Source organism: Desulfogranum japonicum DSM 18378, assembly GCF_000429945.1.
GTDB lineage: Bacteria > Desulfobacterota > Desulfobulbia > Desulfobulbales > Desulfobulbaceae > Desulfogranum > Desulfogranum japonicum.
Genome location: NZ_AUCV01000008.1, coordinates 57,672 through 115,342 on the forward strand (window position 1 = coordinate 57,672; position 57,671 = coordinate 115,342).

Annotated in this window: 50 protein-coding genes (2 of these 50 cut by a window edge); 19 read left to right on the top strand and 31 right to left on the bottom strand. The window is 45.2% G+C overall.

Translation table 11 applies throughout. The annotated features are described in order from the left end of the window. Positions 1 to 526, top strand: partial view of an ABC1 kinase family protein gene (locus G493_RS0106845; RefSeq protein WP_028579779.1) — the 3' portion only. The gene continues 1,172 nt to the left of window position 1, outside the view; the window shows 526 of its 1,698 coding nt (coding positions 1,173-1,698); its start codon lies beyond the left edge, outside the window; it ends in the stop codon at positions 524 to 526. A gap of 236 nt (positions 527 to 762) precedes the next feature. Here G493_RS0106845 and G493_RS0106850 read toward each other — a convergent pair whose 3' ends face one another. From G493_RS0106850 to G493_RS0106900, 9 genes are all read right to left on the bottom strand, one after another. After that, a complete protein-coding gene (locus G493_RS0106850; RefSeq protein WP_028579780.1) occupies positions 763 to 1,086 on the bottom strand; it encodes a YdbL family protein in 324 nt (107 codons plus the stop codon). Between the two features lie 11 nt (positions 1,087 to 1,097). Continuing rightward, positions 1,098 to 1,295, bottom strand: a complete 198-nt coding sequence (locus tag G493_RS28200; protein WP_035273863.1) for a YnbE family lipoprotein — start codon at positions 1,293 to 1,295, stop codon at positions 1,098 to 1,100. 67 nt (positions 1,296 to 1,362) lie between these two features. After that, positions 1,363 to 3,798 (bottom strand): intermembrane phospholipid transport protein YdbH family protein, encoded by a 2,436-nt coding sequence (locus G493_RS0106860; protein WP_161629801.1) that lies wholly within the window; start codon positions 3,796 to 3,798, stop codon positions 1,363 to 1,365. Positions 3,799 to 4,118: 320 nt separating this feature from the next. After that, a complete protein-coding gene (locus G493_RS0106865; RefSeq protein WP_028579782.1) occupies positions 4,119 to 5,777 on the bottom strand; it encodes a FecR domain-containing protein in 1,659 nt (552 codons plus the stop codon). Positions 5,778 to 5,812: 35 nt separating this feature from the next. Continuing rightward, a complete protein-coding gene (locus G493_RS0106870; protein ID WP_028579783.1) occupies positions 5,813 to 6,523 on the bottom strand; it encodes a response regulator transcription factor in 711 nt (236 codons plus the stop codon). 587 nt (positions 6,524 to 7,110) lie between these two features. After that, positions 7,111 to 8,163 (bottom strand): GGDEF domain-containing protein, encoded by a 1,053-nt coding sequence (locus G493_RS31890; protein ID WP_161629802.1) that lies wholly within the window; start codon positions 8,161 to 8,163, stop codon positions 7,111 to 7,113. A gap of 938 nt (positions 8,164 to 9,101) precedes the next feature. Further along, positions 9,102 to 9,431 (bottom strand): hypothetical protein, encoded by a 330-nt coding sequence (locus tag G493_RS0106890; protein ID WP_028579785.1) that lies wholly within the window; start codon positions 9,429 to 9,431, stop codon positions 9,102 to 9,104. Between the two features lie 85 nt (positions 9,432 to 9,516). Then, the gene (locus G493_RS0106895; RefSeq protein WP_028579786.1) at positions 9,517 to 10,062 is read right to left on the bottom strand and encodes an RNA 2'-phosphotransferase; all 546 of its coding nucleotides are present in this window, start codon (positions 10,060 to 10,062) and stop codon (positions 9,517 to 9,519) included. Positions 10,063 to 10,345: 283 nt separating this feature from the next. After that, entirely contained in the window at positions 10,346 to 12,043 is a 1,698-nt protein-coding gene (locus tag G493_RS0106900) for a DVUA0089 family protein (RefSeq protein ID WP_153306447.1), read from the bottom strand. A 1,496-nt stretch (positions 12,044 to 13,539) separates the two neighbouring features. On the opposite strand from G493_RS0106900, the gene G493_RS0106910 reads away from it, so the two are divergent. The 3 genes from G493_RS0106910 (at position 13,540) to G493_RS0106920 (ending at position 16,515) form a co-directional block, all read left to right on the top strand. Further along, positions 13,540 to 15,015 carry a glycosyltransferase gene (locus G493_RS0106910; protein WP_028579788.1) on the top strand — a complete coding sequence of 492 codons (1,476 nt, stop codon included), beginning with the start codon at positions 13,540 to 13,542 and terminating at the stop codon, positions 15,013 to 15,015. Between the two features lie 242 nt (positions 15,016 to 15,257). Beyond that, positions 15,258 to 15,845 carry a transglutaminase-like domain-containing protein gene (locus tag G493_RS0106915; protein WP_035273866.1) on the top strand — a complete coding sequence of 196 codons (588 nt, stop codon included), beginning with the start codon at positions 15,258 to 15,260 and terminating at the stop codon, positions 15,843 to 15,845. Beyond that, entirely contained in the window at positions 15,838 to 16,515 is a 678-nt protein-coding gene (locus G493_RS0106920) for a M15 family metallopeptidase (protein WP_051309087.1), read from the top strand. Before G493_RS0106915 ends, G493_RS0106920 begins: the two co-directional genes overlap by 8 nt. 19 nt (positions 16,516 to 16,534) lie before the next feature. On the opposite strand, the gene G493_RS0106925 is transcribed toward G493_RS0106920, so the two are convergent. From G493_RS0106925 to G493_RS28230, 10 genes are all read right to left on the bottom strand, one after another. Then, complete coding sequence (locus G493_RS0106925; protein WP_028579791.1) at positions 16,535 to 17,398, bottom strand: cytochrome b N-terminal domain-containing protein; 864 nt, start codon at positions 17,396 to 17,398, stop codon at positions 16,535 to 16,537. Beyond that, positions 17,395 to 17,841, bottom strand: a complete 447-nt coding sequence (locus G493_RS31895) for a ubiquinol-cytochrome c reductase iron-sulfur subunit (protein WP_028579792.1) — start codon at positions 17,839 to 17,841, stop codon at positions 17,395 to 17,397. The genes G493_RS0106925 and G493_RS31895 overlap by 4 nt, the downstream gene beginning before the upstream one ends. Then, positions 17,841 to 18,374 carry a pantetheine-phosphate adenylyltransferase gene (gene coaD / locus G493_RS0106935; protein ID WP_051309088.1) on the bottom strand — a complete coding sequence of 178 codons (534 nt, stop codon included), beginning with the start codon at positions 18,372 to 18,374 and terminating at the stop codon, positions 17,841 to 17,843. The genes G493_RS31895 and coaD overlap by 1 nt, the downstream gene beginning before the upstream one ends. Continuing rightward, positions 18,346 to 18,957, bottom strand: a complete 612-nt coding sequence (gene rsmD / locus G493_RS28215; protein ID WP_084813466.1) for a 16S rRNA (guanine(966)-N(2))-methyltransferase RsmD — start codon at positions 18,955 to 18,957, stop codon at positions 18,346 to 18,348. The genes coaD and rsmD overlap by 29 nt, the downstream gene beginning before the upstream one ends. Positions 18,958 to 18,960: 3 nt before the next feature. Continuing rightward, complete coding sequence (gene pssA / locus G493_RS28220; protein ID WP_035273867.1) at positions 18,961 to 19,746, bottom strand: CDP-diacylglycerol--serine O-phosphatidyltransferase; 786 nt, start codon at positions 19,744 to 19,746, stop codon at positions 18,961 to 18,963. 60 nt (positions 19,747 to 19,806) lie between these two features. After that, positions 19,807 to 20,451 (bottom strand): phosphatidylserine decarboxylase family protein, encoded by a 645-nt coding sequence (locus tag G493_RS0106950; protein WP_028579794.1) that lies wholly within the window; start codon positions 20,449 to 20,451, stop codon positions 19,807 to 19,809. A 24-nt stretch (positions 20,452 to 20,475) separates the two neighbouring features. Then, positions 20,476 to 20,961 carry an acetolactate synthase small subunit gene (ilvN, locus tag G493_RS0106955; protein WP_028579795.1) on the bottom strand — a complete coding sequence of 162 codons (486 nt, stop codon included), beginning with the start codon at positions 20,959 to 20,961 and terminating at the stop codon, positions 20,476 to 20,478. A gap of 214 nt (positions 20,962 to 21,175) precedes the next feature. After that, complete coding sequence (gene ilvB, locus G493_RS0106960) at positions 21,176 to 22,876, bottom strand: biosynthetic-type acetolactate synthase large subunit (RefSeq protein WP_028579796.1); 1,701 nt, start codon at positions 22,874 to 22,876, stop codon at positions 21,176 to 21,178. A gap of 680 nt (positions 22,877 to 23,556) precedes the next feature. After that, on the bottom strand, positions 23,557 to 24,129 hold the full coding sequence (locus G493_RS31900; protein WP_161629803.1) for a tetratricopeptide repeat protein: 573 nt from the start codon (positions 24,127 to 24,129) through the stop codon (positions 23,557 to 23,559). Between the two features lie 232 nt (positions 24,130 to 24,361). After that, on the bottom strand, positions 24,362 to 25,177 hold the full coding sequence (locus tag G493_RS28230; RefSeq protein WP_161629804.1) for a class I SAM-dependent methyltransferase: 816 nt from the start codon (positions 25,175 to 25,177) through the stop codon (positions 24,362 to 24,364). Positions 25,178 to 26,003: 826 nt separating this feature from the next. Here G493_RS28230 and rpmB point away from each other — a divergent pair. The 9 genes from rpmB (at position 26,004) to G493_RS28245 (ending at position 36,174) form a co-directional block, all read left to right on the top strand. After that, positions 26,004 to 26,198, top strand: a complete 195-nt coding sequence (gene rpmB / locus G493_RS0106990) for a 50S ribosomal protein L28 (protein WP_028579797.1) — start codon at positions 26,004 to 26,006, stop codon at positions 26,196 to 26,198. A gap of 76 nt (positions 26,199 to 26,274) precedes the next feature. Beyond that, the gene (locus tag G493_RS0106995; protein ID WP_028579798.1) at positions 26,275 to 26,529 is read left to right on the top strand and encodes a hypothetical protein; all 255 of its coding nucleotides are present in this window, start codon (positions 26,275 to 26,277) and stop codon (positions 26,527 to 26,529) included. Positions 26,530 to 27,916: 1,387 nt separating this feature from the next. Then, positions 27,917 to 29,044: a hydrogenase small subunit gene (locus tag G493_RS28235; RefSeq protein ID WP_051309092.1), complete on the top strand. Its 1,128-nt coding sequence runs from the start codon at positions 27,917 to 27,919 to the stop codon at positions 29,042 to 29,044. Further along, positions 29,025 to 30,020, top strand: coding sequence for a hydrogenase 2 operon protein HybA (gene hybA / locus G493_RS0107015; RefSeq protein ID WP_051309093.1), 996 nt, complete (start codon positions 29,025 to 29,027; stop codon positions 30,018 to 30,020). Before G493_RS28235 ends, hybA begins: the two co-directional genes overlap by 20 nt. Next, positions 30,013 to 31,161, top strand: a complete 1,149-nt coding sequence (gene hybB / locus G493_RS28240) for a Ni/Fe-hydrogenase cytochrome b subunit (protein WP_205623647.1) — start codon at positions 30,013 to 30,015, stop codon at positions 31,159 to 31,161. Before hybA ends, hybB begins: the two co-directional genes overlap by 8 nt. Before the next feature lie 11 nt (positions 31,162 to 31,172). After that, positions 31,173 to 32,879 (top strand): nickel-dependent hydrogenase large subunit, encoded by a 1,707-nt coding sequence (locus tag G493_RS0107025; protein ID WP_028579802.1) that lies wholly within the window; start codon positions 31,173 to 31,175, stop codon positions 32,877 to 32,879. A gap of 378 nt (positions 32,880 to 33,257) precedes the next feature. After that, entirely contained in the window at positions 33,258 to 34,718 is a 1,461-nt protein-coding gene (locus tag G493_RS32935; RefSeq protein WP_028579803.1) for an ATP-binding protein, read from the top strand. Then, a complete protein-coding gene (locus tag G493_RS0107035) occupies positions 34,700 to 35,368 on the top strand; it encodes a response regulator (RefSeq protein ID WP_028579886.1) in 669 nt (222 codons plus the stop codon). Before G493_RS32935 ends, G493_RS0107035 begins: the two co-directional genes overlap by 19 nt. Positions 35,369 to 35,412: 44 nt before the next feature. After that, complete coding sequence (locus G493_RS28245) at positions 35,413 to 36,174, top strand: YdcF family protein (protein ID WP_051309095.1); 762 nt, start codon at positions 35,413 to 35,415, stop codon at positions 36,172 to 36,174. Between the two features lie 45 nt (positions 36,175 to 36,219). Here the strand turns inward: G493_RS28245 and G493_RS0107045 are convergent, their stop codons facing one another. Continuing rightward, positions 36,220 to 37,044: an SDR family NAD(P)-dependent oxidoreductase gene (locus G493_RS0107045; RefSeq protein WP_028579804.1), complete on the bottom strand. Its 825-nt coding sequence runs from the start codon at positions 37,042 to 37,044 to the stop codon at positions 36,220 to 36,222. 69 nt (positions 37,045 to 37,113) lie between these two features. Here G493_RS0107045 and G493_RS0107050 point away from each other — a divergent pair, with 69 nt between their 5' ends. Next, a complete protein-coding gene (locus tag G493_RS0107050; RefSeq protein WP_028579805.1) occupies positions 37,114 to 39,987 on the top strand; it encodes a M16 family metallopeptidase in 2,874 nt (957 codons plus the stop codon). Between the two features lie 247 nt (positions 39,988 to 40,234). On the opposite strand, the gene G493_RS0107055 is transcribed toward G493_RS0107050, so the two are convergent. The 5 genes from G493_RS0107055 to G493_RS0107075 form a co-directional block, all read right to left on the bottom strand. After that, positions 40,235 to 41,161, bottom strand: a complete 927-nt coding sequence (locus G493_RS0107055; RefSeq protein WP_035273871.1) for a universal stress protein — start codon at positions 41,159 to 41,161, stop codon at positions 40,235 to 40,237. Positions 41,162 to 41,293: 132 nt separating this feature from the next. Next, positions 41,294 to 42,256 carry a membrane protein gene (locus G493_RS0107060; RefSeq protein ID WP_028579807.1) on the bottom strand — a complete coding sequence of 321 codons (963 nt, stop codon included), beginning with the start codon at positions 42,254 to 42,256 and terminating at the stop codon, positions 41,294 to 41,296. 58 nt (positions 42,257 to 42,314) lie between these two features. After that, positions 42,315 to 44,171: a signal peptide peptidase SppA gene (gene sppA, locus G493_RS28250; RefSeq protein ID WP_161629805.1), complete on the bottom strand. Its 1,857-nt coding sequence runs from the start codon at positions 44,169 to 44,171 to the stop codon at positions 42,315 to 42,317. Positions 44,172 to 44,619: 448 nt separating this feature from the next. Then, complete coding sequence (locus tag G493_RS0107070; RefSeq protein WP_028579808.1) at positions 44,620 to 46,524, bottom strand: hybrid sensor histidine kinase/response regulator; 1,905 nt, start codon at positions 46,522 to 46,524, stop codon at positions 44,620 to 44,622. A gap of 256 nt (positions 46,525 to 46,780) precedes the next feature. Continuing rightward, positions 46,781 to 48,919, bottom strand: coding sequence for an HDOD domain-containing protein (locus G493_RS0107075; protein ID WP_084813469.1), 2,139 nt, complete (start codon positions 48,917 to 48,919; stop codon positions 46,781 to 46,783). Between the two features lie 287 nt (positions 48,920 to 49,206). On the opposite strand from G493_RS0107075, the gene G493_RS0107080 reads away from it, so the two are divergent. Genes G493_RS0107080 through G493_RS0107095 form a run of 4 tightly spaced genes read left to right on the top strand, consistent with a single transcriptional unit; the run spans position 49,207 to position 51,717 of the window. Then, positions 49,207 to 49,560: a hypothetical protein gene (locus G493_RS0107080; RefSeq protein WP_028579810.1), complete on the top strand. Its 354-nt coding sequence runs from the start codon at positions 49,207 to 49,209 to the stop codon at positions 49,558 to 49,560. A gap of 2 nt (positions 49,561 to 49,562) precedes the next feature. After that, a complete protein-coding gene (locus G493_RS0107085) occupies positions 49,563 to 49,958 on the top strand; it encodes a hypothetical protein (RefSeq protein ID WP_028579811.1) in 396 nt (131 codons plus the stop codon). 32 nt (positions 49,959 to 49,990) lie between these two features. After that, entirely contained in the window at positions 49,991 to 51,085 is a 1,095-nt protein-coding gene (gene mtnA / locus G493_RS0107090) for an S-methyl-5-thioribose-1-phosphate isomerase (protein ID WP_028579812.1), read from the top strand. After that, positions 51,082 to 51,717 carry a class II aldolase/adducin family protein gene (locus tag G493_RS0107095; RefSeq protein WP_028579813.1) on the top strand — a complete coding sequence of 212 codons (636 nt, stop codon included), beginning with the start codon at positions 51,082 to 51,084 and terminating at the stop codon, positions 51,715 to 51,717. The genes mtnA and G493_RS0107095 overlap by 4 nt, the downstream gene beginning before the upstream one ends. 140 nt (positions 51,718 to 51,857) lie before the next feature. On the opposite strand, the gene feoB is transcribed toward G493_RS0107095, so the two are convergent. The 3 genes from feoB to G493_RS0107115 form a co-directional block, all read right to left on the bottom strand. After that, positions 51,858 to 54,038, bottom strand: coding sequence for a ferrous iron transport protein B (gene feoB, locus G493_RS0107100; protein WP_028579814.1), 2,181 nt, complete (start codon positions 54,036 to 54,038; stop codon positions 51,858 to 51,860). Positions 54,039 to 54,143: 105 nt separating this feature from the next. Next, complete coding sequence (locus G493_RS0107110; protein ID WP_028579815.1) at positions 54,144 to 54,335, bottom strand: hypothetical protein; 192 nt, start codon at positions 54,333 to 54,335, stop codon at positions 54,144 to 54,146. 30 nt (positions 54,336 to 54,365) lie between these two features. Continuing rightward, complete coding sequence (locus G493_RS0107115) at positions 54,366 to 54,689, bottom strand: FeoA family protein (RefSeq protein ID WP_028579816.1); 324 nt, start codon at positions 54,687 to 54,689, stop codon at positions 54,366 to 54,368. A 322-nt stretch (positions 54,690 to 55,011) separates the two neighbouring features. On the opposite strand from G493_RS0107115, the gene G493_RS0107120 reads away from it, so the two are divergent. Then, positions 55,012 to 55,272, top strand: coding sequence for a hypothetical protein (locus G493_RS0107120; RefSeq protein ID WP_028579817.1), 261 nt, complete (start codon positions 55,012 to 55,014; stop codon positions 55,270 to 55,272). Here the strand turns inward: G493_RS0107120 and G493_RS0107125 are convergent. From G493_RS0107125 to gltX, 3 genes are all read right to left on the bottom strand, one after another. Then, positions 55,253 to 55,483, bottom strand: a complete 231-nt coding sequence (locus tag G493_RS0107125) for a FeoA family protein (protein ID WP_028579818.1) — start codon at positions 55,481 to 55,483, stop codon at positions 55,253 to 55,255. The genes G493_RS0107120 and G493_RS0107125 overlap by 20 nt on opposite strands. Before the next feature lie 138 nt (positions 55,484 to 55,621). Further along, entirely contained in the window at positions 55,622 to 57,310 is a 1,689-nt protein-coding gene (locus tag G493_RS0107130) for a glutamine--tRNA ligase/YqeY domain fusion protein (protein ID WP_028579819.1), read from the bottom strand. 17 nt (positions 57,311 to 57,327) lie between these two features. Beyond that, positions 57,328 to 57,671, bottom strand: partial view of a glutamate--tRNA ligase gene (gene gltX, locus G493_RS0107135; RefSeq protein ID WP_028579820.1) — the 3' portion only. Its footprint extends 1,141 nt past the window's final position; only the last 344 of its 1,485 coding nucleotides appear in the window; its start codon lies beyond the right edge, outside the window; its stop codon occupies positions 57,328 to 57,330.

The window sequence follows — 57,671 nt, forward strand, 5'->3', positions numbered from 1 at the left end:
GGACATGCTGGATTTGATTTCAAGACACAAGTTATCTTTCAGGCCCAGCATGTATTTGATGATGAAAGCCCTCAGCACAGTTGAAGGTGTTGGGCTGATGCTGGATCCGGACCTGCAATTAATACTTCTTGCCAAACCGTTCATGCGAAAAATTCAACTTGGTCGCATGGATCCCAGAAGAATTACGGAAGATATACTGGACACATCCGAGTCCTATGTTCAGCTGTTGCGGGAGATGCCTGATGAAGTATTGAGTATCCTCAAATTATTGCGAACCGGCAAGATGAAGGTTGAATTTGAGCATCTGGGCTTACAATCTCTCCGCAAGACCTTGGATAGGGTGTCCAATCGCATCGCATATTCCATAGTACTGGCCGCCCTTATTATTGGTAGCTCACTGATTGTTCTTTCAGATATACCCCCTCGCTGGCACGATATACCGCTTATCGGCATCATTGGTTTTCTTGTGGCCGGAGTTATGGGCTTCTGGTTGCTGCTGTCCATCCTTCGGCATGGACGTATGTAGAAAGCGAGACAATCGCAGAAGTAACTGGGCTCAGGTACTTCATCTTCGGACAATATCACTTTTCCGCATAGATGGGCTATAACGAAAAACCACGATTGTCCATAATTGAAACACCTGAGACCTGTTGAAGTTCTGTGGGAAATGAAATTAACGAGATGTACTCCTCGCAATCAATTACTGGCAGAGTTCTCAGCACATGTCCCATGAAATAGTTGCAGAATACATGGGCGATGCTTTTACTTCTTCATCCACTTGCCATTGATATGGATGAATTGACCCGCAGGGGTCTTTTCAATGGCTGTTTTTCCAGCAAGCTTTTCCACTGCCTGAAGAGATGTATTCCTTTTTTGGGCAATTTCCTGATACTGTTTTTTTCGAGCTGCGTTAATTGATTGTACGAGTTTATCAACTTCGCCGTTTCCAGGTTTAACACTCTGAAGGTATCCGCTGGGAGTTTCGCCTACCAAACCTTTCTGTTTGGCATTTTGCAGGTCCATAGCAAAAATAGATGCCGAACTGAAGAACAGGGTAACTAAAAAATAGAGAAATATTTTTTTCATAAAAGGGCTCCTTAAAACAATCCACTATCTTCACTGAGTACTTGTTCCAAATCTTTTTCAACCTTCACCTGAATCTCATGTTTGATATTCACATTAAGGTTGATGGTAATTGGCTTTTCCGGAGGAGCGACTTCCACCCTTGGGGTACAGCCTCCGAGGATAAGAAAAAAGGACAACAAAAACAAAAAAGCATAGGGAGGTTTATTCATAATGGCTCCTTGGGACATGAAGGCACATGGAAATGAATTACTCTGAGGATACTGAAACGGCTGGTGACTATTTACGCTCAGTCTCCCTCTGTTTATGGGATCCGGCCTTGAGCGAATGCTGGAGCTCTTTATCCAGGTCGGAAGTGACTTTATTATTGTACTGGACGCTTCGCAGAAGCGAAAGAAGATTTTGTTCTGTATGGATATTCAAATGTACAGGTCTGGTTTCAGATAAATGTGGACTTTTTCCCTGAAGTTGTATCTCCACCAGCAGATTACCGTCTGGATGGTAGGTCACTGTGGCCTGCAGTAATGTATAATAGAATTCCTGCAAAGCCCGCAGAACCATTTCTGTATATTTACTTTGTTGTCCTGTGTCGGGGGGCTGATAACGAATAACACCTTGGTTTCCGATGCCATGAACCTCGCCTTCATTTACAACGAAACCTTCCGACGTTTGTTGAACGGGCAGGTGCCCAGAGACTGTTCCTTCTACTTCCAGCCCCTGTGCCTTGAAATAACTGATAAGTGAGGCAAGATTTATGTCATTGAAATAGAGAGTTGTATCATTACTCTTTTCTGTGAGCGAGAGTGTAAAGGGGGCGGCCTGAATTTTTCCCCCGAGAGTCTTGGCTGATACTTCTTGAAAAATGACTGCAGGGAGAGCTGATTGCTCTCGGTTATCAATAACGGTGGTGACCTGAACCTGTTCCAGGGGCACAAGCATATGTAATTGTTCTATACTTAATGTGCCTGGTTCCGGTGTGCGAAGTATTTTCCCAAACTGGAATTTTTCTTCAGCATTCAGCCCTGTGTATGGGAAACCAAGGATAGAGCCTGCTCCATTTTTTATGTTCAATTCAACAGTTGTCTCTGGTGTGTCACCAACTCCCCACACAGTGGAGAACGTACATGCTGCCTGCCCCCCTGTCAGATCAAAGGGGATTTGCTTTCCTTTGATGAGTTTTTGCAGGGAGTTTGATCCCTGAAAACTATGGGTGGTGGTACCGTTGATATGACCTTTCCCGGTATGCATATTATGTTGCAAATGGAGTGTTATCAGGTCTTCTGGACCACCTGTGTTAAGTAGTATTGTCCCTGTAACGATATCTTTCGAGGAAGCAATTTCTGTCTCTACAGTACGAAAAGGTATGGCATATTCTGAAAATTGCACCTTGGCATCTGCAACACGACTCCTGATCTCATAAGCCAAATTTTTGCCAGATTGTTCGAGCAGGTTGATAGTAAGCTCTGCCTGCTTCAGAGATGCTCGTGTCTTGTTATGATGGATTGTCAGAGGAGAAAGTTGTATTCCCAGGGGAGCCAGCATCCATTTTGCCTGTTCAACAGTGAGTTGCAGAGGATTTTTCGGGTGTATTGTTATTTCGGGGATGGAGATGCTTTTCAGATCAAGCCCCTTGCCGGATACTGTATCCAGAATCGCCTCAAATTTGACAATATCTCTGGCTTTTCTGCTCATGGAAAATTGGCGTGGCTGCATTACAACGTGAGCAATGTTTGTTTCTTTAGTTTTTATGTTGTTGATTTTCCACTGCATATCTGGAGCAAATGCCAATGACCAGTCTTGCTCCTGCCAATAGTATTCTCCTGCCAGCCCTATCTGCAGGCCATCAAAGGAGGAGGATTCGCTTTGCATGCTGCCTGCTTCCATATGGCTCCCGGGGAAGAGAATCAGTTTTTCGGATTCTTCGTACTTACCCTCAGCTGTTACTGTAAAAGAACTTAGAGTGTTCTGATGTATACTCATGTTTCTGATTGCACAGCCCATGGAAAAGTCCAGACTATTGTCCCAGGTTGCCTGGCCTTGGAAATCAAGAGATCCTTTGACCGATTCCTGAGAGGTAAGGGTAAGAAAAGGTGTGATATCTTGAAGGGATATATGTGCTTCAGCCTTTAAGGCCGCGGGAGTTAGGTTCAGGTAAGCTGTTTGCTCTTGGATACCTGGAGCGGCAAGTGTCGCTATGACTTCGATTTCCTTGGTTTTTTTTGCTGGTGCACGGATGGTACATTTGAATCGTCCAGCATTTTTGAGGCCTGCCCCAATTTCAATTTTTCGCTGTACTTGGCTGTCGTGCAGCTGAAATGTTATCAGTTGCTGGGTAACTTCGGTATATGGCAGACCATGTATCGATAATTGATCAATACGAATGCGTTGCACTGGAAAATTGGTACCCAGTACTTCCAGTATTTTCTCCACAAGTTGTGGTATTGAGGAATGAGTAAACGTATCTCTGCTTTGAGGCTCTTGAGGTGTACTGGGGAGAGATATTTGTAATGTGCCGATATGAAGCTCATGTATAGATTTTTGCTTGAGGGTGTCAGGGGAATATATGGCTGATACATTTTCGGCCTTAACATTGATGGGGCCTTTGTCTGTAGTTACAGACAGTTTCAGATTCCGGAGGAGAAGGTGATTAAGGGAGACTGTCTCAAGGTGCATCTCTAGGTTGTGTGGCGTTGCCCTGTTGACATACAGGGGCACTATAAATTCGAGGAGCGGAACTCTAGCGAACACCATACATAGAGATATGAGTAGAAACAGAAAAAGTATGCGAAAGAATTTTTTCATTGCAACAGGAGAACGTATCTATTGCGGCTTAATAGTTGATTTGTATATAGTATCACATCGGACCTAGAGATGTTGCATTGTCTATTTGGTTAGCGAAGACTCTTACAGGCGATTGTTTTTTCTACAATAACACCTGGCCGGGAAAAGGGCATTCTCAGGCAGCCTCCTGGGGCACTGCGCTACTGCAAAATATACTCGTAAGACGTTCTGGCTATCAAGGGTTTGTCACGATTCTACAAAACAATGATGCCAATGGTAACTATACCCATGAGCATTTCTTGCCAGCCAGGGGGAGGTTGTTCGATGGTAAGTTGTTGCGGCGGTGTCCATGGAGTGCTTGTTCCTTTAAAATTTCCTCGAACCCTGATCATATATTTTCCAGGTAAAAGAGGTGTCGAAATGTTGTAAGAATGCGTGCTGAGGGCTTTTTGTTCAATAAGAAGCTGCTTGAACTGACTGTCTTCAGCAATCTGAATATCGTAACGACAATCATCTCCCATGCTGGGCCAGTTAAGGGTAATGACAGAGGACGACTCAAATGTTGCTTGCTCTATTTCAGGCTTTTTCGCAATGGTCCAGTGTATAGGGGAAGAGTAGAAGGTGCGAAAACCATCATCGGCAATAGCCTGCACCTGAAAATAATAGTTGCCGATATCAAGCACTGGTGACTGATACTTTGTTCCTGTGCAGTTTTTTTCCTCTATTATATCTGTAAACTTGCTGTTTTTAGCAAGCTGGCAATGGTATTGGGCCACGGTTTTGTCCTCAAGCCACTGCACCGTGACTTGGGATTCCCAAGTGGTCATATGAGTTTCAGGAGTAGAAATTACCGGAGCAACAGGAATGGTCCGCAGCTGGAGTGGATATGGTCCTGAGGGGATGCTTTCGAATCCTTCATTATCGGTACCAGTAAGCAGTATGTTGTAGTGGCCGTCAGCAAGATCAGGTATGACAAAGGTAGAGCCGGGCGGAGCGTTTATTTTGGCTAAGGTCCTGGCACCTTCCAGATCTGAACTCAACCGGAGGGTGTAGAACTTGGATTCGTCCGATCTGGGGGCGGGCAACCGCACCGGCAGCGTTTTTTGAACAGCATCATATTGGCCTATTGCCGGTGGAGGAGGCAGAGGCTTCGGAGGGTCAGGTCTTTTGCCTTTTGATATTTTTGTTCCTTGGCCGTCAGGCAAAAGTATTGAACTGTTGCCTGCTTGTACTGCAACCAGCCCGCTCAGTGTTTCTATACTGCTGTCTGTCTCGCTTGTCTTAAGGCGATATTCTGTACCCCGTATGCCGGTTATGGCGGTTGGCGTTCTTGTTCGATGACTGTCATTGTTTTTAAGCCGCTTTGTCACCGTATTTGTCACCGCCCCCTTTTCGACAGCGTAATCGATTTTAACACTGCCGTCCGTCAGCCGAATAAGGTAATTGAGTGTTACCCGGGAATTGGCATCAACTCGGGCTGATCTGTTATTAGGGAAGAGGAGATGTGCATAGCCGTCATCTCCGGTTATTAATGCGTCTCCTGCTTTTAAATGGTACGCGTTGAGGCTGTTCCCTTGAATTTGTTTATGTTGAATGGAAACTGTACCGACCTTGTGGGTAATTTGTGCCTGTAGTGGTTCGGCAATTAAGAGAGAAAGGGGAATTTGCAGAGAAGTATCCTTTTTGATGAGATAGGGAGGCTTGAGTTTGTTAATGCGGGCTATGATCTTCCAGGAATTTTTGGAATAACAATAATCTCTTGCCATGTGGATCAGGTTTGTGCCTGCATGCACATATATTGGGATGAGCTGTTCCACTGCGTGACTGGTTTGACTCGCGGTAAGAAGCATGCACAACATAAAGGAAAAAACAATTATCTTTTTTCTTGACATTCGGGCATGAAAAACCTGCATTGTATTCTCCCCGGCAGATGGGATATGAGATGTATTTAAGGCAATGGTGTCAGTTTATATCCAACTCCGACAACCGCTGCGATTTCAATCATACCTGGGCGTGCCTTTTCCAGTTTGCGCCGGATATTGGCAATATGCATAACCAGCGATTTGGTTTCCACCGTTGGTTCATATCCAAGCACCTCTTGCAGGAGTTCCCCGTGGCTGACAACGTGTGTTTGCCGTGCAGCAAGATAATAGAAAAGATCAAATTCGGTTTTGGTTAATTTGAGAGGATTGTTTTCTGTGATAAAGATCTCTCGTGTTTCGGGGTCAATGGTAAGCGGGCCAACCTGCACCCTCTTTGTTTGGGATGGCAAAGTAGTACGTTCCAGACGACGCAACTGAGCCTTAACTCTGGCATGTAATTCCCGCAGGCTGAATGGTTTGGGGATGTAGTCATCTGCACCCAGCTCTAGACCTTTTACCTTGTCATCGACCCTGCTTTTATCAGTGAGAAAAAGCACCGGTAGATCGTTATTTACCTCTCGCAACTCTTTTATAATAGTAAAGCCATCTTTGTATGGCATGATTATATCTAAAATAAGAATATCAGGCGCTGTATCTTCGATTATCTGTAAGGCGTTCTTTCCGCTGTCAGCATGTACCACCATTGCTCCCTGTTTTTGGAAAAAGGTCTTCAGCATGGTGGAGGTGACGGGGTCGTCTTCAAAAAGGAGTATTGTACAATTGAGTTGTTCATTCATATTTGTTACCAGGTGCAGATGTATCTTGCCGTGGTCGCCTGCGCATCAAATTCTGGAGATTGAAAGGTCAGGCAGATGCTATCAATAACCAAATGAAGCTAATGATATCAGGATCCTGTGGATATATCGGTGCACTTTTAGGCGCATAACCCGAAAATGGGGCCGCACAGGCATTATCTCCTGTACTTGTTTAAATACAATGTTACAAACAGAACAGTATCACAAAAAATGAACTGTCGGTTTCGCTACGATCAATATTCTGGCAACCTCAATTAAGGCTGTACTACATGGTGGCGAGGCTTGAGACACATTGGCAAATGAAGAGCCTTTTCATAAACGAGTATACTTGATTTCTGTTGCTCTCTACAAAAAAAACAGAATTTTTTGTTTTTTTTCAATGAAATAAACATCCGAAATCTGCCAGGGAAAGGGTGGGGTGGCATCTGGATGAGGGGGATTATTCTGTGGAGTTCTTGGGATTTACTCCTTTTTTTTGGGGGGGGAGTTTTCACATGCAAAAATGTTTAAGGGCGTGAGAATTGTGGTTGTTTGAGAAAAATTGAACATATATCCACTTGCAAACAGAGTCAATACTGGCCCGAATTGAAAGTCGGTAAAATAGATGGTCCTGAGAACTCTTCTGGGCAGCATTCGTTGTTACAGTACCTGTCTCGTCCCATTTGCTTGGCTTTATACAGAGCCTGATCCACCTCTTTGAAAAAAGCATTGCGATCATGGCTGCTATCGAATTCTCCTATTCCCATACTAACCGTCAACTTGCCGGCTCCTGAGAATCTAAAATTACGCACTTGCTGTATCAGAGACATCGCGAATTTTTCTGCATCTGCCAACTCCGTATTGGGCAAAATAAGCATAAATTCTTCTCCGCCCCATCTTGAAAAATGATCAACAGACCGTTTGCGTTGCTTTATTATGGATACAAATTCCTGCAGTACCTTATCGCCTGTTTGATGACCATAAAGATCATTCACTCTTTTGAAATGGTCGAGATCACACATGATAAGCGTAAATGGTCGATGATAACGCCGGCAATGCTCAATTTCCCTATCTAGAAGTTCTTCAAACATGGTTCGGTTCCAGATTCCCGTTAAAGGATCACACATGGATACATCATGGGCTTTTTGGACAGCCTCCTCTTTCACAATTTCATTATAGAGAATTATGCCGCCACCCATGAGAAGTACGACAAGCATATTAAAAAGGGAGGATGACGCGGACACAAACGGCCAGTGCAGGGTGCCGTAAAGAATTGTGCCAATAACTATCAAGAGATACAAAGCATATGCCAGGCTGCCTTTTCTAACACCATGAATGGGATATGCAATGAGTGGATAGATAATGGTCAGGGCATAGCTGTCCCTCTGTCCTTGCGTATAGAGGAGTAGCATGATGGTAATGAAGCCTGTAATTGTGGAGACCGTCCAACCTGGAATGACAGGATCCAGCGTCTTTCTGAACCAGAACCAGGCAACCAGGGAAATTATACCTAAGCCAGCTTCTATGCAGGCAACCATATAGAAGCGAAATGTCACAACATTAAAGTAACTTGCAATGAGAAGGACAGCTGCCATCAAAGGTAAAAAGAAATTAAGTAATTGAGCCCGCCGATATTCTTGCAAATCGCTAATTTCATCTGATGAAAGGTAAAAAATACATTGTACACTATCAATGCACTTCTTATACGACAAAGAGAACCATTTAGTCGAAATTAGTGGAGACATAGACAAATTATTGCATTTGATATTTTGTGATTTGGCTATACCGGAAATGACTTTTGTCAATCTTGACAGGGATATAAAGAACTCTGTGCACAAAACACAAAAAATAGCACGCTAAGACATTGCGATTATACACTAGGTCTTTTATCTTTTTTCCAATTACCGGATAGCGGGCAATACCTTGGGTTCCGTTATGAGGAGTCTGCAGAAGTGGCTAAAATAATACCTTGATTTAGTATAACATCGCTTGTCTCTCTCATCAGGTATCAAATCCCAATTATCAACTGCTTTTGTACAATTGAACCTGAACAAGATCCTGCGAGGCTCATTGGTTATAGCCGCGGGATGGTTATCAATCCACTTCCACCCAAACTCCTGCGCTGTTAAAGATGACTGAATTAAATTTGTCTCTTCAAAGTTTTCACCACCCCCACTCTTCGAGGGATGATTGCAAAAACATTTCATGCCATTCTTCCTCGGTTGCCACTGTACCAGTCTGCGGATTAAATAACATCGTCATGCTTATGCCTCCCCTTCAGATTATCTGCTCATCTTCATTCGATATTACATCGAAAGTCTTCCTTCTGGTATAATAAGTTGAAATATTTCCTAAACACTATTTTCGAACTGGAGAAAATTTTAATTTGAGGTAGGTAATGTAAAAGATGGGAGAAATAATAAATTCAGACGATCAGGATGGATATTAATATTTTTAATGGCAATCTTAAAGTTTGTATAATCTACTCCTTGTTGCTGACGACACAACTTCAACGACGTATATATTTTTCGTTAGGATAGGCCAGGCTTGTCCAAACAACGATAAGACTGTGGTTCGTTTCTTACTTATAGTATTTTTTAATAGGTACACCTTCAATTCCACAGGCTGAACACTTCGAATCGATATTCTTTTTATACGAGTCGAAAGGCCTTTCGCATTGAGGACAAATTAACGTCTTTCTTGAAGACAATGAGTCGTAAAAATAAACAGCTAGAAAAATAATTATAAATAATCCAATAAATTGTGGCGCCAGATCCCTCATTTCTGTCCATGTATGTGGATCCGAATACCTTCCACCTGATGCATGCCCACCAATTTTCTTATGAAGGACGTTAAAAATTGTTCCTGTGGTTGCAAAAACTAAAGCTTTTCCTGGGGCTACGGTTTTCATTTTTAGATCAGAGAGGTGATTTCATTTATCCTGGACATAAAAATGCGGAGTTTCTGGCTGTTTGCTACAGGCAGTAAGTTAGACCTTATGGTAATGCCGTTAAAAATTTGGTTGGGACATGCTCGGTAAGCCATATGCCATTGGCTGAAAGGAAGAAAACAAAACCAGAAACATGCATCTCTTGTGCTGCAATGCTCAAAATGACAGGCTTGCCATGACGCTGGCCAACTTTCAGGGCAGTATTTCTATCTGGCGAAAGGTGCACATACTGCCGATTTTCTTTTATAAGACCTTGCTGCAAAATCGAATCAAGGAATCTGGTTGCTGTTCCGTGGAAAAGTATCTCCGGAGGATTCTTAGGCCTGAGGTTAAGATCCACCGTAATAGAATGACCTTGATTTGCTCTTATCCTGGTACCATCATCACTGATAATAAAGCGTTTTTTGTCGCTTGTAGCAGTGATTTTTTCTATAAGCTTCTTGGTTAGCGATGTACCATTCTGATTTGTGAGACGTACAATATCCTCGATTTTGGCCCATCCCTCTAGGTCAAGCGAAAGGCCGATTATCTCTGGCTTATGCCGAAGCAAAAGGCTTAAATATTTGCTTGCTTTTACAATATTGTCATTCATAAATTGGTCCTGCTGGCTCGATGGATAGTCTTCGCAAGTGCATGGTGTCCTATTTTTTACGACCCCAAAATTATTTTTTGCTCTATTGTACATATGAGATTGGCTGTATGAAAAAGTTTAACCTGTTGTAATTGTGGTGATTATTAGTTCAACTTTCGAAGTGGGCAAAACAAGCTAACTCAGAGGCTTGAGATTTAATAAATAACGTAGCACATTGTTTGAATCCACAGAAGAGGATGCGCAAGGGGGCACCCTCCTGTTGAGTTATTTATCTGCAAATACACTACTGTACAGAAACTGTGAAAGGTCCAGCGGTTGAAGAGGAATAGGTTGTCGCTTCAATAGTGTATGTCCCTGCTGAGAGTGTACGGGTGATTTGTGAGTTATAACCTGTTGTTCCGCCATCATCATCTGATTCAATAACAGAGCCGGTCTTTCCTTCTCCGTTGAGCAGATAGAGGTAAGTATCTATTGATGAGGTAAGGTCAATTTGTACACTAGTAGAAGAAGAGACGGAAAATGTGAAATATTTTGCATAGCTACCGCTCCTGTGCGTTGAGAAACATGTGGCATTCCAAGAGTCGCTTTCTGAATCACCGACAGCTATTGTGCTCAGGCAGGAATTTCCTGTTGAAGGTGTGTCTGCGTTTTTTAACAGAAGTGAGGTGATGTGGGAAAAAGATACCTGACTGGTGCCGCCAATGGTTGGGTGGCGGACCCATGAGGTCCCTTCACCAACTCTGGAGGTGGTCCCCAGGGAGTCCCAACGTATATTCATGTATCCTTTGACCCCCCAGTTTGGCCCCCAACTGTTACGAAGAATCCAGCTTTGGGTGGAGTCGTTCCAGCCTACCAATATGATCTGATGATTTGTGTAACCATAACAAGCATTATAGTACGGGATATATACTCCTCCAGTATAACTGTACCATCCATTGTCAACACATACCCCAGCTGTGACAGGCCCATATGTATAAATGGCATTTTTTATCTGTGTAACGGTAGGCATTGTCTGTTCAGACCCGGTGACGAATTGCCAGTTGTTCAGTTTGTAGGGGTGAGGATAGGAGACATTACAGGATTGCTTTGCTGCCGCATATGGCAAGATCGATTCCATGACAGCTCCAGCTGCATTTTGATTGCTTCCCAGTACATTGTAATGATATTTATTGGCCGTCCAACCTCCATCGCACCCCCAGTCGTCGCGGTTGCAGTTTATGAGAAATTGCTCAGAAAGATCAGTTAATGGTCCCCCGGCCTTACGTACAGCTGATTCCATGATACCAACTGTACCAAAGCTCCAGCAGCTGCCGCATGAGCCTTGATCCCTGACTGGTGGGACAATTCCGTTGGTGCGCCAATCCCAGGAGGAAGGGAGTGATTTTTTTGTGTCAAGCTCGGAGTAGCTGTGTTGTTTTGTATCGACCAGGTCAGCAGAACTTCGCTGCTCTGGTGTTGAGGGCGTCGGGTCACTGATCTCCACTGTTTCCATACCGGCATCTACCTTGAGTGACAAGGTTGACTTGAATTGAGAGCCCTTTTCGAAAGGTCGGTGGTAGATGAGTTGGATCTCCTGTTCATCAATGCTGTTTGGCTGAAAAACAAACGTCTGGATAGAGGGCGATCCATATGCCTGGTATCGTGGTTTAAAGCGAACTGTGCTATTGTCCTTCTGGCGAAGTGTTCCGCTGTTCAAAACTTCCCATTTGTATCCTGTAGTGTTTCTTGCTTCTAATTGCAGAGTAAATTCTTTGGCTGATTGTGGCAGTGTTAAACGCAAATTTACAGGGCCTCCTAGAAAAGTTGCCATTTTCGAAGAGTTGTCAAAAAGAGCGGTGCGTAGCTGTGTGAGACTGTCACTACCTGACATTGTGAGTCTGTTGTCTTGTATTGCTGCTAACACGTTATCTTGATTAATTTCATTAATAACCTGTTCTTTGTACTGTTGATTTCGTGTCTTGACACTAGATCGTATTTCCATATTGACCTCCCATTCCAAAGCATTGGCAGAGCTCAAGAATCCGAAAATACAGATAAAGAGGATGGGGATGAGGTATGCAAGGTGATTGTTTGGGGCCGATTTCACTTTTTTACTCCTAACGGGGTTATTCGACTACAGTCTCGACATCCCAAGATCCTATTCGGGCCTGGCAGCAGGAACCCTATGTAAAAAACTATAGGTTGAATCTGGTCTGTGCTGATTGAAGAATGTTTAATAACAAAGCAGGGGTGTGACTTTGATATAGTTCTCAACTTCTCACTTCAGGGCAAGATCTGTAATTGACGAGCATGCCCTGTAAGCGTTGGTATCAAAGGATAATTGCTCTTTACTGCGGTTTTCTTAGAGGAATACAACAGGAAGGTAACAATTTATAACAGTCGTCTATACCATAAACAGTATCCAACTGCCAATATCTTATGCGAAGAAGTTTCATGCATTGGTAAACGGTCTTGTATTGGTAAATTGTATGATGATTTTATGCAGTTGTGTTGATATTTTGATTGCAGTTGTGTTTTTGTGTTATATGTAAGAATTGCTATTATTGCTCTTGGGTAAATAAACAAATTGTTTTTAGGCGATCATTGTATTCTATTGTATTAATTCAGTGGGAATTGATTTTTTTTATTTGACTACTTATATCTGAAGTTTCCTGAAAATTGTGCACAAGGTTAAAAGCTGGGCAGTCAATATGGGAAGTGTTCCTAAATGAGAATGACGTAACTGATAACAGGTACTCCACGAAGTCTCCCGCTGGTCGCTTATATCTTTGCACGACCGCGGTTTCCCGCATAGATAGTCACCGGAGTTTTCGCTTGCCTGCGAAAAATCGGGTTTGCCCAAATTTGAAGCACCTGTGACCAGTTACAACTCAGAACTAATTGAAATGTTAATGTTGTTAACCCCGTAATCAGTTACGCTAATGATTATTCTGGAGATCCTTTTCACGAGCAGGTAAGCTATAGCGTAGAAGGGACTAAAGTATGCCTTTGTCTGAAAAGCGTAAATTACGCATTTGGGGATTTGTGATAAAATGGGATTTTGGGGGGAAGATGAGAGGTTCAGTGCCAGGCAGGCATCGTATACATCGAACTGGAAATATTTTTTATATAGAGTTTGGACTTCTTTAGCCTGATGATGTGTACTGTCCCTTTGTGATATGCGGGCCTAAAAGTCTGTCGAAGGAAGCTCTTTTTTCCATATTTGTGGTATTATTAGAAAAATAATGTTTGCAATGTCAACTATATGGGTTTGCAGAGATTTTCTGAAAATACCTTAACCTGAGAAATAATGTTTAATCGTGTTGGTCTATCAATTCATTCCCGTAATTGTTTATGGATCAAATATTGACGTATGGCATCACTGAAAGAGGTTATGAGAAGAAGCCAATGTCCCATGCAATTTTTGGAGAGTTATACGTTTCCGAACCTTACGCTGTATAAACTCGCACACAATTATTTATAGGGGGAGCTATACCATTGGGGGATAAATCAGACCTGCGTGTTGCCCTGGTACATTATCATCTGCAAAAAGGTGGTGTTACCCGAATAATTGAGCATTGTGTCAATAGTCTTGTCAATGCCTCTGTTTCCGTAGTCGTGGTGACGGGTAAAGCTCCCGATATACCATTTCCATGTAAAACCGTCGTTGTTCCAGGGTTGCAGTATGAACTTCATCGTCCCAAGGTGTCATCTGATATTCTGGCAGATGAGATGGTCAGGGCTGCATCAGCTGCATTGGGAGGTCCGCCGGATATCTGGCATACCCATAATCATAGTTTGGGAAAAAATCTTGCTCTGCCCGGAGCGCTTTGTAAACTGGCCGAGGAGGGCTATCCTCTTTTACTGCACATCCACGATTTTGCCGAAGACGGACGGCCAGGAAATTACCGTGCAATGCTTGCTGAAATAGGCAGTGGGAGGGTCGCAAATCTTTCTGCATCTTTGTATCCCTGGTCTGATCACATCCATTATGCGGTCCTTAATACCCGTGATTATTGTTATCTGCAGGCAGCTGGTGCCGATGAGGCGCATATCCATTTGCTTGCCAATCCAGTACACATTGATGCCAGGTGCTGTGATGAAGACATATCACCTTGTTCTGATGTTTCTTTGTGGGTTTATCCCACCAGGGCGATACGCAGGAAAAATATTGGCGAGTTCCTTTTGTGGGCTACTGTAGCTGAAAAAGGAAATAGCTTTGCCACAACCTTGGGTCCAGAGAATCCCACAGAAAGGACACGTTATGAGAAATGGGTGAAAATCGCCAGGGAACTTGACCTGCCTGTAGAGTTTGAAAAGGGTGTATTGGAAGGCTGTCCTTTTTATGACGTCCTCAGACAATCCAGGGGACTTGTTACCACCAGTGTTGCAGAGGGCTTTGGTATGGCATTTCTTGAGCCCTGGCTTGTGGACCGACCAGTTTATGGCCGAAATCTTGCTGAGATCACGTACGAATTTGTGGAAAAAGGACTGGAATTGCCCCACGTATATCATCGCCTTGATGTACCTTTAGAATGGATAGGGAAAAAAGAGTTGCATGCTGCGGCCTGGAAGGGATTAACACAATATATGGCTGCTTACGGACGCTCCCCGGGCAAGGAGGATTGCCAAAGAACACTTGCTGCCTGGGTTCATAATGATTGTGTGGATTTTGGTAGATTAGATGAACTACTTCAGGAGCAAATAATTCGGCATCTTGCAGCATCACCGCAGGATTGCAGCCAATTACTTCCTGAAAAATTAACTCCTGAACCCTGCAAATCTCAGATTGTTGTTAAAAATCGAGATGTTATCCTTGATAAATTTAGTCTGGAGAGTTACGGTAAGCAACTTTATTGTCTTTACAGCGAACTAGCTGGTACAGCTCCCGGCCGAATTGAATGTCTTGACGGTCGTGTTCTTCTGGAAGATTTTCTCGCCCCGGAACGTCTGCACCTTTTGCGCGTAGACTAAGGGCCGCTTAAAAAAAATATCCAATCTTGTTGGTCCCTCAAGTCATTCCCATACCTGTTTCAAGGGAATCTATACGGCAAGCATTGAAATATTGAAACTGGCATGAGAACGGACCGATACCCTGGGTAATATTGGATAGTCATTATGTTCAGCGACCCTGATTTTTTAGTATTCTTTCTTCATCTGTTAACATTTCAACATCCACAGGTTGTTAGTTTACACCTGTGCTCATTGAGTCATTCATGAAAGCATATCTGGAATCAAGTAAATATATAGATTGGCATCATCCTGAGATTGTTCAGCAGGCTCAGGATTTGGCTGTTCAATGTAGCTCAAATGAAGAAATTGCCGAATCATGCTTTGTTTTTGTTCGTGACCACATTCAACATAGCAAGGATTATGAACGTAATCCTGTAACCGTTAAAGCCTCTGAAGTCTTGCAACATAGAACAGGGTATTGTTATGCCAAAAGTCATTTACTGGCAGCATTGTTGCGAGCTAATCATATCCCGGCAGGTTTATGCTATCAGAGATTGACAGTTGAGCCAGATGGATCTTTGTTTTGTCTGCACGGTCTAAATGGTGTGTTTCTAGAACAGTACGGCTGGTACCGAGTTGATGCCCGTGGCAACAAACCAGGAGTTGATGCCCAGTTTTGTCCGCCTCGAGAACAGCTGGCATTTTCACTCGATTCGGTAGGGGAATGCAATATTCAGGGTGTTTGGCCGCAACCTCTTCCTGTGGTTATAGAGGTTCTCGAACAATCTGAAACATACCTTGAAGTTTTTCACAATCTTCCTGATGTAGCAATAGGAGAATGGGGTGAGTAAATACCCAATAGGACTCCTGTCGTGTGTATTGTTACTACTCTTTCAAGTGAACAGTGTGCTGGGAAATGAGATTGAAGAGAAGTTCATTATGGCAGGGCTTGTAAATGTGGCAGATATTGATTCGAGTATTCAAGTCGACCTTGTTAACTCGGACCCTGGGAAAAACTTTTTTCACGAAGATTATTATAACGGATTGCAAAAAGCTTATCTGCGAAAAGAGGTCGCTGAAAAACTCTCCATGGCTCAAAAATTGGTAAAGGCAAAATATCCGGGCTACTCGCTGCAGATATTGGATGCCGCCAGACCAAGATCTGTATCTCAGGCTATGTATGACAAAATGAAGGGGACACCATTTGAACGATATGTCGCTCATCCGCAAAAGGGATCCATGCACAATTATGGTATTGCAGTTGATATTACCGTTGTTGATGAACGAGGTGTTGAACTGGACATGGGACCAACCCCTTTTAAAAAAACAAGAGTTGAGCTGTATTGGCAATATGCAAAGAAAAAAATAGGAATCGAGATCTCTGCCAAGCAAAGCACTAACAGGAAGTTACTAGCAGAGATCATGCAGCAGGCCGGGTTTATCCCCTTGGGCTTTGAATGGTGGCTTTTCAATGGGCTCGACAAGCAAACAACTCGTCGTACATACCCAATAATTGAATAGGAACTATCTTCCGTATCGCTCAAATTCTCTGGTAGCTGATCCAGGTCAATATGCAATAGGCGATGAGCCAGAGGGCAAGAAAGATGTACGCCCATTGCCTTTTTTCTGTTTTCTGGGGGAGAAAGAACAGCAGAACGACTGGAATACAGGGGGCGATTACTCCGGCAACAAAGGTCGAGAGATAGCGGAGCAACTCTTGAAGACCAAGAAAAAACCAGGGACCTGCAATATGGAGAAGTCCAAAACGTTCAGGCTCCATTGGTGTTTTGAGAAAAACAGAAATAGCTAAAATAGCCAGCACAAGAACACTGTGATTACGCCAGAAAGCGGGATAACGCCGAAGGTGTGGCCAAAGGGAAAAAGCTCCCAAAGCCACGAATCCTATAAGATGGTGCAGGTAGACTTTCCGTACACCGCTTTCTGTTATATCGAATAGTAGGTCATTGAGCCAGGTGCCGACAACGGGAATGGAAAGGCATATATTTTCTGCTATCAGGCCAGCTGCCTCGCCTGTGGCATCTCCCCGTAGTACGTATCCGGTAAAGAGTAGAAGTACTGCTATGGGGAAAGATGCGCAAAGCCTGATCCAGCTGGCGCGGGGAAGCATTTCTTCTTTTTTCCAGAGAACAACGACTATATGGCCCAGGAGCAGCAAAAAAAACGCCTGGCTAGAGTAATAATGCAAAGCTCTCCAGAATCTTCCAAAAGGAGCGATGAGTTCTATAGTTGCCGTAGAATAATATGGAGAGTGTGCATCATACTGTATGGCAAGCAGGATTCCCGATATCAGTGAGATGTACAGGCTGATCAAAGTCTGGCCGCCCCAGCGGTTATTTAGCAGGAGCTGTTTAACGTAACGTAGCAGGTCTGGAAACCTATTCATACCAGTTCTACCACATAGGCCTGTGCTTTTCCGTTGTCGTTGTTCTGAACCTCAACCTTGTAGATAGGCAGATTACGCTCAGCCGGGCCGGCAAGCCTTTCACCACTTTGTGAGAACCTGCTTTGGTGACAGGGGCATTCAATGTATTCCTTATCTTCAAGATAATTAACCCGGCACCCCAAATGGGTACATGTCCTTGAAACCGCATGCGTACCCTTTTGGTTCGCAAAAAGAATAAAATCTTTTTCCTGGCGATAACCACTGAGAGGCAGAGGGCCGGGAACTGTCACATATCTGGGTTTTGGCTTTGGCTGGTAACGGGTAAAGCGAAAGAACGGGTAAAGCAGGGCTAGCAAGGCACCGCTGACTGACCAGCCAAATAAACGTTTTAGAAGAGCTCTTCGAGATTTTGCAGAAGAGTGTGGTAGTGTCTTTCCGGACATCAGGCAAACTTTTCCTTCAGAGCTTTTGCAACGTGGTCGGGTACCAACCCTGCGATGTTACCGCCACATTTTGCAGCTTCTTTGATACTGGTTGAGCTGATGTAAATCCAGCGGAATCCAGTCATTAAAAATATGGTTTCTACTTTTCGTTCCAGGCGACGATTCATCAATGCCAGTTGAAACTCATAGTCAAAGTCAGATAGCGCCCGCAAGCCCCTGATAATGGTACCTGCTTTGTGTCGCAGGGCAAAATCGACAATAAGGCCTTCTGTAAAACTGACCTGGAGCCGATCATCAACAGAATCAAAACATTGCTGTATAAATGCAATGCGATTCTCCAGAGAAAAAAGCGGGGCTTTGTTTGGGTTGACTGCAATAACCACTATCACTTTGTCAAACAGACACATGGCACGTTTAATGATATCCAAATGTCCGTTTGTGATCGGGTCAAAGGTTCCTGGGTAGACTGCTATGGATGGCCTCGCTGCTTGTTGGTGAGCCAAATTAAGGCTCTTGGGGTTTTCTGTAGGCATAATTATTTATTGAAGCTACGGCAGTATATAGCCATATGCCGGTTTCTCCGTATACGCGTTGGTCAACCAGCCGCATTTGTGAGGTTGTTGCAGGAAGTTGTACCTCCCGATGTTCTTCTACCAGTATTATTCCCTTGTCTGCCAATAGATTTCCCTGTTCAATCAGTGAAAGAGCTGGGAGGACCAATTCCATTCCATATGGAGGGTCCATGAAGATAAGATCAAAGGATATTCCCGGTGGAAGATGTTTGCACAGACTTTTGACTTTTATTTTGTCGTTAAGACTGTGCTGAATACATTTTGCCCGTGGCTGCTTAAAGCATGTAAGTAGATTTTGAGTAATGAGTTCCAATGATTTGCGGGACTGATCTATGAAAATGGCGAAATCTGCACCCCGGCTGAGGGCTTCTATCCCCAAAGCACCGGTCCCGGCAAAACAATCCAACACGCCAGCTCCCTCTACTTTAGAACCTACTATATTAAATATTGCTTCCCTGACTCGATCACTGGTAGGACGAATGTGGGACAAGTTTTTCGGGGTGGCAAGCTTGCGTCCCCTACACTGACCTCCTGTAATACGCACGTTCTACATTTCGTTACTTTTATGGGAAATGCGTTTTTGCCTCTTCTTTTTTCTGTGGGAAATGAAATCTTTGAATGCCATGATCGGACCATGGAGAATGTAAAACAGGGTGGCAAAAAACAATGTAATGGGTGGTTCAGTGGCCAATAGGATAAACAGCAACAGCATGGCAACGATCAATTGAAATTTTCGTTCCTTGCCTATATTGGTCTGTTTGAAGCTCAGATAGCGATGAGTTGAAACCATGAGATAGGATAGAAGATAGACCAGCAGCAGAAGTGAAACGTGTTTGACTGTATCTGTTGCGCCCAGAAAGCGACTGAACATTACAGCCGTGGCAATCATGCCTGCTGCAGCAGGGCAGGGAAGCCCAACAAAGTCATGACCAGGGAGGTCGTCTGTCTGGGAATTGAATCTGGCCAGCCGAAGGGCCGTTGTTGCAACGTATAAAAAGGCTGCGAGCCAACCATATCTACCATAAGGTGTCAATGCCCAGAGATAAGCAAGGACAGCCGGTGCAACACCGAAGGAGACCATATCGCATAGAGAGTCGAGTTCCATCCCGAATTGGGAAGTGGAATTGGTCATTCGGGCAACTCGTCCGTCAAGGCAGTCAAAAACCCCTGCTATTAAAATGGCCACGGCGGCTGCAAAAAAATGACCGTTAAAAGAGGCCACAATGGAATAAAAGCCGCTAAAGAGGCTTGCACAGGTAATCAGGCAGGGAAGTGGATAAAATTTGTTGGATTGACCGCTCTCAAGAGATTGATCAGATTCATCTGTATGCATAGCTGCGTTTCTCGTTAAATAATCATGGTGCGATGTCTAGTTGAAGCACTGGATTGCATTTTAGCCAATGCTTCCCAGGATTGTTTCGCCGGCTTTCACTTTTTGTCCCACCTTGACGGTAATTTCACTTGTCTCTGGCAGGTAGAGGTCAACCCTGGATCCAAATCGAATCAGGCCATAGCGCTGTCCGGATTCAAGTGTGTCACCAGGCCTGGCAAAACAGACGATTCGACGGGCAATAAGTCCTGCAATCTGTACTACACAATAGCGGACGTTACCTTCACTTTGTACTATCATAGCACAATATTCATTGTGCAAAACAGCCTTGTCCTTGTCTGCCGCATAAAATCTGCCCGGCTGGAGATGAACGGCTTCTATGGTACCGCGTACAGGAAGTCTGTTCACATGCACATTGAACACATTCATGAAGATGGATATTTTTTGTACTTTTTGATTGAGGAAGCGGTTGTCGTCCACTTCCTCAATACGAATGACTTTGCCATCAGCCGGACTGATGATACCACCCTGTTTATCAGGAACAATTCTGCTGGGATCGCGAAAAAAGTAGGTGGCAAAAAAGGTCGATGCCAGGGCAAGGAGCGCCATGGCAGAGCAACCCACCAGGGCAAAAATCAGAGATGTGAATGCAAAAAGTCCAATAAAGGGTAAGCCCTCTTTATGAACCGGAATATGTGGTTGTTCCATGTGAACGCTCATAGTTTAAGGGGATTATCTGTTTTTGGGTGCCCGTGCCATGGCAATGGTGCCTGTGCGGATAATTTCCTTAATCCCAAGTGGTTTTAATATATCTATGACGGCTTTGATCTTGGATTCCGACCCTGTTACCTCAACGGCATAGGAGTTGGCGCTAACGTCGACCACTTTGCCTCGGAAAATATCAATAATCCGTAAAACTTCAGCTCTGGTGCCTGCATCTGCTTTAACCCGGATAAGCACCATTTCACGCTCAACATATTCGTTTTCGCAGATATCTGTGACTTTGACCACATCAATGAGCTTGTGCAACTGTTTCATAACCTGCTCAATCACACTTTCTTCCCCGCGTGTCACAAGGGTGAGACAAGAAATTGATGGATCCATGGTTTCAGCCACACAGAGGCTTTCAATGTTGAAGCAGCGACCGCTGAATAATCCTGTAACCCGGGAAAGTGCTCCGGGTTTGTTTTGCAGAAGAACCGATAGGGTATGTTTCATCATACGTAATCCTTATTTGATAGACTTGCCAGACACTGCAACCATGTAATGTAGGGTCGCGGAAAATAATAGATATCCAAAAATTGCGTAGGATATCGGTTTGGTAACGTCGTCGCGTTAATGGTTCCATACTGGTTGTATTGAGCCATTGACGCGACGACGTTACCGAGTTGAGAGACAAGCAAGATCGGATAATTTATTTTTTCCGTGCCCCTTATACGAGGAGCATCTCTGTAGTAGCTTTGCCCGCCGGCACCATGGGAAAAACGCCTTCTTCCCGGCTTATGGCAAAATCCATAATCACGACATTGTCGGTGGCAAGGGCTTCTTTGATGACAGGTTCCACTTCGTCTTTAGTTTTTGCGCGTAATCCTACAGCTCCGTATGCTTGAGCAAGGGCAACAAAATCCGGCGTGTGTTCCATGACCGTTGAGGCGTAATGTCGATTATAGAAAAGTTCCTGCCATTGACGCACCATGCCCAGGTAGTTGTTGTTCAAAATAGCTACCTTTACATTGGCTCCCCATTGTTTAGCTGTTGCCAACTCCTGAATATTCATCTGAATGGAACCATCACCGGCGATATCTATAACGTCCAGTTGCGGATAGGCCAGTTTTGCCCCGATGGCCGCAGGGAGCCCATACCCCATGGTTCCCAATCCTCCTGATGTGAGGAAACGGCGAGGCTGGTTAAACTTGTAAAATTGGGCCGTCCACATTTGATTTTGCCCTACCTCTGTAGTGATGAGGGCGTCCCCCCTTGTCAGTTCATTAATTTTTTCAATAACGTACTGGGGTTTGATGATATCACCTTCTTCCTGGTAGGCGAGGGGGTGTTTGTTCTCCCACTCATTTACCTGCTCCACCCAGGCATTATGTCGGGAGGCAATCTCTTGTGGAGAAAATGAAGGGTTGGCTTCTAAGCATGCGTTTATGGCCTGCAGAGCCAGTTTGCAGTCAGCTACAATGGGAACATCAACATCCACGTTTTTACTGATGGAGGTGGGGTCAATATCTATATGGATAATTTTTGCATCGGGAGCAAAGGCATCCAGCTTGCCGGTTACACGGTCATCAAACCTGGAGCCTACGGCGATGAGGAGGTCACTTTTGGCAACCGCCATGTTGGCTGCATATGTTCCATGCATGCCGAGCATACCAAGAGAAAGTGAATCCGTTCCCGGAAACCCGCCCAGTCCCATCAGGGTCATTGTAACGGGAATATTGAGTGTGCGAGCAAGATGGGTCAATTCTTCATGGGCATCGGAAAGAATAACTCCACCGCCAACGTACAGGACTGGCTTTTGCGATTGAAGCAGTGCCTTGCAGGCCTTTTCAATTTGTCCAGGATGTGGTTTTACATTGGGCTGGTAGGTCTGCATTCTGGTTTCTTTCTGCTCGGGATAAGCAATAAAGGAGGCAATGACGTCTTTAGGCAGATCAATCAGAACAGGCCCCGGACGCCCGGAAGCAGCAATGTAGAACGCCTCTCTGAGGGTGGGAACAAGTTGTTCAGGGTCGTTTACAAGGTAATTATGTTTGGTACATGGTCTGGTTATACCTACAATATCAACTTCCTGAAACGCGTCATTCCCGATGAGTGCACGGGGAACCTGCCCAGTCAATACGACCAGCGGGATGGAATCGCAATACGCGGTGGCAATAGCTGTAACACCGTTGGTAGCGCCTGGACCGGAAGTGAGGACAGCAACACCCACCTTGCCGGTTGCTCTGGCATAGCCATCGGCAGCGTGGACCGCACCTTGTTCATGTCTGACCAAGATGTGTTTGATGTCTGTTTTGCAGAGCTCATCGTATAGCTCAATGACAGCACCACCCGGGTACCCAAAAATTATGTCAACACCCTCTTCTTTCAAGCAGCGGATAATTGCCTGGGAGCCTACCATTGTACTCATTGCATGTCCTCTCTATCTCCCTTTCGGGGTTTTCGGGTGGGTCGTTGCTCGAACGATTCTCATTTTTTGTGCATCAGTATATGTTCTTCCTGCATGAGCATGGCCGCCTTATCCTGTGAAAGTGTTCGCGCTATATGTTGTAAAAACAACAGGGGGGCGTGATTACGTTTCTCGGGCATACATTCTTAAGATTGTACATCATCATCTTCGATGAAATAGACGTGCGCACCTGTGCAGGCAAATGTTGCGATATACGAATTATATAATCCTTCTCAGGTTTCCATTTGTAGGTCGTCAGATGCTCCCATCCCTCTCTCTGATGGGTTTGCATCATATAACTGACCAGAAAAAATTGTCTGCCTTGTACCGCACAAGAAGATGATTTCACCCTCTGGCTGGTTTACCATTATACGTGTTTTTCCAAAGTAAATATTGTGCGTATAACGCAAAAAGGAAAGAGCAAAAAGACCGTTTCTGGATGGGCACTGCCTCGTTGATCCTACACTATGGAGTGAACGCAACCAAGAAATATATAAATGATAAAATAGGCTGTCAAGCAGGAAACCAGCTCTTTCACATCATGTGCTACGGAATCAGCTTCGAGAGCCAGTTTTACCTCGCGAAGCTGATAATACGTGATACGATGATTGGAAAAAATCGGGATGAGATTGCAGGAATATTTATTGACCTTCTTTTTCCATTCGGTCGACGAGATCTGAAAGCATTTCTCCGGAGGGCGTTGCTGCCAACGGGTTGATTGCAAGCAGTTCTTTCCAAGTCTCAAGAGCTGCTTCCTTATTGTGCATGTCTGAAAGCAAGACGACGCCTTTGTTAAAACGCGCCTGTTGATGGTTGGAATCCATGGCAATGACAGCATCAAAAGTTTCAATGGCTTTCTGCGGCTGTCCGTTGCGTCGATACATTATACCCATGTCAGTCATGACATCCACCTGACCTGGAAGAATTTTCAGGGCTTCTTGATAGCTTTTAATGGCGTTGTTGAACTGATTGTCATCAAAATAGGCGTGACCCAGTTGTACCCACGCCTGCCCATCCTGGGGGTTGCTTTGAGTAGCGGTTTGGAGTTGTTCGATAACAGCCGCGAGCTGGTTTGTCTGCTGGCTTTGTTGCTCGTTGATTGCCGGAAGTCTATACGAACTATAGCCGACGCCAAGAAGGAACCCTGCAAGCAGAGCAATTGCTATGCTGAGGTACAATGTTTGATGTCTGACCATTTTTTGATGGGAGGCCATGGTATTCTCCTGACTAACAAGGAATGTGGGAATGAATACTTTGGGCAGCTGGGGGCTACCACAGGGTGTTCTCATACCATATTGGTATGCGGCATGCAAATGAAACAGAAAGTCACTGTCAACAGTGCCAGGCACCTTGGTGATGATGTTTGTCTCTATATAAAGATGTATTTTTGATGGGAGCAGATTCCCGTCAGGCATAACCCTTTGGTATCATCGTTGTAAGTGATCGTTATCCAATGTTAGCGGTGAAACAGAATCGATACGTTCTTGGCGCACAGTGACCACATTTATGATACTCCAGGTTGTGAGCTGTCCGGCCTGCCTGGGCGCATTTTGCCAGAATGGCTGCTATAATATCGCTGTGATTGTTTCGATGAACCATGGCGTAATGATGGAGAATACCTCCTGCACGAAGCATGCGTATGGCGGAGATGAGTAGCTTGTTGTGATCTGTGGGGAGCATGGTGACAACTCGATCACAGGACAGGCTTTCTTGGCCTGGGACATTTGTCGCATCGCCGCAGATGAGAGTTATTTTGTGATTCATTTTATTCAGGATGAGGTTCTCTTTTGCCAGTGCGTGTGCATGAGGATTTATTTCAATGCCCACAATAGAGTCTACCTCACTATTTTTTGCTATCACAAGGGGGAGGGGGGCAATACCAGAGCAAAGGACCGCGATCTTTTCTCCAGGATTGATCAGTTGGCTTATACGTAAACGTTCCGGCCCCATCCGTGGTGAAAAATAGACGGTAGATGGGTTTACCCGGAGATCAACGTCATTCTCACGGTGAATGGTATCCAAGGTGCCTCTGCCGGCAATGATCTGGAGTGGTTTCGTGCGATATATACCTTCGCATTGTCCGGCCAGAGAAGCCACAATGCGTATCTTCTGCATACTATCAAGATATGCATTGCCGATCAGGATTTTACCCATATCTGTCTGAGAGCTAAGGTCTGTAATGAGAATATCTCCGACTATATCATAACTACGTGGAATCAAAGATAACGCAGTCTCAGAGAGAGAGGGACGAAGTATGTTCAACAGTTGTTCGTGGGGCGTCATTGTTTATTATTATACACAAGGATTGCGATAGAATATTGAAGGATTGTATGAAGCGTATACTGTCATGGAAGTTTTTTATACAGGTATAGCAGGCAATGTGAGAGAGCGCGGTGCTATGATAATACAGTATAAAAATGTTCGGCAGTTTTTTTACCTTAAACCACGCTGGCAGGTGAACTAATTCTGACGGATCCGAGTCAAAAATGTCGTAATTCCTTGAAACACTTGAATCTGTCGGTCGATTATGTGGTAATTTTTTCCTTTCAGGATAGTCCTCCTGCTCTGGTGGGGGGGGGAGTGGAAGGCATTAAGACAGGAATTCGTTGCGAAGAAGAAGGCTCTGAACGGTTCCGGTTGTACCGATGATCGCTTGGTCGATAAATTTCTGAATGCTCCCAAAAACGTTTCAAATAAAATTCGCGAAGTATTTGAAGACAATCGAAATCAGTGAACAAGGCCCGCAGCTATGACACCGTAAAGTGTCCAATCTTGCTTGTCTCTCAACTTGATAACGTCGTCGCGTCAATGGCTCAATACAGCCAGTATGGAACCATTGACGCAATGACGTTACCACGCCGATATCCTACCTTATTTTTGGATATCTATTATTTTCCGCGACCCTTGATTCCATGAGGTGTCTTGATTTTTTTCAAGGCATCAGATACATGTCTTTAGGGTATCCCCTTGTAACTTTTTAAAAAGAAATTTCAGACAGAGTGGGTAATGAAAATGCTTGCATTTATAGTTTGTTTTAGGTAGAAAAGATAGCTTGTGAAAAAAAATGTCTGTCTGAGGAGATAATACAATGGCACGTAAATGTGAAATTTGTGGCAAAGGTCCAGCGACTGGCAATAACGTCAGCCATGCCCATAATAAAACCAGACGTCGCTGGTTGCCAAACCTGCAGCGCGTCAGAACCGTTGATGCTGGCGGAAGAACAGTACGCATGAATGTGTGCACCCGTTGTATCCGTTCCGGTGCGGTTGTAAAGCCTGCATAATATCCCGGTAATATTTGTCAACGTGGTGTCTTGATATGTTTTTATACGTTCATTCAACTTGTAAAAGAGGTGAGCAATGAGCGAAGAGGTTCAGTTTCTGTCCCCTGAGGCTGCTGGGAAAATTGTTGCTGCTATTCAGGAGGAGGAAGATGTACATCGCCCTGACCATCGTATTTTGACTGTATATAATTACGACGATAAAGAAATATGTTGGTTTGATTACGAAGAAGTTATGCGAGATGCCGGAGTTGATAAAAAAGACGCTGAAGCGCAGCAGAAAGTGACGGATTACATTCTTCAGCGTATACCGGATTGGGCATTGGATATATGAGTATAAAAAGGTGGCGGAATTTCTGTCACCTTTTTTTTTATATCAGTAGTACTGGCTGTTGCTGGGTGGAGTTGCTCGGTTTCTCCTTGATTTAATTCATGTTTCCTGTCTCTGTGCAGGAGTCTTCTTATGCTATGGAATGCCTTGTCTTTTTCATAGTTTTCCCTCTCTTCGGTTTGTCTCGTCTGTACCCGTTTTCTGGGTGTTCATCTAAAAGGTGCCGCTATCTGGATTTTTCCCTGTTGAATTCTGTAATAGATGTGGGGCTGCAGCTGCTGTGAAATGGCAGATTCTGGGTTTTGCTGAAAACACACTGTTTTCAAGTTCTGTTGGACAGAAACAATAGTATTGAAAATCCAGCTGGTGTGTAAAAAATCCTGAGAAGTGTGTGGTAGCTGGGTTGTGGTGCAATGCTCGCTGTTTATTCCTGAAAAGAACTGTAACTTGCTTTTTTTCTGCTGTTCTCTCTCTTAGTGTTTTTCCCTCCTGTCATGGATATGGTTATTCCTGCGCTGTAAAAGTTATCAGGAAATTATTGTATTCGTGCCAGTCTGCAATTCTGTATACCCGTTGACGCTGTGCTGATATGTAGGGCTACAAAAAAATACATTATTCAATCTTGCTCGTCTCTCAACTCGGTAACGTCATCGCGTTAATGACTCAATGCGGCCAGTATGGAATCGTTGACGTGACGACCTTGCCAAGCCGATATCCTACGCAATTTCTGGATATGTATTATTTTCCGCGACCCTTAGTCGGATCCTTGCTGCGGTTTTGTGCCTGTTGTGCATGGGGTGAGAGGAGGCTCCGTGATTTGCGTTGGTACACTTTGTCTGCCCAAATAAGTCTTGCTGCTAATATCCTGAAAAGACATGCTTTATTTTACTGCGAAGAAAATTGTCTTAAGCCTGCCTGACTGTTCGTCAAGAAAAAATGTCAAAATAATATTAAAACGTGTGCAAATTGTGCAAATTGCGCTATTGTCGTGCGCAATTATTATCGAGATAGATGCGGTGATATTCATCTTGAGCAATGCGATGCACATCAGTTTCGCAGTTATGTCCCGAAAATAAATGGTTTTTTTGTGTGCTTCCGTATCGTTCTGCTCAAGAGATGCATGCCGTTTCGGTTGTTGATGAAGATATAATGCTATGTTGTTGCAGTGCATGTTGTGCAAACTATAACCTTGAGAGGTTGGTAGGCAGCTGTACTGTGAACAGGCAGGGATTCCTCTCAGCGTAACTAAGCTACTTGGTTATTCTGGCAACGCCGAATGTCTCCGGCACAATATGTGGTCTGAACAATGTTCAAGCCGGCGGAGCTTGCAGTCTTGATTTCAGGCCAACAAAAGGTTGTAAGGTCCATGCCGTAATCACAAGGAGGGTTTATGAAAGAAAACCAATTTGAACAAGTTCGACAGCGTCTCGGAGGAGTGTCACGAAGAGATTTTATGAAATTCTGCTCAGCTCTAGCTGCTGGTATGGCACTGCCCGAAGCTGTAGCACCAAAGATAGCTCAAGCAATTACAGCTGATGATCGCCCGCCCGTGGTTTGGCTCCATGGATCAGAGTGCACCGGGTGTAGTATGTCGCTGCTGCGGTCTGAGCATCCAAGTATTGAAAAATTGATATTTGATCTCATTTCCCTGGATTTTCATGAGACTTTAGCAGCAGGTGCCGGTGAACAGGCAGAAGCTGCTTTGCATCACGCCGTTGAACAAAATTATGGCAAATTCATTCTGGTTGTTGAAGGTGCTGTTCCGCTTAAAGAGAGTGGAATTTATTGCCGTATAGCAGGGAAAAATTTTGCAGATACAGTACGTGAAATAGGTTCCCATGCGGGTGCTGTGATCTCTGTCGGCTCCTGTGCAAGCTGGGGCGGAGTTGCAGCCATGGACCCAAATCCAACAGGGTGTGTTGGTGTTCAGGAAGTTCTGCCGGAAAAACAGGTTATTTCAATCCCTGGATGTCCTCCCAATCCATACAATCTGCTTTCCACCATTATTCATTTTCTCACATTCAAGAAGATGCCTACTTTGGATGATAAGAACCGTCCAAAATTTGCTTATGGCCGCCTGATTCATGAACATTGTGAACGTCGACCTCATTTTGATAATGGCCGGTTTGCCCGTCAGTTTGGTGACGAAGGGCATCGCAATGGACATTGCCTCTACTATTTGGGTTGCAAAGGACCCGTTACCTATGCCAACTGCTCAACATCACAATTTGGTGATGCAGGCTCCGGCTGCTGGCCAGTTGGAACCGGCCACCCTTGCTACGGCTGTACCGAGCAGGGTGTCGGCTTTAATATGCCGCAGTTCAATACCAGTCCTGTCCTCCACACTGCCACACCAGCCGCAAGCCATGCTCCTATAACCGTTGAGCGAGGTGAAGGCGTTACTGCTGAAACCGCTGCCCTCATGGCTGGGTTTGGTGGTGCTGCCCTTGGTGCAGGTGCTGTATTTGCTGCAAAATTAGGCGGTAAGGAGAAAACAGATGAAAATGAAAAGGCGTGAGTTCATTAAAGGAGCTGTTGGGAGCCTGGCCCTTGCTTCCGCATCTGGAGCAGGGATAGCCAACGCGCGCACAGTGCAGGCTCTGCCTCCTGGAGCTGTCGGCATATTGTACGATTCAACATTATGTGTCGGGTGTAATGCCTGTATGGCGGCCTGTAAGAAGGCTAATGATAAGAATCCTGAACCAGTGAATAATCCAGGAACCTGGGATAATCCCCAGGATCTTTCTGCATCCACCCTCAATGTGATCAAAAAAGCCAGCGTGGGTACGGGTGAGGTCAAAGATTCTCCCTCCGATGGATATGCGTTTATTAAACGGCAGTGTCTGCATTGCATAGACCCTTCCTGTGTCACCGCATGTCCGGTTTCCGCTCTGACCAAAGACGAAGAGACCGGTATTGTTGAGTATAATAAAAATGCCTGTATTGGTTGCCGTTATTGCCAGGTAGCCTGTCCATATAACATTCCCAAATTTGAATGGGATGATATGTATCCAGAGATTGTCAAATGTCAACTGTGTTCACATTTGATAGAGAAGGGTGGTATTTCTGCCTGCTGTTCCGTATGCCCTACCGGTGCATCCCTTTTTGGTCCTGTTGAATCGCTGATTGAGGAGAGTCGGCGTAGATTACAGATGAAGCCCGGGAAAGCCTATGAGTATCCTGTTGGATCTATTGATTCAGGGGAGACCCATTCTTTCGCTGCTCCACACTACATTCGTCACGTGTATGGTTTGGAAGAGCTCGGTGGAACGCAGGTGATGTACATGTCCGCAATGCCATATAAGGAATTTGGCTTACCAGCTTTCCCCAAGGAGAGTTTTGTCTCCATGGCCAGTGGTATCCAATACGCCATTTATAAGGGTATGGTGTATCCTCTGGTAGTATTAGCCGGCTTGGTGGTCATGGTGAAGAAGAATAAAAAGTCGGAAGAGGCTGAGGGCCATGACCAGCAACAAGGAGGTGATCATGAGTGATGCGAAGCCGCTTGGTGGCAGAATTATTACACCAACCTTTGTCATTTGTCTGATAATTGTTGGCATAGCCGGATTTTACGCAGTTAAACGATTGATTTTTGGTATTGGATCCATCTCCAATATGAATGACGGGTTCCCCTGGGGAATTTGGATTGCGTACGATGTCGTTGTCGGGACCGCTTTTGCCTGTGGCGGGTATGTTATGGCGCTGCTGGTGTATATACTCAATCGCGGTGAGTTCCATCCTTTGGTACGCCCTGCCTTACTTGCTTCCATGTTTGGTTACACGTTGGCAGGTGTTTCGGTATTTCTTGATATCGGGCGGTATCTCAATGTCTATAATCTGTACTTACCCTGGCAGATGAATTATCACAGCGTCATGTTTGAGGTTGCCATGTGTATCGGTACCTACATCTTTGTCCTGTGGCTTGAGTTTACCCCTGCTTTCGTTGAAAAATATAAGCTGACCAAGTTTGGTGAACGACTCAACAAGGTGATTTTTATCCTCATTGCCATGGGTGTGCTGTTGCCGACCATGCATCAGTCCTCTCTGGGGACCATGATGCTTATGGCAGGATTTAAGCTTTCTCCTCTCTGGCATACTCAGGCACTGCCACTCCTCTTTTTGCTCACAGCAGTGTTTATGGGGTTTGCCATTGTCGTGTTTGAGGCAAGTATTTCCTCCAGGGTCTATAAGCTCGGTGATGAGACCCCGATGCTGTCCAAGATTGCCCGCATTATGGTTTGGGTGATTGGCTTCTATCTTATCATCAGATTCCAGAATGTATTTATGCGTGGTGAAATGGCATTGGCATTCTCTGGAACCTTCCTTGGAAATATGTTCCTGCTCGAAAACCTGATGCTTCTCACTGGTCTGATAATTTTGGCATATCCAAACAATCGAACCAGTCCACGGCTCCTGTTTATTGCCGCAGTGTGTATTTTAATCGGTGGCTCTCTGTTCCGTTTCAATACCTATATCATCGGTTTTGATCCCGGCACAGGGTGGAAATATTTTCCATCCATTGGTGAACAGATGATCACCTACGGATTGATCGCCTTTGAAATCGCTGCATATACTCTGTTTGTTAAAATTTTTCCGGTATTCAGCAGTCACGAGCACACTGCATCAAATAGTTAAGGAGACACATCATGTCTGAACAAATTGTTATCGATCCGATTACCCGTATTGAGGGCCATCTGCGCATCGAATGCGAGATTGAAGGCAACGAGGTGCAGGATGCCCGGTCTGTGGGTACCATGTGGCGTGGTATTGAGACCATTCTTAAAGGCAGGGATCCTCGAGAGGCTTGGATAATTGTACAGCGTATATGTGGTGTTTGCACCACTGTTCACGCTATGGCATCTGTACGTGCGGTTGAGAACGCGTTGGAACTCGAAGTTCCTCTCAATGCCCAATATATAAGAAATATGATTGTCGGCGCCCATTGTCTTGCTGATAATATCATTCATTTTTATGTGCTTTCAGCCGTTGACTGGGTTGATATTGCCTCTGCTGCATTGAAGGCAGATCCCAAATCAGCATCACAGCTGGCTCAGAAACTCTCTCCCTGGAAACGAAATAGTTATCAGGAGTTTAAGCAGGTCCAGGAAAAATTGAAAAAGCTGATCGGCTCAGGTCAGCTCGGACCTTTTTCTTCAGGATATTGGGGGCATCCAGCCATGACCCTTGATCCTGATGTGAACCTGGTGGCCGCTGTACACTATTTTCAGGCTTTGGAGTTTCAGCGCAAACTCAATAAAATCGTAACTATTCTTGGCTCCAAGACTCCTCATATTCAGAATCTTGCAGTTGGTGGTGTTGCCAACCCTATCAATCTGGACAGCCCTGCAACTCTGACCCTGGAAAAACTGTACTACATTAAAACATTGATGGATGAAGTACGGGATTTTGTCCATCAGGTATATATGGTGGATGCTGCAACCCTTGGCGCCAGCTATCCGGAGTGGTGCAGCTATGGGAAAGGCAACGGTACCTATCTTTCCGTACCTGAAATGCCTCTTGATCCCAAAGGCATGACTTTTGCGATGCCTGGTGGGTATATCAAAGGCGATGACCTGAGCACCTTCCGCCGGATCAGTTCTTCTCAAGATCCTTATTTTGAGGATAATGTAAAAGAGAGCATCAAGCATTCTTTTTACAATGGTGATTGGAATCGTCATCCATACGTTGAAGAGACAGAGCCAAAGTACGCTGCAGGCGAAACCAAAGGGGCTTACTCCTGGGTTAAATCACCTTCTTTCCTCAATGAGCCAGCGGAAGTTGGCCCAGTTGCTTCTGTGCTGGCAATGCATGCCGCCAGATTTGAGCCGGCGTTGAAATATAGCCGGGCTATCTTTGATCAGATGGCAGCTCTTGGTAGTAGTCAGGTTGGTATCGATATCCTGCCTTCCACCATGGGACGTCATATCTCTCGTTGTATTCGTGCCGCCGTCGTACAGGATGCCATGGCAGATCAGTGGGATAAATTGATCAATAATATCAACAGTGGTGATTTTACCACCTTTAATGCTCCACATTTTCCAGAAGGTGAGCAACGAGGAGTTGGAATTCATGAGGCTCCACGTGGTACTCTTTCCCATTGGGTTGTTATTGAGAGTGGTAAAATCAGAAACTACCAGGCCGTTGTTCCATCAACCTGGTTATCCTGTCCTCGCGGTGCAAATGATGAACCTGGTTACTATGAGCGATGTTTAATCGGTAATCCGGTAGTTGATCCGGAGAGACCTCTGGAAGTTTTGAGAACCATTCATTCTTTTGACCCTTGCATGGCTTGTGCAATTCATATGGTCAATCCCCAGGGGAGAAAGCTCTCTTCCATGAAAGTACTTGCCTAATCGAACAGTTTAGGTCGTATTTATATATAGTCGCGATATCCTGATCGCGGCGCAGGTACTTGAGCAGCCGTTCCGGGCAACCGGAGCGGCTGCTTTTTTGTGGGGAGTATCAGTAGTATTTTCCGCGACCCTAAGGGTTGTCACATATCTCTTCCACTTGATAGACACGAAATGTGGAAATATTGTGCAAAGTGAAAAAGCATTTGTAGAAAGATATATTACCTCGTAAATAACTCTTAAGATGCGTGATAAACTACGAAACATTTGTCATGTAGAGTTTTTTCGGAACGAATCTTTTCTCAGTATTTTTCTCATATGTACATGTGAAACTCTTTTTTATATATAGATAGCAGATTGTTGTCAGGTATTCCCCCGTCCATGAAAATTTCCATCCAATATAAATTATTTGCCATTATGTTATTGGCAATTCTTAGTGTGGTAGCGTTTATGACTCTGGTTTTCCAATGGAGTTTTGACCGCGGCTTTCTTGACTACGTCAATGTTGAAGAGCAGGCTGAAATTGTTTTATTGGAAAAACAATTGGAGAACTATTATAACACCCATCAAACGTGGGCAGAGTTAAAAGGCAATCCTCTCCTTGTGTTTGCTATGTGGGCAGAGGTGATGCCCAATGGGAAAGGCAAGCATCGGCTTATGGAAATTGTAGCCAAAGGTAGAATGCCTGATTCGCACCATTCAGATAATGAACGAAGAGATGACCATCCTCGTTATCCGATTCAAAGAACCGTTATACTTGATGAAGCTGGTGAAATAGTTTTTGGCCGGATTACAGAAGGGAAACTACCAGCCTTACGTGCCTTGGAATACCAGGGCAAAGAAGTTGGACGTATCGGCATATACCCCCCGCAAAAACTCATGGAAGTCAACCAGCTGCTTTTCGTACAAAAACAACAGGAAGTTATTGTACTGACTTGTCTTGCAGCAATACTGATTACCATCGTCCTGTCCCTGGTATTGGCCTGGCATTGGACAAAGCCCATACGTCTTCTTTCCGTTGCAGTTCAGAAGTTAGCTCTGGGTGATTATAGCACCAGAGTCAATAACAGGTCAGGGGATGAGCTGGAACGGTTGTCCCATGATGTGAATACACTGGCTAAAACTTTGGAAGAGAATGAACAGCAACGCCAACAATGGGTAAGTGATATAGCCCATGAACTTCGAACTCCGCTTACCGGGTTAAAAGGTGAGATTGAAGGATTACAGGACGGTATCAGAAAACCAGGACCGCAAACATATACCAACCTGTATAATGGTGTAACCAGGCTGGAAAGGCTTGTTAATGATCTTTACGACCTTACTCGTGGTGATATGGGCAATTTTGCCATGATGAATAAGCAGCTGGACCTTTGCGCTCTGGTTGAATCGTCCCTGGCTGCGCATCAGTTTGAAGCTGATTTGGCAGGCTTGGAGCTGTCATGTAAAAGACCTGATACGTCTCTGTATATCCTTGGCGATGGACAACGTATCCAGCAGCTTATGAGCAATTTGCTGATTAACAGTATTCGCTATACTGATTCGGGTGGAAAAGTGATAGTCACCCTTGCAGGGGTAGAACGTTCAGCGGTCCTGACGTTGGATGATTCCAAACCGGGTGTGCCAGACCAGGCGCTTTCCAGATTGTTTGACAGATTATACCGTGTTGAACAGAGCCGTAATCGCTCTTTTGGGGGATCTGGACTTGGGCTAGCAATAAGTAGGCAAATTGTTATGGCACATAACGGTCAGATACATGCTTCCGTATCTCCATTGGGCGGACTACAGATATGTGTACGATTTCCTTTGCTGGATGAGGCTGTTTCATGTCCCATAAAATTTTAATTGTTGAAGATGAGCCGGTGGTTGCTGAATTGCTTCGTGATTACCTGCTGAATGCAGGATTTACTGCATATATCCTTGACAGTGGCCTTGAAGTTGAAGAGTGGGTGAGGGGACACTTGCCTGATCTGATCCTGCTGGACCTGATGCTCCCCGGAAAAGACGGGATTGCCCTGTGTAAAGATATTCGGTATTTTTCAGAGGTGCCCATCATTATGGTCACAGCCAGAGTAGATGAGATTGATCGTCTCCTCGGACTCGAGCTCGGTGCAGATGACTATATCTGTAAACCCTTCAGCCCAAGAGAGGTCGTTGCGAGGGTGAAGGCGGTACTCAAACGTTCTGTGATGGGAGACCACAATATAGAGCAATTTGTTCAGGTTGATCGGGAAGGATTCAGAGTATTGGTCCAGGGAAAAGATTTAGGCCTGACAGGGGTGGAATATAAACTCTTTGTGACTTTACATCGGCATCCCGGGCGAATATTCTCACGCACCCAACTGATGGAACATATTTACGAAGATAATAGAATTGTCAACGATCGCACTGTAGATAGCCATGTCAAGAAGCTTCGCCTGAAGATTTCCAAGTTGAATGTTGGCGTCGAACTGATCCATTCCGTATATGGTATCGGCTACAAGTATGAATGCTGAACTGTGCAGAGCTGGAGAAAATACCGTAGATAAAACGTGCAAGTATGCTTTTTGGTATTAAAAAAATAGTCACTCCGTTTCTTCTTCCCCCAGGGCTTTTTATTGTGCTGCTGGCAGGGATGGCTGTAAAGGGATTCTTCCAAAGGCAGAATAGGGCTCACCGTTCATTTTGGGCCATGGCCATACTCCTCTGGCTCTTTTCAACAGGACCTTTTGCAGATATGCTTGCCGCACCATTGGAGAGAGCGTATCCTGTGCCTGCTGATCCTGGAGGTGATGTAATTATACTGCTTACCGGAGGGGCATATGATGACGTCCCGGATATGAGCGGGATCGGGGCTCCGGCTCCGAATACCATTGAACGATTGGTTACTGCTGCCCGCTTGCACAGAAAGTTGCAGATACCCATCCTGATTTCAGGAGGTAGGGTAGATTCTCAGCGAATTCCTCTCAGTCACGTGACCCGCAGGTTTCTTCTTGATCTTGGAATTGCTTCCCAGGATATTCTTGTGGAGGATCGCAGCCGTGATACTTATGAAAATGGATTGTACAGTAAGCAGGTTTGTGTACAGCATGGATTTACACGTCCGCTGCTGGTAACTTCAGCGATACATATGCAACGTGCCATGTTTGTCTCTGAAGCAATTGGCCTGCATGCAATCCCTTTTCCGTGTGGACTGACTACCTGGCAGAATAAAAAGTATACATGGCTTGCTTTTCTCCCGAGTGCCGCATCATTCAAAAAAACAGCCGCAGCCATGCACGAATGGATGGGGCTTCTCTACTATCAGATTGTTAATCCTTGAAAATAGTGCAAAAGGCTGGACGTAGACCAGCCTATTTGAGAGTTACTATATAATTCCCGGGGGCATGGGGAGTATTTCTTCTCCTCCCAGAGTGTACCCTCCATCCAGTGTTATGGATGCACCTGTCAGGAAATCTGAATGCAGGATAAATTCTACTGCTTTGACAACATCCTCTACAGAACCGGTACGTTTGAGAAGTGTATGTTCTATTATGGCTTGTCGTTGTTCGGTGCTCAATTCTTCCCAACCTCTGGTTCCGGGTCCATGACGCTGGTCAATGATGCCCAGAACCAGTTCATTGACCCTGATAGCTGGTGCGCATTTTCTTGCCCAGGTTTCCGTTAAGGAACGTATGCCTCTATTGGCTGCACTATATCCATCATTAAAAAGGACGCTCGTGGGTCCCGATCGTCCCACAATGCCAGCAATGGAAGAAATATTAATCACGTTGGCTGAATCACTCTTCTGCAGCAGGGGGAGACACTGCTCAAATACCTGCCATTTCGCATGCAAGGTGGTCTCTATCTCCAGTTGCCATTGCCCTACGTTCACCCGTCGTTGATAGGAACCATGGATAATGGGCATACCTCCTCTTTCAATATTGTTGATCAGAATATCAAGCCGGCCAAATGCTTTTTCCATATTTTTAACCAGCTTACCGATTTCTTCGGGGTTGCAGAGATCGGCATGCATGCATACATGTAAGTGGGATTTCTCTGCAAATTGGTCGATCATGGCTGCACTGTCCTCTGGCCAGTCATACCAGGGCAGGGCCAGGATAACTCCCTGATCTGCCAATGTGTGTGCGATGGCCCGTCCTATGCTCCTGCTGGCCCCAAGGACCAGACCATATTTTCTGGAGGTAGTCATTGTGCTTGTCTTCCTTTTATAAGTGAGAAATCCATTGGCTTGTTATGTATAAAAATAAAGAGATACACCATGAAATCTGTAATGCATACTTTTTTTCGAATTTGCGTCTACCTAGCGATCGTAGTGGGATGCTGGCTGCCGGTTTCCAGTTACACCCAGCAGAACGTGAGCTACGCATCCTTGACCAAGGACTGCCTGTCCATTACCTGGCCCCACGAAGAGAGTGACCTGCAACCTGATGATACACTTCATTTTGGACGTCTGCAAAACGGGTTGCGCTATGTTTTGATGCGTAATGCTGAGCCAAAGGATCGTGTCGGTCTGTATCTTAATGTCCAGGCCGGGTCGCTATATGAAGATGATTCCCAGCAGGGGCTTGCGCATTTTTTGGAGCATATGCTCTTTAATGGAACAACCCATTATCCCCCTGGTAAATTGATTAAATATTTTCAATCCATCGGTATGGGATTTGGTGGTGATACCAATGCCTATACAGGATACGACGAAACCGTGTACAACCTGTTGCTTCCTTCCGCCAGTGAAAAAGCCCTTGATGAGGGATTTCTGGTACTTGCAGATTACGCCAGAGGAGCATTGCTCCTCGAGGAAGAGGTCAATCGGGAACGGGGCGTTATTTTAGCAGAAAAACGAGCCAGGGATACAGCTGCAAGCAGGGTGAGAAAAGAACAGCTGGCCTTTGATTTTTCCGGTACCAAGATATCCAAGCGAAATCCGATTGGTAAGGAAGAGGTGATAAAAACAGCAGATGCTGCTTTGTTACGTTCTTTTTACGATACGTGGTATAGACCGGAAAACATTGTAGTAGTGGCTGTAGGGGATATGGACGTAACACAGGCCGAAGCCTTGTTGAAAAAGCATTTTGCTCCTTTACAGGGTACACCTCACCAGATCACATGCCCTGAGCTTGGTAACGTTGCGAAAAAAGGTAAGGATACCTTTTACTTGTATGAACCTGAATTAGGCTATACGGAACTTTCCATTGGAACGGTATATAATATACAGCCCCATGCTGATACCAGGGCATGGGAAAAATTACAGCTGCAGGAATATATAGCTGTTTCCATTCTCAATAATCGACTGGAAAAAATCAGTAGAAAGGCCGGCAGTCCCTTTACTGAAGCAAATGTATACAAGGGTATCTTTTCAGGGCAATTTGCCTACATTAATCTGGTGGTGCAAACAGGAAAAGATACATGGCAGGAAAGTATGGCGTTGCTGAAAAACAGTCTGGAAGAGATGTTGAGCCAGGGCACCAGCCAAGCAGAACTTGATCGAGTGAAAAAAGAATTGACAGCGCATCTGAAGAAACAGGTACAGACTGCTGAAACCAGAGACAGTCGGGCGCTGGCCAAAGATATTATTCGGAAGATTAACAGCAACGAGGTGATGCTTTCCCCTGAACAGGAGTTGGAACTGTATTTACCTATGTTGGAGAATATGACTTTGGATCAGGTCGATAGGGCGATGCAGGCAATCTGGGGCAGAGAGCGTCGTCTTTATGAAGTGGTAGGCACGGCAGATTTGCGCGACAAAGAGCAATCCCCTGAAGATATTATACTGAAATCTGTGGAGCATCCCGTTGCCGTTGATGGTTTCACATGGAAAGATGACCATTCTGTAAAATTTCCATATCTGGAGATAAATACTCCTCCAGCGGCTATCGTTTCCCGGGAATTTGACAAAGATATTAAGGTACAGCGTGTAACATTAGATAATAATGTTGTATTGCAGATCAAGTCGACTCCTTTTCAAAAGAATCAAGTCAACGTAGCCATCCATTTTGGGCATGGAAAAGCAGGAGAACCTGAACCTGGTATGGCCATGGTTGCTGAGCCTTTTGTTCTTGAAAGCGGAGTGGGACGATTGACTGCCGAGCAGCTTAAGGAAGCCCTGGCTGGTACCAACATCGAATATAGATTTAACGTACGTCCGGAAAGTTTTGTCTATACCGGTTCATGCCTCAACAGTGAACTGGAACAGTTACTGCAACTTCTGTATACCGCTCTGCATGATCCTGGATTTCGTGACAATGCCTGGAAAACAACTCAGCAAAGACTGGGCCAGCTTTACGACCGACTGGAATCGAGCGTTGAAGGGATGATGCAAATCAAAGGGGAAACATTCCTGGAGGGTGGAGGTCGTCTCTATGGGCTTGCGGAGCATCAGCAGGTAGCTTCACTTTCCATGGAACAGGTTGTCTCTTGGCTGGAAACGGCTTTTCAGAGCGCTCCCCTGGAGATTAATATCGTGGGAGATGTGGATGAGGAACAGGCTATTACGCTTGTAAGGAAGTACTTTGCCGGACATGAGCGTAAACCTGCAAAATCTTCACCAGCACATCAGGTATCTTTTCCAACAGGAAAACAGGAAAATATTACCGTGCATTCCTCCATTGATAAAGCTCTGGTTACTGTGGCCTGGAAAACCAATGATTTCTGGGATATTTCCAGAACACGAAGACTTAATATTCTGGCTTCAGTACTTGATGATCGATTGCGAATGACCATTCGGGAGGAGCTTGGTGCAACATATTCTCCCGTGGTGTACAATCGGTCCAGCAGAGTCTACCCCGGTTATGGAGTTCTCCGGGCACAACTGATAGTTGCCTCTGGTCAGGCAGAAACAATTGCGGAAATAGTCAAGCGGGTGGCAAAGGAGCTGACAAACACTTCGATTCCTGAGAGTGAGCTGCACAGGGCTCTGGAGCCTACCCTGACATCTATCCGCGATTACAAACGCGACAATCGTTACTGGCTTGATTCAGTCCTTTCCCTGGCTACCCGTCATCCTGAGCAACTGCAATGGCCTTTATCTATACTTCCGGATTTTCAATCCATTTCTGTAGATGATATCCGCCAGATTGCCCTTGAATATCTGCAGCCAGAAAAGGCTGCGATGGTGATAATTTCCTCTCCTCAATAAATGTCGTCCTGAGGGGATGATTTACTCGTACGTTGTTAAGGCGCTACTCCGGATTTCTTACGGGCATATTTTTCAGTAGATACCTGGTTCCGGGCATGCAGCCACTGTAAACTACTGCAAATTTGCTCGCCCCCTGGGGTGATTTTTGTGAATGTCCCTGAAAAACACTTTGTTTTTCAGGGATTCCTGGTAAACAATATGATTTCAATCAGTTAAATGTTTACGTTGAAATAATGAAATATCCGGATTAGCCCACCAACCATACCGCCACATTCTGCGCTTTCTGTACTGTCCGATCGGAAACACCTTTGAGTAACCCTTTGTCTGTACCGCGTCCTCTACGACCAATTACAATTGTTCCACAGTTATATTTTTTTGCCTGGCGCAAAAGATCAAAGCCCGGATCGACATGCATTTGTGCTGGGAGCTGGGTAATGCGCGAAGGAGATATTCCGTTGTCTTTGAGTATTTGGGCATGGGCATAAAAAAGAAAATTTTCCAGATCAAGGTACTGGTCACACCATTCTTTACCCCATTGCCCGTGAAAATGTTCTTTTGGAGATGGTTCCTGTTGCCCGAACATGGAGTTGGAATGATACAGGCAGATCTCCACCTCAGGATGATCGTTAAGAATAAAGGCGAGATGATCTGCAGCCATCAGGGACTCGGGTTTGCTTTGGACTGCCAGCAGAAAACGGTTGGAATTGACCTCGCCGTCTGTGATCCAGAGAGGCACTTCATGGCATTTTTCTATCAGTTCCATGGATGTACTGCCAAAGAGCATGGTTCCCATTGCTCCTATTCCCCTGCGCCCAAGCAGAAGGGCGTCGTAGTTGCCATGGTTGGCTTCATGGTGAATAGCAGTTGTGATGCCGGAAACAGATGTTTTGACACTGTAATCAACATCCTCTTTACTAAAGCCGTTTCTGAGGAGCCTGGCTTTGGCGTCTTTAAGGTATCGGTGGGCAAGATGTGTTTTTTTCTCTGCCAGAGGTGTCTTTTCCCGTAAAGGATCAACTTCAAACATCCAGTCCTGCCCGCTACTGCCAGCTTGTACAACACTGAAGAGATGGATATTCAGATTAGCCAGAGGGCCAAAAATTTTGATGAGGTAATCAAGACTGTTGGAGCTGTAAACAGATCCGTCTATGGCAACCAAGATTGATTTTTTCATGAGGGACTCCTGTATCGAGTGAAACAGATGGAGAGGAAACCATATGACCCGGACTTCTCACCGTTGAAAAGAATCATGAGAAGTCCAAACCAAGGGTTACGGTCTATTATATACTGTATTTGATGGAAAAATCTACAAGGTGATGATGAAATACAACAATGTCATGACCGCAATACTTATTGTCCGAAAGGATTGACTAAACAGAATAAGTTGCGAGGCCAGGGCTGGTTTGAATATGCCGGCATAATAGGGAAACTGGTGGCGAATGGCCCGGACAGGAGAGGAAAGTATATTGCCGACCAGCAAAGCTAAAATGACTTCCCGTGTACTCATAGAACCATCCGCAAGCATTGCACCAGCTGCAGCTAATCCGGCGGAAAATTCCGCTGCTACGTGAAGCACCACTATGGAAATAGCTTTAGGAGAAAGCCAGGATAACCAGGTAAAGTGCATGCTGATGAATTGTTCGATGTAATCGAATAATCCAAATTTATTGAGGAAATAAAAGAGAATGTAAATGGGAACTGTAAATCGGGCAATTTTTTGTATTCGCTTGGTGAAACGCTTCCAGGTGTTCATCAAGGCCTGCTGCATGGTCGTCGTTCTTTTCTCCTGTAAGGCCTTGGGCTGTTCAACAGGGATGGGCAACAGGAAATGGGCGAGCAACGTAATGGCAAGGGTGCGTAATATGGCAGCTCCAAAAGTCAGCCCCACATAAATTACAGCTGCCCCTTTTATCAGTGGGGCTGTTATAAAAAAAGTTGTCGGTAAATGGAGAAAATAGGTGGGCAGACTGTTGAACAGGTTTGCGAGAACAAGTTCCTTTTTACTGAGTTTATTTTGTTCATATCCTTCAGAAAGCATGGTGTTGGCCGCTACACCTGAAAAAAAAGCCATGGAAAATGAGGCTCCGGTAATGGCAGAGAGGTGACCAAAGCGTGTTAATGGTTTTGCCACCACAGCAATTTTTCTTGTCCAGTTGAGAGCCTCAATGAAGTTGGCCACTAACAGGCCAACGGATATGAATAACAGGAGACGGAGGAGCGGATGCACCAAACCGTCCCAAAGAGAAAGCAGTAATGAAGGCTCGTTCATGACAGAGCCTCCATACTACTACCTTCTATAAAGTGCAGAAATGTTAGTCGGCTACGCATTAGAACTGATCCACATTTGTCGGCAGCCATGCATGGGCGTACATGTCATTGGGATCTGAGCCGAGCACAGAGATACTTTGGCCTGTAAAGATCCTGGCCAGATTTGAAAAGGGGGAACCAAGGGTTTTTAAGAGTCCACTGGACGCAGACGAACTCAATTGTTCAACCATATTCTGCAATCCATTGCCCTTTGGCGTTATGTAGACAGCATTCTCTTCAGGAACCTTAGTCAGGTGAGCTGCCTGGGCAACTGCATCTTGCAGATCACCAAGCTCGTCTACCAGGCCGAGTGCCTGAGCTGTGCCTCCATCCCAGACATGCCCCTCGGCAATTTTTTCGACTTCTGGTATGGTCATGTTTCTTCCCTGGGCCACAATTTCCAAAAACTGCTTGTATCCGCTTTCTACGCTCAACTGGAAGTACTGCTTCTCACTATCAGACATGGGGGTTATAGGGTTGCCGTAATAGGTGTTTCTTGTTGTGGATGTGCCATCTCCGTGGATGCCCAGTGTGCGCATTGCCCTGTCAACAGTTGGAATAGCTCCAAAAATACCGATAGAGCCTGTGAGGGTTGTTGGCGAAGCATAGATCGCATTAGCATTGGCGGCCAGCCAATATCCTCCAGATGCTGCAACGGCACCCATGGAAACGATAACAGGACGCCCAGATTCCTTAAAAGTGAGGAGTTCCTGGCGAATGCGCTCCGAAGCAAAAGCACTTCCTCCACCCGTGGTAATACGAAGCACGAGTGCTTTTATACTTGAATCTTGTTCAGCCTGCCGAATTTGTTTGATAAGGTCTTCTGAGCCGATCTGGTCCATAACGTTCTCACCATACAGTATGTTTCCTGAAACAGAAATAATACCAATGGCGTTTCCGCTAGCCGGTTTAGCACTGTAGGATGGTTGGAAGGTCTGGCGGTATTTGTCCAGATTGACATATTGGAAACCAACCTGGTTGGAGGCAGTCTGTGCCCCCTGTTCGATAATGCGTTGCCTAAATTGCTGATCGTTTTCGATGTGATCAACCAGACCATTGATCAGTGCCATTTGACTGTGATCACCATGTGCTTCATCAAGTTTAGCAGTCAGGTTGTCCGCATATGTTTGCAGTTTTCTTATTGGAATATCTCGGTGTTTTGCAACTGTTCCACAATAAATAAGCCATAATTTATCCAACCAGAGCTGGTTGGCCTCTTTAGCGGCCTCGGACATGTCGTTGCGTAGAAGTGGCTCTACCGCAGATTTGTATGTTCCCACCCTGAATACATGGAAATCAATGTTGGTCTTGTTGAGGAAATCTGCCATATAGAGCTGAAACACACCAAATCCTTTGACATCGACTCGACCCATGGGGTGCAAACTTATATCGTCTGCCCATGATGCAAGATAGTACTGGCCCTGGCTCAAGGCGCTGCCCCGGGCAAAGACTTTTTTTCCGCTTTGTTGAAAGTGTTCCAGGGATTTTCCTATGGACTGAGCCTGATCCATGGTGATTCGTTCGAGCCTGTCAGTATCAAGGACCATCGCCTGTATACGCGTATCATCTGCTGCTGCTTCAATGGAGTCGATAATATCTTGCAGAAAAGTATCCTTTTCAAGGGGAAAACCTGCCATGGAGTTGATCATCCGGGTAAAAGGATCCATAACTGAACGCTGTTCAACAATACTTCCCTGGGGAGCAAGGAGAAAGATACTGTCTTCAGGAATAGTGACAGTGGGCTTGTAAAAAAGGGCAGTACATATGAAGACGACAACAGCAATAAAGGCTGCAGCCGCGAAGATTGAGGTTCCAATGGTAAAGAATTTCCAGAGTAACCAGAAGGGAAAACCAATGATTTTGAAGAATTTTTTCACTGTTGCGGCTCCTTTCGTATGAGAGGATGTTTTTTTACTGTCCCAAAAGGGCAGGGTACGTATGGTAGCAGACCTGGGAGGCTGTCTGAAAATCATTTAGTATTATTCTCAAAAGCCTTGAGTTGAAAAAATGCCTCTTCTCGGACAATCTCCCAGGGAAGTAACGAAGTTGAACTGATTCAGGTATACAGCCCGGCTGGGGCATAGAGAGTCTGAACGGCAAGCTTTACCCGTATGTTGAATTTTCTGTTGTCGTAATGCCTGGAAATTTTTCTGCTCAGTTATTGTTTTTTACATCAGATAAATATGGCTTTCACCCTGTATTTCACTGCTGCAAAATGCAAGCGCGAGAAACTCGGAATAAAACCTCATCTGAAATTCAGGTAAGGGTATTGTGTCATAGGGTTAAAGTCAATGATTTGCGCGTAAGAAAGAGGTCGAGAATAGCTCAAACATTGAGTTCGTTTTGAATTACCAGACCCAATTCCTGAAGCGTGAACGGTTTTTTGACAAACTGGGAAATCCCAAGCCTTTTTGCTCTTTGCACATCTTTAGTAGGAGCATACCCGCTTGTGATAACTGCTTTCTGGTTAGGAATGTATTCCTGAATCATCCGGAAAGTTTCATATCCATTCATACCAGGGTCCATCAACATATCAAGCAGGACCAGTTCCACAGAGTTCTTTTTTAGGAATTCAAGGGCATCCTCTCCTGAGGAAACGGCAAAAGGAGTATATCCTAAACGATTGAGTAGCCTCAATGCAATTTCTCTTTGGTTTTTCTGGTCGTCGACAATCAGGATACGTTCTCCATTGCCGCGTATGGTTTCAGGAAGAGGGGTGAGCTGAATATCCTGTGAAGGGCTTTTTTCCGCAGGAAAGTAGAGGAAAAAAGTAGTTCCATTGGTACTGCTTTCCACATTGATATAGCCATTGTGATCCCGCATAGTGTTCCATACAACGGCCAGCCCCAGACCTGTGCCGCTGCGACCAAGAACTTTGGTGCTGTAAAAAGGGCTGAAAATTTTTTTTATGTCAGTATCTGAAATTCCAGGGCCATTATCAGATACGGAGATCACGACATACTGACCAGGTTCTATGGTTTCGTAATACCCCTGTATAGCTGCCTTCACCTGTATGTTTTGAGTGGAAACCATTATTATACCAGTATGTTGGATGGCTTCTGCGGCATTAATGACAAGGTTCATGATGGATTTGGACACATGCATGGAGGAGCAACTGCTATTATGCAGATGTGTATCCAGGATATAATCACAGGTTATATATGGGAATCGTTTGCACATTTCCATGTGTTCCATGGAATTGAAATAGGTGGAAACAATAGGGTTCATATTTTGTACGATTTTTTTACTCGTGGCTCCCCTGGCAACCGTGAGAAGATCATCCACCAGTGCGGCAGCTCGCTTACCGGCATCTCTGATCATTCGAATTTCCTCTCGATATTGAAAGGTTTCATCCAGATCAAGGAGAAGTAACTCCGGATAAGTTATAATCCCGGCAAGGATGTTATTCAGGTCATGGGCAACCGAGCCTGCCATGAGCCCCAAAGCCTCCATCCGTTTAGCTTCTGCCAGTTTTTCTTGAAGGAGCAGATGTTGCTGCATGGTTCTCTCTTGATCAGTCACGTCACGGAGAGTTGCAACCTTAACCGGCCTTCCCTGATAATTGATGTGTTTGATCCGTATTTCCACCGGAAAGCGACGACCGTCCCGTTTTATCCCCAGAGCTTTAAACGGCTGCGAAGCAATTGCTTCACTGTCTGGCTGAAGAACTTGAATACAATTTTTTTCCAGCAGTAAATTAAAATTGTGCAGGGCAAGGAGTTCGTGCTCACTGTACTCAAACATTTCGCAGAACTGATTATTGATAAGCAGCAAGCCTTTGTCATCGTAAATGGCAATACCTTCCCAGGTACACTCACTCAGTTGTTGAAATTGATCTTTGGTTTCCTTTAGTTCTTTTTGAAGTCGCTTGTGCTGAATACCGCGTGCCAGGGTTCGAAGAATGGCGTCTGGAGTGCAGGGTTTTCGAAGAAAATCATAGACACCTTGTTGAAAAGCTGCGACAGCGTTGTCAAGACAAGCTTTTCCGGTGAGTATGATAACTGCTGTGTCCGGGAAACGTTTGACTGTTTCTGCAGCGATATCAATCCCGTACAGGTCCGGCAGGCCAATGTCTATGACGACAGCGTCAAAGGTGTGGCATTCAAGATAAAATAACCCCTCTTTTCCCGAGTAGGCGGAAGTAATCTCATACCCTTCTTCTTGCAAGAGACTTTTCAGGCTGGTACAGAAAAAAGGATCGTCATCCACTATAAGAATTGATTGCTTCATTGCGCTTTGTAAAGAATGCATTACTGACACTGTTCAGTTGTAACCGTTCACCAAGGTGTGAATATATGGCATGCCCCATGACTGCAAGCGATTGTCAGTGCTTCATGTATGTGCACGTTGGCTGCCAAATCGTGTATGCGGATGTAAGCGCCTCCGGGGCGACTCCCTGGAGTGCCGGTGAACAATTAAGTCCCGTAATATACGGTGGTGTTTATTGGCTTAAGAACGCAATGAGAGCTTTCGTGATAAGGATTGTTCACGGTATTGCCGCAGGCAATGTAAAGGTAAAATGCGTCTGGCCTTTGGAACTGTTGTATTTGATAGTACCATTTAAGTCTAATAGTATTTTTTTGGTGATTGCAAGGCCTAAACCGGGGTGGTTGTTTTTTTTACTACTTACTCCCGGCATGAAAATATTGCTCATTGTCTCCGGAGGTATACCTATACCAGTATCAGACACTGTAACTGAGATCTGGTTGTTATGATGTTCGGTGGTTATCCGGATCTTTCCATCCTGTTCGATGGCATCAATGGCATTGGTAATGAGATTTAGTAATATCTGGCTGATGGCGGCATCTGTTGCTATAACAGGAGAGGAGTTTGAACAGGGCTGAAAAGTAATAGCTATATTCTTATGGGGTGGGATAGATGCCTTGCAAAGCAGAACGATTTTTTCAATAATTCTATTGAGGTTTACTTCGTGTAATTCGCTGTATTCTTTTTCTTTTGGAAAATTTTGTAATTTGTGAATGAGATGGCTGACACGCTCAAGTTCATCATTGATAATATTTAATTCAGACTGAAATCTTTCTCCTTTTGCCTCTTTGAGAAGTACCACCTGCATATAGTTTCGTAATGCACCTATGGGGTTGCTTATTTCATGCCCTATCTTTTGTGCAAAGAGCGAGGCTGAATCCAGCTGTTTTTGCAGTATGATTTCCTGTTTGTTCCTTCTGTTTTTTTCCATATTCAGCTGGAGTGCCGTGTGCCTGGCAAGGAGTTCGAGAATTGACGTTTGGTTGAGTACTCCGTCATGATCAGCATGATGTACTCCCATTACCATAAATCCCTCAATTTCATTCAGGTGCAAGAGTGGCAGGATGACAAGCAATGCCGGCTGATTAAGGGTTTCAATTATTTGGGTGAGGAAGATGTCTGTTTGCTGAGAACTGATTTCTTTTACTGATATACAGGCAAGTTTTCCTGTTGTATAAGGTTTGTAGAATATACAGGTTTTATCCTTATGCAGGGAAAACACGTCTATATGGGCCGCACTGTGCTGTCTGCAGCTTTCAGAGTGAACTATTCGATAATGGTTGGGCTGCTGGGTGGGTAATACAAACAGTACCTGGTCCTGATGCACAAGGAGAGACAGCGCCCGCCTTACTGTTAACAAGGTATCCTGCCATGTTATACAGCTGAGAAGTTCTTCGAGAATTCCTGCCAGCGAGGCCGCACTTTGAGTTGTTTCAGCCAGTTGAGCCATCACTCGTTCATCTGATTGCGGAGAATTATTTTTTCCCAAATAGTCAGAAGGAGGTTCTGGCGGGATCTGTATGGCAAACGCATCAGCCATCTCAATCAGGTTTTGGGTGGTCTGCTGATGAAGTTGACCAAGTTTATCCATGGAGAGTCCGGTAAACTTCAGCACTGTCCGTAGCTGGTCTGTCTGGAGCGGAAGGGCCGCGTGGGCAAGCAAATTTGTGGCTGCAATAATGCCTGGAAGTGTGTCGGATGGCATACTGGCGGGCAGCGGATGATGGTGTTGTCCTATCGCCTTACCTATGGTGTCGGGAAGGTGCCATTTTTTACATAACCAACTTCCGGCCTCTGTATGGTCTACCCCTAACAGTTCTTGTTCTGTTTGCCTTAATGTGGGATTCCAGCAGGATTCATTACCATGCAGAATCTGTTCATATTTTTCAGGAAACACTACCCAGAGAACCAGCTTGCCAATGTCGTGGAGAAGAGCTGCAAGGTAGGCGTCCTGTGATTGTCGTGGGGAAAGAGTTTCGGCAATTTTTTCAGCTAGAACAGCGCAAAAAAGACTGTGGTACCAAAAATATTGTATTGAGACTTGCTTTTCAGTTTGAATACCTTTGAAAATCTGCCTGATTGACGTTGTTATGGCCAGATTTTTAATAGTATCTGCCCCAAGGTAGACAACTGCCTGCCCTATATCGGTAAAAGTTCTTTTTGCTCCCACATAGGCGGAGTTGGACAGGTGCAGGGTTTTTGCACAAAGGGCCGCGTCTTTATTCACAATGGAGGTTATGTATGCGAGATCAAGGGCCGGGTCGCGACAGGCCTTGATAAGTTGCAGAAGAATGGGCGGCATACTGGGTAATTGTTTTGAAAGCGAGAGACGCTGCAACACCTTGGAGGAAGAGCTCATAAAAGGGTATGGTCTATGTGGTTAATGCGTATGCAGATTTTTGCTACGTTAAACAGAGAATTCGATAAACAGAACGGGCTTTTTTATGTTCTGATGTGTATCTGTAATATTTCTACATAGTGGCGGATGATGTTTGCAAGGAGTTTTTAAGAAATCTTTTCCAGGAGATACGTTTTCCTGTAAATTTACCTTGACCCCGTAGCTTTTACTTAGGTAGTCTTCCTGGAACAAATTATGAATAATTTATCCCCTGTTTTACCGTCTTTGGGGAATACAAGAGGAGAATCATGCGTACAAAAAACTGGAAACTGACCATTGCTTCCATCGCTTTGGCGGGGTGTCTTGCAGCTTTGACCGGTTGCGCCAAGCAGAAGACCTACGGTGCTGTGAAATTTACCACAGAACCACCCGGTGCCGAAGTTGTAAATTTAAAAGACGATGCCTCGTTATGTACCACCCCTTGTGTGGGATTTTGGGAAGGTGAGGACGGCAAACCAGAGTATGTTACCGTTGAAATGCGTAAAACAGGGTATAAAGAAGAGATTACCTCTTTTTGGGTGAATACTCGCCATGATACTCGTGAACAGGCTGAGAAAGATGCCCAGCCTATTAAAGCAGACCTCATTAAAAGGGGGAATTAATCATGCTGCGTCCAACATACAGTACTCTTTTGAGAAAGAGTGCATCCATGGCAATTCTCGGATGTTGCGTCTGCCTGCTGGGTGCCTGCTCATCCAAAACAGTCAGTGTCAGATTTAAAGTGAATTCTGAGCCAGAGGGGTCTCAGGTGCTATATAAGCTTTCAGGTACCGAGTTGCCATGTGGTGAAAGGTGGATATATCTCGGAAACACGCCTCTTCGCGGTATTCACCAATTCAAGGAAGAAGAACTGGAGAACACAGACAAGATAACCATGAAAGTCATGCATAACGGCTATCACGACCAGCAGATGGAATGGGATGGTGAAAGCTTCTGGGAAGAAGCTGAGGGAAAAGGGGTTATTTTTTGGACCCCTGAACTTGTCCCTTCAGATAAATAGGCGTAAGGCAACAGGATAAAAAGGATAGTAATATGCAGGTTCAAGGAAAACCGTACCGTTCCCTCTGGCTGGCTGCCAATGGGCGAGATGTGGAGTGTATTGATCAGACCCGCCTTCCCCACAATTTCGTTGTTGCCGAAATTTCCACTGCGGAAGATGCCATGGAGGCCATTCGTGATATGTGGGTGCGTGGTGCGCCGCTCATCGGAGCCATGGCTGCCTACGGGGTTTGCCTTGGCCTGCATGAGTCCTGCACGGAAGAACATTTGCATCAGATCTGCGAAAAGTTAATAGCGTGTCGGCCAACTGCTGTCAATCTGCAGTGGGCAGTAGATCGTATGCAGAGAAAATTGTTGTCCGTCGAGACCTCTCAGTGGTTGGAGGTTGGGTATAAGGAAGCAGCCAACATTTGCGACGAAGATGTGGAAGCCAATGAATCTCTGGGTAGTCATGGTGCTGCAGTGATTCAGGAAATATGGGAAAAAAAAGGGAAATCTGAACCTGTTCATATCCTGACCCATTGTAATGCCGGCTGGCTGGCGACTGTGGATTGGGGAACTGCACTGGCACCTGTTTACAAAGCACAACAGTTGGGAATCCCTGTGCACGTATGGGTTGATGAAACCCGTCCACGAAATCAGGGCGCGCATCTCACTGCCTGGGAGCTATGTATGGCAGGCATCGACCATCATCTGATCGTAGATAATGTGGGTGGGCACCTGATGCAGCATGGCAAGGTGGACATGTGCATTGTCGGAACGGATAGAACTGCTGCCAATGGGGATGTCTGTAATAAGATCGGAACCTATCTTAAGGCTCTGGCTGCAAAAGATAACAATATCCCATTTTATGTTGCTCTCCCCGGATCTACCATTGACTGGCAGATGCAGGAAGGGCTCTCTATTCCCATAGAGATCCGCGATGAAGAGGAAGTGCTCTTTGTTCAGGGACAATTCTGCGACGGCCGTGTAGATACCATATGCATTGCTCCGGAAGGCACCCCCGCAGCGAATTATGCTTTTGATGTTACCCCTGCAAGGTTGGTGACAGGTTTGATTACAGAACGAGGGATATGCTCAGCATCGAAAGAAGGTCTGTTGGGCCTTTACCCGGAACATCTGGAATGAAAACACAGAAAATGCGCAAATTTTTGCTGCATACGGCCCGTGAGATGAATGCCTGTGGTCTCAATCAGGGAACTGCGGGCAATATCAGCGTCTGGGTGGAGAACGGGTTCCTTATCACTCCGTCGGCACTGCCTTATGTAGAGTGTACGGAAGAAGATATGGTACTGGTTAAAGCAGACGGTACCTTTGAGGGTATAAGGAAACCTTCATCGGAATGGCGGTTGCATCGGGATCTGTATCTCAACCATCCGCAAAGCAGAGCTGTGTTACACGCCCATTCTCCCTGGTGTACTACTTTGGCCTGCCTGGAAAGAGATATCCCGGCCTTTCACTATATGGTCGCCATGGCCGGAGGGGACCATATTCCCTGTACTGCTTACCGGCCTTTTGGTTCGCAGGAACTATCTGATTCCATTGTCAAAACTATGGGGCCACTGCGAGCCTGTCTCATGGGGCATCATGGAATGATTTGCCACACTGTTTCTCCTGACGCCCTTCTTCCCCTTGCCATTGAAGTGGAATCCCTTGCCAGGATATATGTTCAGATGCTGCAGATCAATCCTGAGCCACCTCTTCTAAGCCCAGAAGACATGAGGGAGGTGTTGGAGCGTTTTGCAACCTATAAGCCCTGAAGCTTGGTGAGCGTTCACCAGCAACCCGCTGAGTCTCCCTTTTTTGATTTACCTCTACGAACGATTTGACAGGCGTACATATATAGTTCGCCTGTCAAATCGGACATATCTATAGTGCTTTTAACCGCATACAATCATGGTCATGCCAACATGGTACCCAGCTGAAAGATTCCCACGGCCATGAGAAAAGCCAGTGTCGTGTTGAAGCCAATGGAGAAAAAAGCCCATTTCCAGGAGCCTGATTCTTTGGCAATGCAGACGACAGTGACAAAACAAGGTGCATAAAACATGATAAAAACAAGGACGGCCAAGGCCACCACAGGATTCCAGTTAGGATCTTCAGCCAACCTCACTTTCAGTGGTGTTGATTCTTCCGGGTCAACCTCTCCCAGGGAATATGCTGTCCCAAGTGTGGAGATGATAACCTCTTTGGCTGCAAAACCTCCCAGAAGGGCAATGTTGGTTCTCCAGTCGATACCCGCGAGTTGGGTAAGGTTTTCCATCGCGAGTCCTATACGACCTGCCAGGGAGTGACGCAATCTGGTCATTGCTTCCTGACTCTGTAGCTCCTGCAGGGCCATTTCATATGCTTGTTCTGATTGTTCTCCGTCAGTCTTTTGATAACTTGTCGCTATTTCCTGATGTTGCTGTTCAAATTTTGCAACTTGCGATTCTGGAAGCGAAGGATACGTCATCATGGCCCAGAGAAGTATGGAAATGCCAAGAATAACTGTACCGGCCTTTTTCATATACTGCCAGGTACGTTCCCAGGTATGAATAAGTAAGCCGCGAAAGGTTGGAAAGCGATATGGGGGCAGTTCCATGACAAAAGGGGTCGATTCTCCCCTTAATACCGTCAGACGAAGAAATTTTGCTGCGCACAGGGCGACCATCCATGCAAGGAGTGTTGCAAAAAACATATATACGGCTTGATGATCGGCAAAAAAAGCTCCAATTATCAGGGTAAGTACCGGCAATTTGGCCCCACAATTCATAAAAGGTACTGTCAATAACGTAGCTAATCGTTCTCTGGGGCTTCGCAGAGTACGGGTAGCCATTACACCCGGCACAGCGCAACCTCCTGCAATACCCCCAGAAACAATGAAAGGCATCACCGATGAGCCATGCAGGCCAAAAGTATGAAAAATGCGGTCCATCATGAAGGCAACTCTAGCCAGGTAGCCACTGTCTTCAAGGATGGCAATGCCAAAAAACATGAACATGATGATGGGTACGAAACCCATGACACCACCTACTCCGTCAATAATACCCGAAATCACCATAGATTTAATGGGGCCGTCAGGTAACAGGTTATTAGCCGTTGAAGAAAGAAATGCAAATGTAGACTCAAAAGCCCCGACCAGGGAACCGCTGAATGTGAAGGTAAAATAATAGAGACCAAAAAGTACGGCTGCCATGATAAGTGGCCCGAGGAAGCGGTGGGTTACTATTTTATCGATACGATCAGATGTGTAGAGTCTGTCCCCAACAAATTTTTGGGTGACCACGTTTTGTCGCAGAATGGACTTGATGAAGCCATATCTGTGATCTGCGACAACCGATTCCGGATAAACTCCGGCTGTCGTTTTCAGGTGTGTGGCAACCTTTTCACACTGATCAAGAAGCTGTTGGGTTATTTCAGGCTGTTCTTCCTGTGCAATGGAAATAATCTGCTTATCGTTTTCAAGGAGTTTAACTCCGACCCATCGAGCAGGATAGGTACTCGTTAAAAGACCATGTTCTGTAATAACTGGTGTGATTTGTGTTAGGACCTGATCAATGTCAGAACCATAGCGCAGCAGTATTGGCTCTGTCTGTTTCTTATCCCTGACCATGGTAACCACCTGGTCAAGCAGGGCATTCACTCCCTTGCCTGAACGGGCTACAATGGGAACAACGGGCACTCCTATCAACTCGCTGAGTTTTTCTGCATCAATAACAAAACCACGCGATTCGGCAACATCGACCATGTTAAGGGCAATGATCAGCGGAGTGCCTAGTTCCAGAAATTGGCTGGTGAGATAGAGGTTTCGTTCAAGATTGGATGCATCAACAACGTTGATGACAACATCAGGATTATTGTTGACGAGGTAATCTCGAGCCACCAATTCTTCGGCTGAATATGCGGTGAGTGAGTAGGTGCCTGGGAGGTCGACAATGGAAAGCCCAAAGTCATCGTGGATGCAGCAGCCTTCTTTTTGTTCTACAGTAATACCTGGATAATTACCGACATGTTGCCTGGCTCCTGTTAGAAAGTTAAACAGGGTGGTTTTACCGGCATTGGGATTTCCCGCCAGGGCGAGATGAATAACGTTTTCCATGGATGAAATGACAGCAGATATTTTTCTTGGAAATGCTACGAAAGGTTCATGGTTGCTGCAGGCGGGGAGACCCAAAGAAAGTCCAGCAACATGATGTTGTAACAGTTATTGTTTGCAAGGACGTTTTTTATCCATACTTTTTTTCAGGTCATCAAATGTGCAGGTGATTTCATTGCTGCATTGACAACCACAGCCTCCACAACCTCCTCGGAGCGTAGTTTTTATGGATATCATGATATGACGGACCAGGTAGACTATGGTTACGGCTACCAGGGAAAAAATGATGAGATTCTGCATTGAAAATGTTTCCACCAAAAAACGTTTCTTTTACCCCTGCTCGCTGGCCGTAACCATAATGTTGGTTGCAGCAATGTGGTCAAGGCTTAACGTGCTGCCATTAATTTTCACCATACATTGACTCCCGGTGTTGGGGCAGACGAGTTCCAGTTCTGAACCTGGCAAAACTCCCATATGAGCCATGCGGGCGCAGGTCTCTCGATCACCTTGTACAGAACATACTTTTAACCTGCCGCAACAACAGGTATCGGAAAGAGGGCGAATGCCAACATGCCGCTTTTTCTTTCCTTGTACACACCGTTTTCCAATTTTTTTAAAAAGGTGGCAGGATTTTGCGAACTGCTTGTCACTCATGTGTTTCTACCGCTTATGTCCATTGGTGTTTAAAAAAACAGGATGATCACCTGTAAATTTATAGTTGCGAATCAATGTTAGGTACACCAAAACTATGGGTACTGTCAATAGCTTTGAAAAGGGGAAAAGTGAAAAAGAGACAATACCAAGAGTAATTTTTGAGCGGGAGCTTACAGGGCTGTCTTTCTGTGGAGTTTATCCAGGGAGAGTTGTGCGAAAACAGGCATTGCCGTTCAGGTCGAGGCAAATTTGGAAAAAACAGGTGTATATCTGCAGTCTCCTTTCAAGTCTTCAAATATTGTTCAAAAAGTAGGAGAATTTTATGGCCTGGAACTTTTTCTTGCTTGATCTGGCAGGGGGGGGGAGCAACTGGCTGGTCAAGTTTTTTAACGGACTCAGCGGTTTTATCTCCAGGTGGGCACCACTGTTTTTTATCTGTATGAAATCTACAGAAATGAAGCTGAGCGTAGGAACTGTCAGCAACTCTGCGCCGGGTGAAAGAAGCATCGAGCAGAAAAACAACAGGTTACCTGAAGAAACTGTTGTCTTCTGCTCGTCATTATTCAGATTTCCACTTCAATAAAGTCTGCTTCATTATTACGTAGAGTCAAAGTGCCGCCCATCACACGCAGGGCAACAGGATCATTAAGTGGAGCTCTCTGTTGGACGGTAATTGAAGTTCCTGGTACCAGTCCCATTTCGCGGATTCGCCTACCTAGTTCCCCGGTCGCTTTTACCGAGATAATGGTTCCGCTTTGGTTGATTGCCATTTGGCGTAAATTTATTATTGCCATATGCTCCTTGATAAAAAGTGAGGAGTAAAAATAATCCCAGTTTGCCCGGGACCAGAGGTCCCAGGTAAACATTTTGCAATTTTCTGACAGTGGAGTAACAGAGAAAAACTTCTAGGACAAACCTGCACGGCAAAGCCGTCATCCCTTTCCAGCCAGTTTGGCCCATGAATCTCTTAATGTCACAATACGGTTAAAAACAAGTTTTTCAGAATTATTGTCTTTGCTGTCAAGACAAAAATAACCTTGCCGCTCAAATTGATACCTGTCATCCGGGTTGGCATTGAGTAGGCTCGGCTCCACCTTGCATCCTGACAATACCTGCAGGGATTCGGGGTTTAAAAAATCTTTGAAATTTTTTTCTTTGTCCGCGTCGGGGTACTCTACACTGAAAAGTCTGTCATAGAGTCGGATTTCAGCCGTAACGGCTTCTGCCGCGCTCAACCAGTGAATGGTACCTTTCACTTTACGTCCATCCGGTGCGTTGCCCCCCCGGCTTTCAGGATCGTAAGTGCAGTGGAGTTCGACTACTTCCCCCTCGCTGTTTTTAATAGCTTTGTTACAGGTGACAAGATAGGCATACCGTAACCGTACCTCCCGTCCTTCTGTGAAGCGGAAGAATTTCTTTGGTGCGTTTTCCATATAATCTGATCGTTCTATGAACAATTCCCTGGAAAAAGGAACCAGGCGGGTGCCCATATCAGCATTCTGGGGATGATTTTGAGCCTCCAGCATTTCAGATTCGTTTTCAGGGTAGTTGGTAATGATCACTTTTATGGGGTCTAGTATACCAAATACGCGAGGTGCTGTGACATTGAGATCATCGCGTATGGAGTTTTCAAGAACCCCCATGTCGATCCATGATTCTTTTTTGCCAATACCTACACCTTCACAGAAGCTTCTGATGGATTTTGGAGTATACCCCCTTCTGCGAAGGCCGGAAATTGTAAGCATGCGAGGGTCATCCCAGCCTGATACGTGACCTTCGTTGACGAGTTGAAGCAGCTTCCTCTTGCTTGTAACTGTAAAGTTGATATTCAGACGGGCAAATTCAATCTGCCTGGGGTGACATGGAGTGGCCAGAGTATCCAGTACCCAGTCGTAAAGAGGGCGGTTATTTTCAAATTCCAGGGTGCACAGAGAGTGGGTAATACCCTCAAGCATATCCGAAAGGCAGTGGGTGAAATCATACATGGGGTAAATACACCAGGTATCACCTGTGCGGTGATGGTGTGTCTTCATGATGCGATACAGAACCGGATCCCGCAATAGTATGTTGGGTGAGTTCATGTCTATTTTAGCACGCAGCGCACAACTCCCTTCTTCCAGCTCGCCTGCCTTCATCTGGGAGAAGAGTTCCAGGTTTTCTTCCACAGATCTGTTGCGATAAGGGCTGTCTTTACCGGTTTCTGTCAATGTCCCCCTGTATTCACGCATTTGTTCGCTGGAGAGATGACAGACATAGGCTTTACCCATTTTAATAAGTTCCACTGCAAAATCATGCAACTTGTCAAAGTAATCTGAAGCATAATACAGGTGCTCGCCCCAATCGTAGCCGAGCCAGTGGACATCATTTTTTATTGCTTCTACATATTCAGATGATTCCTTGCCTGGATTGGTATCATCAAAACGAAGATGACAACATGCGTTGTTTTCCCGGGCCACCCCAAAGTTCAGGCATATTGATTTGGCATGGCCAATATGGAGGAATCCATTGGGTTCCGGCGGAAAACGTGTAACTATGGTATCATGCTTACCCGATGAGAGATCATCTGCGATAATCTGGCGAATGAAATCCAGCGGGCGTTTGGTTTTGTTCTCTTCATTCATGGTATCCACCGGCACGTTTAATTATTAGGATAAAGGTGACTGATGTCTTCCATTCGTTTCACCACTGTCTCTTTTCCGAGTGTTTCGACAATATCGAACATTGAAGGACCGGCAAGCTGACCTGTGAGCACCGTACGCATCCCGTTAATAAGGATGCCGGGTTTGATATCAAGTTCTGTAGCGAGTGATCGAGTGGCGGCTTCAGCTGTTTCCTTGTCAAATTCGTCCAGAGAGCGAAGCCTGTCAGCAAGCATGGGCATCCAGGTGACGAGATCTGGGTACTTGAGAATGTTTTTTTTCAGAGGTTTTTCTTCCACTGCGTATTCATCGGAAAAATAGGCTCGCCCTGTTGTCGTGAAAT

Bases quoted from the DNA above. Each gene is read 5' to 3' on its own strand.
- G493_RS0107080 (WP_028579810.1), top strand. From the start codon at position 49,207: ATGCGTACAAAAAACTGGAAACTGACCATTGCTTCCATCGCTTTGGCG.
- G493_RS0107025 (WP_028579802.1), top strand. From the start codon at position 31,173: ATGTCTGAACAAATTGTTATCGATCCGATTACCCGTATTGAGGGCCAT.
- mtnA (WP_028579812.1), top strand. From the start codon at position 49,991: ATGCAGGTTCAAGGAAAACCGTACCGTTCCCTCTGGCTGGCTGCCAAT.
- rpmB (WP_028579797.1), top strand. From the start codon at position 26,004: ATGGCACGTAAATGTGAAATTTGTGGCAAAGGTCCAGCGACTGGCAAT.
- G493_RS0107130 (WP_028579819.1), bottom strand. From the start codon at position 57,310: ATGAATGAAGAGAACAAAACCAAACGCCCGCTGGATTTCATTCGCCAG.
- G493_RS0107035 (WP_028579886.1), top strand. From the start codon at position 34,700: ATGTCCCATAAAATTTTAATTGTTGAAGATGAGCCGGTGGTTGCTGAA.
- G493_RS0107050 (WP_028579805.1), top strand. From the start codon at position 37,114: ATGAAATCTGTAATGCATACTTTTTTTCGAATTTGCGTCTACCTAGCG.
- G493_RS0107125 (WP_028579818.1), bottom strand. From the start codon at position 55,483: ATGGCAATAATAAATTTACGCCAAATGGCAATCAACCAAAGCGGAACC.
- G493_RS0106925 (WP_028579791.1), bottom strand. From the start codon at position 17,398: ATGAATAGGTTTCCAGACCTGCTACGTTACGTTAAACAGCTCCTGCTA.
- G493_RS28235 (WP_051309092.1), top strand. From the start codon at position 27,917: ATGAAAGAAAACCAATTTGAACAAGTTCGACAGCGTCTCGGAGGAGTG.
- coaD (WP_051309088.1), bottom strand. From the start codon at position 18,374: ATGCCTACAGAAAACCCCAAGAGCCTTAATTTGGCTCACCAACAAGCA.
- G493_RS0107070 (WP_028579808.1), bottom strand. From the start codon at position 46,524: ATGAAGCAATCAATTCTTATAGTGGATGACGATCCTTTTTTCTGTACC.
- G493_RS0106870 (WP_028579783.1), bottom strand. From the start codon at position 6,523: ATGAATGAACAACTCAATTGTACAATACTCCTTTTTGAAGACGACCCC.
- G493_RS0107085 (WP_028579811.1), top strand. From the start codon at position 49,563: ATGCTGCGTCCAACATACAGTACTCTTTTGAGAAAGAGTGCATCCATG.
- G493_RS0107045 (WP_028579804.1), bottom strand. From the start codon at position 37,044: ATGACTACCTCCAGAAAATATGGTCTGGTCCTTGGGGCCAGCAGGAGC.
- G493_RS0107120 (WP_028579817.1), top strand. From the start codon at position 55,012: ATGGCCTGGAACTTTTTCTTGCTTGATCTGGCAGGGGGGGGGAGCAAC.
- G493_RS0107095 (WP_028579813.1), top strand. From the start codon at position 51,082: ATGAAAACACAGAAAATGCGCAAATTTTTGCTGCATACGGCCCGTGAG.
- hybB (WP_205623647.1), top strand. From the start codon at position 30,013: ATGAGTGATGCGAAGCCGCTTGGTGGCAGAATTATTACACCAACCTTT.
- hybA (WP_051309093.1), top strand. From the start codon at position 29,025: ATGAAAATGAAAAGGCGTGAGTTCATTAAAGGAGCTGTTGGGAGCCTG.
- G493_RS0106915 (WP_035273866.1), top strand. From the start codon at position 15,258: ATGAAAGCATATCTGGAATCAAGTAAATATATAGATTGGCATCATCCT.
- G493_RS0106890 (WP_028579785.1), bottom strand. From the start codon at position 9,431: ATGAAAACCGTAGCCCCAGGAAAAGCTTTAGTTTTTGCAACCACAGGA.
- G493_RS0106995 (WP_028579798.1), top strand. From the start codon at position 26,275: ATGAGCGAAGAGGTTCAGTTTCTGTCCCCTGAGGCTGCTGGGAAAATT.
- G493_RS0106865 (WP_028579782.1), bottom strand. From the start codon at position 5,777: ATGCAGGTTTTTCATGCCCGAATGTCAAGAAAAAAGATAATTGTTTTT.
- G493_RS0107075 (WP_084813469.1), bottom strand. From the start codon at position 48,919: ATGAGCTCTTCCTCCAAGGTGTTGCAGCGTCTCTCGCTTTCAAAACAA.
- G493_RS0106895 (WP_028579786.1), bottom strand. From the start codon at position 10,062: ATGAATGACAATATTGTAAAAGCAAGCAAATATTTAAGCCTTTTGCTT.
- G493_RS31900 (WP_161629803.1), bottom strand. From the start codon at position 24,129: ATGGCCTCCCATCAAAAAATGGTCAGACATCAAACATTGTACCTCAGC.
- G493_RS0107055 (WP_035273871.1), bottom strand. From the start codon at position 41,161: ATGAAAAAATCAATCTTGGTTGCCATAGACGGATCTGTTTACAGCTCC.
- G493_RS0107110 (WP_028579815.1), bottom strand. From the start codon at position 54,335: ATGCAGAATCTCATCATTTTTTCCCTGGTAGCCGTAACCATAGTCTAC.
- G493_RS0106950 (WP_028579794.1), bottom strand. From the start codon at position 20,451: ATGGAACAACCACATATTCCGGTTCATAAAGAGGGCTTACCCTTTATT.
- G493_RS0107115 (WP_028579816.1), bottom strand. From the start codon at position 54,689: ATGAGTGACAAGCAGTTCGCAAAATCCTGCCACCTTTTTAAAAAAATT.
- ilvN (WP_028579795.1), bottom strand. From the start codon at position 20,961: ATGAAACATACCCTATCGGTTCTTCTGCAAAACAAACCCGGAGCACTT.
- G493_RS0107060 (WP_028579807.1), bottom strand. From the start codon at position 42,256: ATGAACGAGCCTTCATTACTGCTTTCTCTTTGGGACGGTTTGGTGCAT.
- G493_RS0106850 (WP_028579780.1), bottom strand. From the start codon at position 1,086: ATGAAAAAAATATTTCTCTATTTTTTAGTTACCCTGTTCTTCAGTTCG.
- feoB (WP_028579814.1), bottom strand. From the start codon at position 54,038: ATGGAAAACGTTATTCATCTCGCCCTGGCGGGAAATCCCAATGCCGGT.
- G493_RS0106900 (WP_153306447.1), bottom strand. From the start codon at position 12,043: ATGGAAATACGATCTAGTGTCAAGACACGAAATCAACAGTACAAAGAA.
- ilvB (WP_028579796.1), bottom strand. From the start codon at position 22,876: ATGAGTACAATGGTAGGCTCCCAGGCAATTATCCGCTGCTTGAAAGAA.
- G493_RS28245 (WP_051309095.1), top strand. From the start codon at position 35,413: ATGCTTTTTGGTATTAAAAAAATAGTCACTCCGTTTCTTCTTCCCCCA.
- G493_RS31895 (WP_028579792.1), bottom strand. From the start codon at position 17,841: ATGTCCGGAAAGACACTACCACACTCTTCTGCAAAATCTCGAAGAGCT.
- G493_RS28200 (WP_035273863.1), bottom strand. From the start codon at position 1,295: ATGAATAAACCTCCCTATGCTTTTTTGTTTTTGTTGTCCTTTTTTCTT.
- pssA (WP_035273867.1), bottom strand. From the start codon at position 19,746: ATGCATACAGATGAATCTGATCAATCTCTTGAGAGCGGTCAATCCAAC.
- G493_RS32935 (WP_028579803.1), top strand. From the start codon at position 33,258: ATGAAAATTTCCATCCAATATAAATTATTTGCCATTATGTTATTGGCA.